This window comes from Bifidobacterium commune (genome assembly GCF_900094885.1).
In the GTDB taxonomy this organism is placed as follows: Bacteria; Actinomycetota; Actinomycetes; order Actinomycetales; family Bifidobacteriaceae; genus Bifidobacterium; species Bifidobacterium commune.
Map to the genome: position 1 here is coordinate 210538 of NZ_FMBL01000001.1, position 57671 is coordinate 268208.

47 protein-coding genes, 1 other RNA gene and 2 pseudogenes (2 of these 50 only partly in view) are annotated in these 57671 nt (G+C 53.7%); 35 read left to right on the forward strand and 15 right to left on the reverse strand.

Features of this window, described 5'->3' with window-relative positions; translation table 11 throughout:
• Window positions 1-2082 carry the 5' portion of a HelD family protein gene (locus GA0061077_RS00785; RefSeq protein WP_091847040.1) on the reverse strand. 237 nt of this gene lie to the left of the window's left edge, so only the first 2082 of its 2319 coding nucleotides appear in the window; it begins with the start codon at window positions 2080-2082; its stop codon lies beyond the left edge, outside the window.
• 446 nt (window positions 2083-2528) lie between these two features.
• Here GA0061077_RS00785 and mraZ point away from each other — a divergent pair, with 446 nt between their 5' ends.
• The 12 genes from mraZ to GA0061077_RS00845 all read left to right on the forward strand — a co-directional run bounded on the left by mraZ (window position 2529) and on the right by GA0061077_RS00845 (window position 17534).
• Entirely contained in the window at window positions 2529-3008 is a 480-nt protein-coding gene (mraZ, locus tag GA0061077_RS00790) for a division/cell wall cluster transcriptional repressor MraZ (protein WP_091847550.1), read from the forward strand.
• On the forward strand, window positions 3008-4093 hold the full coding sequence (gene rsmH / locus GA0061077_RS00795; protein WP_091847041.1) for a 16S rRNA (cytosine(1402)-N(4))-methyltransferase RsmH: 1086 nt from the start codon (window positions 3008-3010) through the stop codon (window positions 4091-4093). The genes mraZ and rsmH overlap by 1 nt, the downstream gene beginning before the upstream one ends.
• Window positions 4090-4554 (forward strand): hypothetical protein, encoded by a 465-nt coding sequence (locus GA0061077_RS00800; protein WP_234696445.1) that lies wholly within the window; start codon window positions 4090-4092, stop codon window positions 4552-4554. Before rsmH ends, GA0061077_RS00800 begins: the two co-directional genes overlap by 4 nt.
• Before the next feature lie 3 nt (window positions 4555-4557).
• Window positions 4558-6357: a peptidoglycan D,D-transpeptidase FtsI family protein gene (locus GA0061077_RS00805; RefSeq protein ID WP_091847044.1), complete on the forward strand. Its 1800-nt coding sequence runs from the start codon at window positions 4558-4560 to the stop codon at window positions 6355-6357.
• A 67-nt stretch (window positions 6358-6424) separates the two neighbouring features.
• Window positions 6425-7312, forward strand: coding sequence for a hypothetical protein (locus tag GA0061077_RS00810; RefSeq protein ID WP_091847046.1), 888 nt, complete (start codon window positions 6425-6427; stop codon window positions 7310-7312).
• 137 nt (window positions 7313-7449) lie between these two features.
• A complete protein-coding gene (locus tag GA0061077_RS00815) occupies window positions 7450-9063 on the forward strand; it encodes a UDP-N-acetylmuramoyl-tripeptide--D-alanyl-D-alanine ligase (protein ID WP_091847551.1) in 1614 nt (537 codons plus the stop codon).
• Window positions 9060-10163, forward strand: a complete 1104-nt coding sequence (gene mraY, locus GA0061077_RS00820) for a phospho-N-acetylmuramoyl-pentapeptide-transferase (protein WP_091847048.1) — start codon at window positions 9060-9062, stop codon at window positions 10161-10163. Before GA0061077_RS00815 ends, mraY begins: the two co-directional genes overlap by 4 nt.
• Before the next feature lie 53 nt (window positions 10164-10216).
• A complete protein-coding gene (gene murD, locus GA0061077_RS00825; RefSeq protein WP_091847050.1) occupies window positions 10217-11716 on the forward strand; it encodes a UDP-N-acetylmuramoyl-L-alanine--D-glutamate ligase in 1500 nt (499 codons plus the stop codon).
• A gap of 88 nt (window positions 11717-11804) precedes the next feature.
• The gene (gene ftsW / locus GA0061077_RS00830; protein ID WP_091847552.1) at window positions 11805-13112 is read left to right on the forward strand and encodes a putative lipid II flippase FtsW; all 1308 of its coding nucleotides are present in this window, start codon (window positions 11805-11807) and stop codon (window positions 13110-13112) included.
• Between the two features lie 26 nt (window positions 13113-13138).
• Window positions 13139-14374, forward strand: coding sequence for a UDP-N-acetylglucosamine--N-acetylmuramyl-(pentapeptide) pyrophosphoryl-undecaprenol N-acetylglucosamine transferase (locus tag GA0061077_RS00835; RefSeq protein ID WP_091847052.1), 1236 nt, complete (start codon window positions 13139-13141; stop codon window positions 14372-14374).
• 164 nt (window positions 14375-14538) lie between these two features.
• Window positions 14539-16194: a UDP-N-acetylmuramate--L-alanine ligase gene (locus GA0061077_RS00840; RefSeq protein ID WP_091847053.1), complete on the forward strand. Its 1656-nt coding sequence runs from the start codon at window positions 14539-14541 to the stop codon at window positions 16192-16194.
• Window positions 16195-16664: 470 nt separating this feature from the next.
• Window positions 16665-17534 carry a cell division protein FtsQ/DivIB gene (locus tag GA0061077_RS00845; RefSeq protein ID WP_091847553.1) on the forward strand — a complete coding sequence of 290 codons (870 nt, stop codon included), beginning with the start codon at window positions 16665-16667 and terminating at the stop codon, window positions 17532-17534.
• Between the two features lie 91 nt (window positions 17535-17625).
• Here the strand turns inward: GA0061077_RS00845 and dtd are convergent, their stop codons facing one another.
• Both dtd and ssrA read right to left on the reverse strand, forming a co-directional pair.
• Window positions 17626-18114 carry a D-aminoacyl-tRNA deacylase gene (gene dtd, locus GA0061077_RS00850; protein ID WP_091847055.1) on the reverse strand — a complete coding sequence of 163 codons (489 nt, stop codon included), beginning with the start codon at window positions 18112-18114 and terminating at the stop codon, window positions 17626-17628.
• Window positions 18115-18259: 145 nt separating this feature from the next.
• Window positions 18260-18655, reverse strand: a transfer-messenger RNA (tmRNA) gene (gene ssrA, locus GA0061077_RS00855).
• A 662-nt stretch (window positions 18656-19317) separates the two neighbouring features.
• Here ssrA and GA0061077_RS07015 point away from each other — a divergent pair.
• The 6 genes and pseudogenes from GA0061077_RS07015 to GA0061077_RS00890 all read left to right on the forward strand — a co-directional run.
• Window positions 19318-19908, forward strand: a pseudogene (locus tag GA0061077_RS07015) (extracellular solute-binding protein).
• Window positions 19909-20072: 164 nt separating this feature from the next.
• Window positions 20073-20297 carry an extracellular solute-binding protein gene (locus GA0061077_RS00870; RefSeq protein WP_091847060.1) on the forward strand — a complete coding sequence of 75 codons (225 nt, stop codon included), beginning with the start codon at window positions 20073-20075 and terminating at the stop codon, window positions 20295-20297.
• Window positions 20294-20491 carry a hypothetical protein gene (locus GA0061077_RS00875; RefSeq protein ID WP_091847062.1) on the forward strand — a complete coding sequence of 66 codons (198 nt, stop codon included), beginning with the start codon at window positions 20294-20296 and terminating at the stop codon, window positions 20489-20491. Before GA0061077_RS00870 ends, GA0061077_RS00875 begins: the two co-directional genes overlap by 4 nt.
• Window positions 20492-20611: 120 nt before the next feature.
• The gene (locus tag GA0061077_RS00880; protein WP_234696447.1) at window positions 20612-21481 is read left to right on the forward strand and encodes a carbohydrate ABC transporter permease; all 870 of its coding nucleotides are present in this window, start codon (window positions 20612-20614) and stop codon (window positions 21479-21481) included.
• A 106-nt stretch (window positions 21482-21587) separates the two neighbouring features.
• A complete protein-coding gene (locus GA0061077_RS00885; protein ID WP_143249573.1) occupies window positions 21588-22010 on the forward strand; it encodes an ABC transporter permease family protein in 423 nt (140 codons plus the stop codon).
• Between the two features lie 12 nt (window positions 22011-22022).
• Window positions 22023-22262 (forward strand): annotated as a pseudogene (locus tag GA0061077_RS00890) (N-acetylglucosamine-6-phosphate deacetylase); the annotation flags it as partial.
• Between the two features lie 177 nt (window positions 22263-22439).
• Here GA0061077_RS00890 and GA0061077_RS00895 read toward each other — a convergent pair.
• The 3 genes from GA0061077_RS00895 to GA0061077_RS00910 form a co-directional block, all read right to left on the reverse strand.
• On the reverse strand, window positions 22440-23336 hold the full coding sequence (locus GA0061077_RS00895) for a carbohydrate kinase family protein (RefSeq protein ID WP_091847065.1): 897 nt from the start codon (window positions 23334-23336) through the stop codon (window positions 22440-22442).
• A 109-nt stretch (window positions 23337-23445) separates the two neighbouring features.
• Window positions 23446-24774, reverse strand: coding sequence for an ROK family transcriptional regulator (locus GA0061077_RS00900; protein WP_234696448.1), 1329 nt, complete (start codon window positions 24772-24774; stop codon window positions 23446-23448).
• A gap of 375 nt (window positions 24775-25149) precedes the next feature.
• On the reverse strand, window positions 25150-26748 hold the full coding sequence (locus GA0061077_RS00910; RefSeq protein ID WP_091847068.1) for an aminopeptidase P family protein: 1599 nt from the start codon (window positions 26746-26748) through the stop codon (window positions 25150-25152).
• 40 nt (window positions 26749-26788) lie between these two features.
• Between GA0061077_RS00910 and GA0061077_RS06815 the strand changes: the two genes are divergently transcribed.
• From GA0061077_RS06815 to GA0061077_RS00920, 3 genes are all read left to right on the forward strand, one after another.
• Window positions 26789-26959 carry a hypothetical protein gene (locus tag GA0061077_RS06815; protein WP_159426891.1) on the forward strand — a complete coding sequence of 57 codons (171 nt, stop codon included), beginning with the start codon at window positions 26789-26791 and terminating at the stop codon, window positions 26957-26959.
• A gap of 46 nt (window positions 26960-27005) precedes the next feature.
• Window positions 27006-28616, forward strand: coding sequence for a bifunctional folylpolyglutamate synthase/dihydrofolate synthase (locus tag GA0061077_RS00915; RefSeq protein ID WP_091847555.1), 1611 nt, complete (start codon window positions 27006-27008; stop codon window positions 28614-28616).
• A gap of 95 nt (window positions 28617-28711) precedes the next feature.
• Entirely contained in the window at window positions 28712-32518 is a 3807-nt protein-coding gene (locus GA0061077_RS00920; protein ID WP_091847069.1) for an AAA family ATPase, read from the forward strand.
• Between the two features lie 115 nt (window positions 32519-32633).
• On the opposite strand, the gene GA0061077_RS00925 is transcribed toward GA0061077_RS00920, so the two are convergent.
• The 4 genes from GA0061077_RS00925 to GA0061077_RS00940 form a co-directional block, all read right to left on the reverse strand.
• Window positions 32634-33371, reverse strand: a complete 738-nt coding sequence (locus tag GA0061077_RS00925; protein ID WP_091847070.1) for an aspartate/glutamate racemase family protein — start codon at window positions 33369-33371, stop codon at window positions 32634-32636.
• Window positions 33368-34612, reverse strand: a complete 1245-nt coding sequence (locus tag GA0061077_RS00930) for a carboxylate--amine ligase (protein ID WP_091847556.1) — start codon at window positions 34610-34612, stop codon at window positions 33368-33370. The genes GA0061077_RS00925 and GA0061077_RS00930 overlap by 4 nt, the downstream gene beginning before the upstream one ends.
• Before the next feature lie 16 nt (window positions 34613-34628).
• Complete coding sequence (locus GA0061077_RS00935) at window positions 34629-36263, reverse strand: UDP-N-acetylmuramoyl-L-alanyl-D-glutamate--2,6-diaminopimelate ligase (protein ID WP_091847072.1); 1635 nt, start codon at window positions 36261-36263, stop codon at window positions 34629-34631.
• A gap of 147 nt (window positions 36264-36410) precedes the next feature.
• Window positions 36411-37175, reverse strand: a complete 765-nt coding sequence (locus GA0061077_RS00940; RefSeq protein WP_091847074.1) for an exonuclease domain-containing protein — start codon at window positions 37173-37175, stop codon at window positions 36411-36413.
• 120 nt (window positions 37176-37295) lie between these two features.
• Between GA0061077_RS00940 and GA0061077_RS07020 the strand changes: the two genes are divergently transcribed.
• The 3 genes from GA0061077_RS07020 (at window position 37296) to GA0061077_RS00950 (ending at window position 38505) form a co-directional block, all read left to right on the forward strand.
• On the forward strand, window positions 37296-37424 hold the full coding sequence (locus tag GA0061077_RS07020) for a hypothetical protein (RefSeq protein ID WP_267886419.1): 129 nt from the start codon (window positions 37296-37298) through the stop codon (window positions 37422-37424).
• Window positions 37425-37574: 150 nt separating this feature from the next.
• Window positions 37575-38186, forward strand: coding sequence for a sigma-70 family RNA polymerase sigma factor (locus tag GA0061077_RS00945; RefSeq protein ID WP_091847557.1), 612 nt, complete (start codon window positions 37575-37577; stop codon window positions 38184-38186).
• 25 nt (window positions 38187-38211) lie between these two features.
• Complete coding sequence (locus GA0061077_RS00950; RefSeq protein WP_221182623.1) at window positions 38212-38505, forward strand: hypothetical protein; 294 nt, start codon at window positions 38212-38214, stop codon at window positions 38503-38505.
• A gap of 180 nt (window positions 38506-38685) precedes the next feature.
• Here the strand turns inward: GA0061077_RS00950 and GA0061077_RS07200 are convergent, their stop codons facing one another.
• From GA0061077_RS07200 to GA0061077_RS07025, 5 genes are all read right to left on the reverse strand, one after another.
• Window positions 38686-38760: a 50S ribosomal protein bL37 gene (locus GA0061077_RS07200; protein ID WP_003817083.1), complete on the reverse strand. Its 75-nt coding sequence runs from the start codon at window positions 38758-38760 to the stop codon at window positions 38686-38688.
• A gap of 140 nt (window positions 38761-38900) precedes the next feature.
• On the reverse strand, window positions 38901-39854 hold the full coding sequence (locus GA0061077_RS00955) for an aldose 1-epimerase family protein (RefSeq protein WP_091847076.1): 954 nt from the start codon (window positions 39852-39854) through the stop codon (window positions 38901-38903).
• A gap of 273 nt (window positions 39855-40127) precedes the next feature.
• On the reverse strand, window positions 40128-41183 hold the full coding sequence (gap, locus tag GA0061077_RS00960; protein ID WP_091847078.1) for a type I glyceraldehyde-3-phosphate dehydrogenase: 1056 nt from the start codon (window positions 41181-41183) through the stop codon (window positions 40128-40130).
• A 69-nt stretch (window positions 41184-41252) separates the two neighbouring features.
• Window positions 41253-41681, reverse strand: a complete 429-nt coding sequence (locus GA0061077_RS00965) for an arsenate reductase family protein (RefSeq protein WP_221182622.1) — start codon at window positions 41679-41681, stop codon at window positions 41253-41255.
• A gap of 31 nt (window positions 41682-41712) precedes the next feature.
• Window positions 41713-42639 carry a thiamine diphosphokinase gene (locus GA0061077_RS07025; protein ID WP_234696449.1) on the reverse strand — a complete coding sequence of 309 codons (927 nt, stop codon included), beginning with the start codon at window positions 42637-42639 and terminating at the stop codon, window positions 41713-41715.
• A gap of 270 nt (window positions 42640-42909) precedes the next feature.
• On the opposite strand from GA0061077_RS07025, the gene infC reads away from it, so the two are divergent.
• The 11 genes from infC to GA0061077_RS01035 all read left to right on the forward strand — a co-directional run.
• Window positions 42910-43755 (forward strand): translation initiation factor IF-3, encoded by an 846-nt coding sequence (gene infC, locus GA0061077_RS00980; protein ID WP_091847081.1) that lies wholly within the window; start codon window positions 42910-42912, stop codon window positions 43753-43755.
• Between the two features lie 89 nt (window positions 43756-43844).
• Window positions 43845-44039, forward strand: coding sequence for a 50S ribosomal protein L35 (rpmI, locus tag GA0061077_RS00985; protein WP_091847082.1), 195 nt, complete (start codon window positions 43845-43847; stop codon window positions 44037-44039).
• A 50-nt stretch (window positions 44040-44089) separates the two neighbouring features.
• On the forward strand, window positions 44090-44473 hold the full coding sequence (rplT, locus tag GA0061077_RS00990; protein WP_091847084.1) for a 50S ribosomal protein L20: 384 nt from the start codon (window positions 44090-44092) through the stop codon (window positions 44471-44473).
• Between the two features lie 723 nt (window positions 44474-45196).
• Entirely contained in the window at window positions 45197-47566 is a 2370-nt protein-coding gene (locus GA0061077_RS00995) for a hypothetical protein (RefSeq protein ID WP_143249574.1), read from the forward strand.
• Between the two features lie 98 nt (window positions 47567-47664).
• Window positions 47665-48627, forward strand: a complete 963-nt coding sequence (gene xerD / locus GA0061077_RS01000) for a site-specific tyrosine recombinase XerD (RefSeq protein ID WP_091847087.1) — start codon at window positions 47665-47667, stop codon at window positions 48625-48627.
• A gap of 286 nt (window positions 48628-48913) precedes the next feature.
• Window positions 48914-49753, forward strand: a complete 840-nt coding sequence (locus tag GA0061077_RS01005; RefSeq protein WP_091847089.1) for a ParA family protein — start codon at window positions 48914-48916, stop codon at window positions 49751-49753.
• Between the two features lie 255 nt (window positions 49754-50008).
• Window positions 50009-50830 carry a segregation and condensation protein A gene (locus tag GA0061077_RS01010; RefSeq protein ID WP_091847560.1) on the forward strand — a complete coding sequence of 274 codons (822 nt, stop codon included), beginning with the start codon at window positions 50009-50011 and terminating at the stop codon, window positions 50828-50830.
• A 221-nt stretch (window positions 50831-51051) separates the two neighbouring features.
• Entirely contained in the window at window positions 51052-51678 is a 627-nt protein-coding gene (gene scpB, locus GA0061077_RS01015; protein WP_091847561.1) for an SMC-Scp complex subunit ScpB, read from the forward strand.
• Window positions 51679-51923: 245 nt separating this feature from the next.
• Entirely contained in the window at window positions 51924-53852 is a 1929-nt protein-coding gene (gene typA, locus GA0061077_RS01020; RefSeq protein ID WP_091847091.1) for a translational GTPase TypA, read from the forward strand.
• Window positions 53853-55840: 1988 nt separating this feature from the next.
• Window positions 55841-56845 carry a prephenate dehydratase gene (locus GA0061077_RS07205; protein WP_091847562.1) on the forward strand — a complete coding sequence of 335 codons (1005 nt, stop codon included), beginning with the start codon at window positions 55841-55843 and terminating at the stop codon, window positions 56843-56845.
• Window positions 56839-57671: the 5' portion of a prephenate dehydrogenase gene (locus GA0061077_RS01035; RefSeq protein WP_091847092.1), read on the forward strand. The gene runs 190 nt beyond the window's last position; only the first 833 of its 1023 coding nucleotides appear in the window; its start codon is at window positions 56839-56841; its stop codon lies off the right edge, out of view. Before GA0061077_RS07205 ends, GA0061077_RS01035 begins: the two co-directional genes overlap by 7 nt.

A 57671-nucleotide genomic window follows, 5' to 3' on the forward strand; every position in this document is an offset into this window, starting at 1 on the left:
CGGGTACTTGCCCATAAGTAAGGAGGCAAGTTCGGGTTCAAGGTGATCGCAAAGTCGGTGATACAGGTTCTGACGTATGGAGCTAACCAAGTTGTTCGGTGCGATAACTGCGACGCGACCAGTTCCGTCCTTGGAGATAAATTGTTGAGCCAAGGGCAACGCCTGCTTCTCGATTGCGTCGAGGAATGCATTTGAAGGTAGGTCGTCATTCAGTGTCACGTACTGGACACTGTCTTCCATCGTGCGTACGCCTTCGTTGGTTGAAACGTACAATCCTTCATTCTGTGCGAACTGTGAAGCAAGTTGCGAGACCTCTTTGGGATTGCGATAATTGATCGTCAGCTCCCTAAGGTCCCAACCGTCGGCACCGAAAAGCCGGTCCATCGTTTTCTCCCAGTGCCGGGTTCCACCCAGTGCGGAGGTTTGTGCCACGTCCCCTACGATGGTAAAGGAACGTGAAGGACAGCGTCGAATGAGCATTCTCCAGTCCATGTCCGTCAGCTCTTGGGCTTCGTCGATCACGATGTGACCATAAACCCACTCGCGATCAGCACCCGCTTGTTCGGCTACGTCTTCGGTGCCCAGACCGTTGATGTTGTCCAATAGCATCGATGAGGTGACGATACCTGAACCGATGCCGGACTGGGCGAGTGTCTCCTTGGCGTATTTTTCTTCTTCCTCTCGTCTTGCTTTGGCGGCAGCTTCGCGTGCGGAGACTTTCGGGTCAGGGCCGAGCAGTTCCATGGCCTCATCAAGCAACGGGATGTCCGAGATGGTAAGGGGGGAGTTCTTTGGCCTTGTTAGCGCATTGATGTCCTGATCCGAAAGCCAAGGCGCAAAACGTCTCAGCTGTTCTGGTTTGGAGAACAGCTGGTCGATAAGCCATGGGGCATTCATGGGCAGCCAGGCCAGGTTCAGTGTCTTGCGGATGTCGTTGTTCATCTTCAGTTGCATCGCAACGTCTGAGATTTCGGACTGTTCGGGTGTGTAATCAAGGTTTTCGACGTATCTGTTGCGCATCGCGCTTAGCACGGTTTTAACGAAGGCTTCACGCGCCCTGTTATGCGGTGATCGTGTGCGCCTGGCGTGGTCGATGGCCGTACGGATATCGACTTGTGTCATTTGAACGTCTGTGCCGTTGATGCGCACGGTCGGCAATGCCTTGGGTATGCGTTCCCGGGCGGCGACGGCATTGGCCACCGCATGCGCCATGCGCGCCTCGCCTTTGAGCTTGGCTGCGTATGGTGTGTCTGTCTCAATGGTTCCGAATCCCGGTACTAAATCACCAATGGTGCGTGAAACTACGCCTGTCTCGCCCAAAGATGGTAGTACCTGATTGATGTAGCGGAGGAATGCGGAGCTTGGTCCGACAACCAATACTCCTGAACGTTCGAGTTTGCGGCGATGCGTGTAGAGTAGATAGGCTGCCCGATGCAGGGCCACTGCGGTCTTGCCTGTTCCCGGTCCGCCCTGTACGACAATGGTGCGGTCAAGCGGAGCACGGATAATGCGGTCCTGCTCGCCTTGAATGGTGGCCACGATATCGGTCATTTTACCCGTGCGCTTGGAGTTGAGAGAGGCTATGAGCGCACCTTCACCGGTGAGCGTGCCGGCCTGCTGGGCTTGATCGACTCGTCCGGAGTTGACGTCGAGCACTTCGTCCTCGATGCCCACAACTTTGCGGAAATTCAGGGTAAGGTGACGGCGCATGGCGATATCGCCATGGTGTGAGGGCGTTGCCTCATAGAAGGGACGTGCGGCCTCAGCTCGCCAATCTGTGAGGATTGGTTCATGGCTTTCGTCGGAAAGGCCTATTCTTCCGATGTAGTGTTTCTGTCCCTTGTCGTTGTCAAGACGGCCGAAAACGAGGCGATCCTCGACACTGCGCAGTTGCGTGAGTCTGTCTTCGTACATCGTGGCGAAGGAATCTCGCTCAGTGCGCATGGTTGGGGATCCGTGTGCACCGGCGGCGCGTACGGCATCGAGGCGTGTTCGTGTCTGCTCTCGCAGGGAGTCCAATCGTCCGTATGCGCGATCGACTTCGTGTTGTTCGTCGTCGATTTGTGAAGAGTAGCTCGACATGTATGTATTCCTCTGATAACGATCGTTTCCGCATCGAATGCTCAAATAAAACCCGAATGCATCATTATAGTCGGCTCTGCGTATCTTGCCTTCCGAGCTGTATTTGTGAATAGTGCAAATCTCGATTCTTCCGGATAAAAAAAGAATAAAGAATCATCGGGGTGTTTGCTGTGTTGCTGGCCCTTTTTGTTTCTTCCATCGAAAGCAAATGGATCGTGAAACCGTGGGGACGTTTTTTCAAAAAAAATACGAAGTTTTAAGATTTTGTGGGGAAATATGGTGAGAAGTGGGGTAAAGTGGTGAACTATTAATATTCTCAGTATGGATTCTTGTGGCGATCTAAGGAGGTGGCAATGGCAGATCAGAGCAATGAACAGGCCAGAAATACTGCTTTTGCCGAGCCTCTGGATGTGTCGAGTCGTGGAGCTGACGCAGGGCAGTCGTCAATGGGAACTCAGGCCGTTGCAACAGGTGTTGGTCAGAGCGAGCCATTGTTGCTCGGCACTTATACACCAAAAATCGACAAAAAAGGTCGTATGGCATTGCCCGCCAAGATGCGTGCGCAGTTGGGCGATGGAATGGTGATGGCCAGGGGGCAGGAAAAGTGCGTCTACCTGCTTCCGCAAGCGGAATTCAGGCGTATAGCCTCGCGCATTCAGCGTGCGTCGATGGGCAACAAGGCAACCAGGAGCTACCTGCGTGTGTTCCTTTCAGGTGCCGTGGAGGGTGAGCCCGATAAACAAGGTCGTGTTCTGGTCCCGCAGAATCTGCGCAGTTATGCAAGTTTGGGCGACGATATCGTCGTCATTGGCGTGGGGACTCGTGCCGAGATTTGGGATAGGGAATCCTGGGATGAATATCTTGCGGCCCAAGAGGAAGGCTATTCGGATATAGCCGATGATGTGTTGCCGGCGGTGGAGTGGTGATGGCGGATCTTTCAACTATTCATCAGCCGGTCCTCGTACGTGAGTGCGTGGATCTGGTCACTCCGGCGTTGAACCGTCCTGATGCCGTTGTTGTTGACTGCACGCTCGGACTAGCCGGACATGCCATCGCGTTTCTACAGGCTGCGCCTCAGGCCCGCCTTGTCGGAATCGATCGTGACGAAGAAGCGCTGGGCATGGCCGCGGAACGTATGAAGCGTGCCGGTCTTGCCAAACGGTTCGTCGGGGTGCACGCTGCATTCGATGAATTCAGCACGGTACTTGATGGTTTGGAGCTGAACCGCGTCGATGTAGCGTTTATGGATTTGGGGCTCTCTAGCCTTCAAATCGATGAGACTGACCGCGGCTTCTCCTATTCGCGTGATGCTCCGCTTGATATGCGTATGGATACGACCCAAGATTTCGATGCCGCACAGATACTGTCGCAGTATTCGGAAAGCGAGTTGACCCGAATCTTCCGTGAGTACGGACAGGAACGGTTCTCCAGACCGATTGCCCGTGCCATTGTCCGTCGCCGTGCTATCGAGCCATTGAAGACCTCACGTCAGCTCAGTGAGTTGGTCGATCAGGTTGTCCCCAAATCGCATCGTGCTAAAGGAAACCCTGCCAAACGCGTCTTTCAGGCGCTTCGTATCGAGGTGAACGGCGAGCTTGACAAGCTCAAATGCACCTTGCCTCAGATAGCTAACCGGCTTAGCGTCGGTGGCCGTCTGGTTGTTGAGTCATACCATTCGCTTGAAGATCGTACGGTCAAGACGTTCATGGCTCAAGGGCTCAATGTCGACGTGCCTGCGGATTTGCCTGTGATTCCGGACGACGCTCAGCCGTTCTTCGAAGAGCTGACGCGAGGAGCGATTAAGGCGGACGAATCCGAGATTGAGCGCAATTCACGTTCGGCCCCGGTACGGTTGCGTGGTGTTTCGCTCAGTCGTGAGTTGCCGGAGCACTGGCGGGACAGGTTTGACAGGAGTGCCGAAGGTGGTCCGCAGACCACGCAACATTCGCATCGCAAACATGATGCCGAAAAGAAAAACGACAACAACAACCACACAGGAAGGAGGGCATGATGAGCAGCGCAACGGTAAGATCGGTTCGTTCCCGGGTGGCTCCCGCCGGTCGTGAGGAAGATCAGCGCGTGGCGTCCTCACGACCCCGTTTCCAGGTGATTACCGGAGGTCGCTCGGACACTGGCAGCAAGCATGCCGTTTTCGATGCTTTCGCTCACATGAAGACGGTGTCAATCGTCCATATCGTCATTGCGGTCATGTTCCTTTTCGCCTCGTTGCTGGGTTCCTTGGTTCTGCGCACGCAAATGGTACAGAATTCCTTCGAACAGTCTCAGGTGCAGTCAAATATCAGCAAATTGAATCAAGACGTCGAGGACGACCAGGCGCGCCTTGATGGTTTGCAGGCAAGTCTGCCCGATCGTGCCCAAAAAATGGGAATGGTTCCTCAGCAAGGGCCATTGTCGATCGATCTGGAAGGTTATCAGCCACCAAGTGGTCAACCGACAAGCGAAGGTCAGTGAGATATGCGTACGCCTACAGGTAAGGCCAAAGTCGGACAATTCGTGTCGCGTTGCATTGCCATCGGGTCAGTGATTGCGATTGTATTCGTTGTCTGCTTTGGTCAATTAATCAACCTTCAACTGTTGAATGGCCGCTGGATGGCTGAAGCTGCTGCCGCCGGACGAACCCTGCAAGTTCCGGTGCACGCGATGCGTGGCAAGATTCTCGATGCCAATGGTGCGGTGCTTGCGCAGAGTGTGGAACGCTATACCATCATCGGCGATCCTGAGGCGGCGCAGGCATATGAGCCGTTGTGCAACAAACAGGTTAGCAACAACTGCATTCAGCCGAAAAGTCAAGGGGGTCGTACCTTGGGTGTGGTTGGTGCCGCGCAGGTGGCACGCTTGATTGCCCCGATATTGGGGATGGATGCCAAAGAGGTCGGCGGAAAACTGGCAGGCTCAGGTCGTTATGCCGTATTGAAGAAGAATGTCGAACCCGCCGACAAGCGCAAGTTGGACAAACTCGGTCTGGGGGGCATCGTCTATGGAGAACTTTGCCAGAACCGTGCATATTCCGACGGCAACCTGCTGGGTGCATTCCTTGGCGGAGTGGATGACAAAACCAACGGTGCATCTGGTATGGAACAGCTTGAGAACAAGGCGCTTTCCGGTTCTGACGGGTACAAGGTCTACCAGCAGGGCAATAACGGTGTGGAAATACCGGACACGCTGACCGATTCCAAGGCGGCTCGGAACGGAAGTGACGTCAAGCTGACCATTGATGCGGATGTGGATTGGTTCGTCAAAAAGGTACTTACCGACGGCAAGTCTCGCTTCGGTGCGGATTGGGCGGTCGCCTGCGTGATGGACGTGCAGACTCATCAAATCATCGCCTTGGAAGATTCCGATAATATTTTGGCGGGAAGCGACCAAGCCAAGCTCAGTGTTTCTCGCGCGGTTTCCGAGACCTTCGAGCCCGGATCGATCGGCAAGACTTTCACCGTGGCCGGTCTAATGCAGCATGGGGTTCACCAGCTTGGTGACCGATTCCAGGTCCCTGATCACTTGGATAAAAACAAACAGCAGTATCGTGATTCTGATGATCATCCGATTTCCAATTGGACCTTGGCCGGCATCTTTGCGCAATCCTCCAATGTCGGTATGCTGATGGCTTCAGATAATTACCGCGATGAGGATCGCTACGACATGCTTACCAAATTCGGGATCGGGCAATCCACCGGTCTGAATCTTCCGGGGGAATCGAGTGGAACGTTGACGACTCCCAAGGTTTGGGACGGACGTACCCGTGACACCGTTCTGTTCGGGCAGGGTTACTCAACTAGCATTATCCAGTTAACCAACGCCGTCGCGACGGTGGCTGACGGCGGTGTGTATCGCAAGCCATCCATCATCGTTTCGAGAACGGATTCCGACGGTCATGTCATCAACGAGCCGCAAGATCAGGGCACCCGCATCCTTGATCCGAATGTGAATGCTCAACTGATGAATGCGATGGAGTCTGCTGCCGATCACTATCAGCAAACGGTGGGTGTTAACGGTTACCGCGTCGCTGGCAAGTCAGGAACTGCTCAGGTGGCGGGGTCCGGCGGCCGCCTCACTGGCATCGTGGGTGATTGGACAGGCATTCTGCCTGCGGATAATCCCCGTTTCGTCGTTACTGTGGCGATGAAAAACCCGCAAGGCACATATGGCGGCATCACCAGCGGTACCTTGTTCAAGCAAATCGGTGAATTCCTTATGCAGAAGTATGAGGTACCGGCATCAAGCCCGCGCACCGATGCTATTCCTGTGTCATGGTGAAATTGGTATGCGAGCCAATTGGACGGTGGAATCGAAGCATGTTGTCGAACAGTAAGGACTTGGAACTATGAGTGCGGTGAGCAAATCGATGTCACGACGTGTCACTTTAGGTTATCTCGCGAGTCATTACGGATTCGAGCTCAGGCCTGGATTCGCCGATGGAGTCACGGTCACCTCTGTAGCCGATACTTTGGATTCCGTACGGCCCGGATCGCTGTACGTACCTCGTGAAGGTGAAGAGTCGTCATGGCTCGCGCTGGCCGTCAGTCGAGGGGCTTATGCGATGTTGGTGCCGCCTTCGCAAGCTGATTTGGCGCATGAGATCGGTGTTCCGGTATTGCTGGGAACGCCTGACAATGTAACCTTCGGAGCTTTGGCGTCAGACATCGCTGGTGCTCCGGCAAATTCGATGGCGCTGTTCGTTGTTAGCGGCAAGGATGATGAGGAGACGCAGGCCGACGCTGTGCGCCTTGCAGACTTCCTTCATCTGATCGGCAATCCGGTAGGTCTGATTAGCGCCTCTGGATCAAGTTCGTTGGAGCGTGAACTTGAAGTCTCATATCCTTTGGGTATTCTTGACGTCCAGCATCAGCTCGGTGTGTGTGCTGAGGACGGTGCGGCGGCAATGGTTATTTCGGCCGATGCCCATACGTTGCGTCCTGGCGCGCTTGAAAGTGTGGAGATCGACGTGTTGGGATCGATTGATCGTCTCGATCGTTTCGAAAAACAGCGGGCGCTGGAAAAAGCCCGACGGGACTTTGGATTCGTATTTGATAAGCAGAAGCATCTGGTTACCTGCACGGAAGAATCCGGATGGCTGGCTGGTCAGGCCGTCGATTCACAGAATCCGAAATCGCAGCAACGACTTTCATTGGCCATCGCCATGGCCATGGATGCAGGTGTTCGACGTGGCAATATCCGCAGTGCCTTGCGAGTCTCGAAGGAGATGTTATGAGTCTTTTCTTTCGGCAATTTCGATCAATATATCAATTTGAAAGTTTTACCTGTTTAGCTTGACGTCAAGCAAGCAGCAACAAAGGAGCGCATACGTTGAATGACAACAAGGCCGGGGTGCATAGTCAGACCGCCGCGATGATGCCGATGACGGTCTCGGAGATCGTCGAGGCCGTCGGCGGCAAGATGGTCTCCGGTTCGCCTCAATTGCGGTCCGGCAGCACCGTGGTTACTTCAACGGTAAGCGATTCTCGGCAGATAGAACGAGGCGCCGTGTTCGTAGCCATAGCTGGCGATCGGGTTGACGGACATGATTTCGTGTCGCACGCAGGCTCTTTGGGGGCTGTTGCTGCATTGGTTGATCATGCGGTTGACGAAACTGATGACATTGTGCAAATCGTGGTTGACGACACGGTTGAGGCATTGGGTCGCTTGGCGCACCACAATATTGCTCGTCGTCGCCAACTGGGCACGGATTTCTCGGTAATTGGAATCACCGGGTCGGTTGGCAAAACTACCACCAAGGATTTGTTGTATGCCCTGATGAGCAGCATGGGCGAAACGGTCGCACCGGTGGGTTCGTTCAACAATGAGATCGGGTTGCCGCTTACGGCACTCAAGGTCGGCGAGCATACGCGTTTCCTTATTGCGGAAATGGGAGCGAACCATGTCGGTGAGATTGCTGGGCTCACCAGTATTGTGCCTCCCGATTTATCGGTGGTCTTGAAAGTGGGGGTCGCGCATCTCGGTGAATTCGGTTCAGTCGATCGCATCGCACAGGCCAAAAGTGAGATTGTGCAGGGTCTTGTCCCCGGTGGCGTTGCTGTATTGAATGCGAACGACAAACATGTAGCGGCAATGTCGGCGATGGCACCTGGCGATGTGCGCTGGTTTGGTCTCGATGAGGACGGCTCTGACATCTCCATGATGAGTGCACGAGATGTCACCGTAGATGCCTGGGGCCGTCCGAGCTTTATCCTGGATGCTTTTGGAGAAGAACAAACGACGGTTCATCTTGGAATCGGAGGGGCTCACAATGTCATCAACGCACTTGCTGCGGCGAGCGTCGCTTCGTACTTTGGTATGGCGATTGCCGATATTGCTTTTGAGTTGGGCCGTATACAGCGGATTAGCCCGCACCGGATGGCTGTGTCCTCGGTTGATTTGGGAGACGGATCGGCTTCGTTCACTCTTATTGACGATTCCTTCAACGCCAATCCTGATTCGATGAAGGCCGGCTTGAACGGCCTGGCCCGCTGGGAAAAAACTGATGTTTCCGCTGTTCCTATCAGCGAGAGGGATGGGAAAGATGTCTCTGAGCCCTATCGCATTGCTGTTTTAGGTGCGATGCTTGAGCTCGGTGGTGATGAGCTGGAGCTGCACAGGCAGATCGGCGCCTATGCTGCTTCCTTAGGGCTCAACGAGATTATCGCTGTGGGCAATAAGGCCGACAATCATTTTGATCAGCTTGCATCGGCTGTGGCGCAGGGGGCCCGCGAACAAATCAACGACATCGACACGCCGAGCAACATCTTCGAGGATGCTGACGGCGATATTCGGCGTACCCCCATTATGGTGCAATGGGTACATGGTGCCGATGAGGCTGAGCGGCTTGTAGCCGATGCCGCCCGTCGACATGAGGATACCGTTGTGTTGCTAAAAGGCTCGCATCTTTCAGGGCTTTCTGCCTTGGCCGACCGCTGGTCGTGCGTCCCATCGCAACAGCATATAGAAGTGGAGCCGGAACATTGATTTCCCTCATCATCGGCATTGTCGTTTCGCTAGTGGTCGTGATGGCCGGCACGCCGGTCATGATCAACTTGGTACATCAATTACATTACGGCCAATACATTCGTCAGGATGGTCCTCAGTCGCATTTGCTTAAGCGCGGTACCGCCACCATGGGCGGTGTGGTCATCCTTTTGGCCGTGGTTCTTGGATGGGGCATGTCCGCGATCTATCGTGCGCTGGTCAGCGGTCAGAGCATCTCATGGTCGGCAATCCTTGTGCTTTTCGCTATGGTGTCTATGGGTGCCCTGGGCTTTATCGATGACTTCGCCAAGGTGCGTAAAAAGCAGAATACCGGTCTGTCGGTGGGTGGTAAGTTCTTTGGTCAGTTTGTGTTCGCGACCATCTATGCGGTTCTTGCGTTGCTGATCCCTACCAAGTCCGGTTTCCCGTCAGCTCAGGCCGGCATGAGTTTTATCGAACATCCCTTCTTTAGCTTTGAATTTGCGGGGAAGACCGTCGCCATCATCATCTTCGTTATCTGGGTCAATTTCCTGATGACGGCCTGGACCAACGCGGTCAACCTCACGGATGGTCTTGACGGACTTGCCACGGGATCATCCATGATTTCCCTGACGGGATATACGCTCATCGCTTTTTGGGAAAGCTACCATATCAAGGGTGGCGCCAAAACGGGTTATGCGTATGCAATCTCAGACCCTCTGGATTTGACGATTATCGCAGCGTGTGCAGCTGTAGCGTGCTTCGGGTTCTTGTGGTACAACTCCAATCCCGCCTCCATTTTCATGGGTGACACCGGCTCCCTGGCGTTGGGCGGTCTGTTCGCAGCGCTTTCCATTGCCACTCATACTGAGTTCCTCGCCGTCATCATCGGTGGACTTTACGTTATCGAAGCGATGAGCGATGTTATTCAGGTCGGTTGCTTCAAGCTCACTCATAAGCGTGTGTTCAAGATGGCGCCGATTCACCATCATTTCGAACTGATGGGTTGGAGCGAACAAAAAGTTGTAGTTCGCTTCTGGATGATTGAATCCATCTTCATGCTTATCGGTGTGATGTTTTTCTACGCGGATTGGGCTTCGCGCTCGGGGCTCCTGTTCTAAGTGAATGCGTCAAATAGGCGGGCTTGTACGTTCGGTGGAAAGGTGGATTGCAAATGCCGGCGATAGAGGATTTGGACTTTACCAGACTGCATCGTGATGATGATGCTGGCACCGCTCAGTTTGATGTAAGCGATAAAACCGTGCTTGTGGCCGGCCTTGGGGTCTCCGGTTCGGGGGCCGTCGAAGCTTTGTGTGGACGTGCAAAACGAGTGATAAGTGTAGACGAAAAAAACTCAGAAGCTGATTTGCATTCCTTTGCCGACATCGCTTGGGATGGCATTGATCTGGTTGTCGTTTCACCTGTTTTCAATCCGCGCACGCCGTTCATCCTGGAGGCGCAGAGACGGCATATTCCCGTTATCAGTGAGGTTGAATTGGGTTGGACCTTACGTGTTGCTTCCAAGCGATCAAAAAGTGGGAGTCCTGCTGCATGGATTGGCATAACAGGCACCAACGGAAAAACGTCCACCACCCAGATGGTTTCGGCCATGCTTGCCCACTGCGGCATGAACGCACCGACTGTGGGCAATATCGGAACTTCGGTCAGTGTGGCTGCCACGCATGACGAATATGATGTATTGTGCGTGGAATTAAGCAGTTTCCAGATGCATTTCACCGATTCGGTCGAATTGGATTGTGCCGTCATTACCAATATCGCGGCGGATCATCTCGACTGGCACGGAGGAATGGAGAATTATGCGGCCGACAAGGCCAAAGTGTTCCATCATGTCCGACGCGTACTGGTCTTTAACGCCGACGATGAAAGGGTTACCGCGTTGGCTAAGGCGGCTCAAACGGGACCCCAATGCCGTAAAGTCGGTTTCACGCTTGGTGTTCCGGCACCGGGACAGATTGGTGTTGCCGACGGGTGGATCGTTGACGCCAGCGGCCTGGCGGGTGCACCTGTCGGTGCTATGAATGCGTTGGCCAAGATTACCGATTTCCCGCATTTATGTGAACCGAATGGCACCGTCTACCCGCATCTCTTGGCTGATTCCATTGCTGCCCTTTCGCTGGCCACTGGCCTTGGCGCCGATCCCGGGCATTGTCTTGAAGCTCTGCGCGTATTCGCACCGGGTGGACACCGCATTCAAACCGTTGCCACGGCTGAACTCAAAGATGGCGAGGTTATCCGGTTTGTGGATGATTCAAAGGCCACTAATGCGCATGCCGCCCATGCCTCACTTTCTAGTTACAAACCCAAGTCGGTAGTTTGGATCGCCGGTGGATTGGCGAAGGGCGCTCGCTTCGAAAAACTGGTCTCTGATCAGGCGAAGACGATTAAGGCCGCCGTCATTATCGGCGTTGACCAGCAACCTATGGTCAATGCATTCAAGACCAGCGCTCCCGACGTTCCCCTGACACTTATCGACCCGGAAGATCGCGAGAGTGTCATGGCTCGTGCGGTTGAAGCTGCCGGACAATATGTGGCGGACGGGGACGTGGTATTGATGGCACCGGCATGCGCCTCTATGGATCAGTTCGCCTCCTACGCAGAACGTGGTGCACGGTTTACCGATGCCGCACGTCAATGGGTGCGTGCACATGGTTAAACGAATTTATGACAGTGACGACGTGAAATCGTCGAAACGGACCAATCAAAAGAAGCAACGGAGGCGTAAGCCTACATCCAAGGATGTCATGGTCAATGCTGTGACGCAAATCGCCCAATCGGGAAAGGGTAATGGCAAGAATAAGTCGCGTCTTGACATCTTTTATAGCAAGGCCACTCCGCAACAATCCTCGGAACCTGCCACGACAGAAAACTCGTCTGATGGCATCACCGTATCCGACTACACCGGTTTGCGTGCATTGCTTAATCCGCTCTGGTGCAACTATGGTTTCCGTCTCGCTGTTGTCATACTGACATGTTTCGGCGTGGTCATGGTATTTTCAGCTTCTTCGGTAACCATGATCGCTGCCAAACTTTCGCCTTGGAAACAGGCTTTAAACCAAGGGACATATTGCATTCTAGGCTTGGTTATCTGTTATGCGGCGACACGCGCACGCGCCGATTTCTATCGAAAAATTTCATTCTGGTTTGTGATGTTCTCCATTGTGCTGCAGCTCATGACCATGACTCCGCTGGGTGTAGAGGTCAACGGCAACAAGGGATGGATTGGCATACGTAACGTCTTTACCATGCAGCCGGCTGAAGTTATGAAGCTTGCGTTGTGCATCTGGATGCCGTGGGCCATCGTGACGGCTACCGATCACTTCAAGAAAGAAGGGCCCAAAACGTATGGGCCCTCGATCGTCGTTTTTTTGGTTTGCTTGGCTGCAGTGATGCTTGGCGGTGATTTGGGAACGGCGCTTATTCTCGTTGCAATCGGCGTCACCGCGATGCTGGTCGGAGGTTTTCCCACTAAATGGTTGGTGAGCTCAGGTTTGGCGCTTCTTGCCGCGGTTCTTGTGTTTGTCGTCACCAGCCCGAATCGTATGCTCAGGATCACAGCGGCTTATCGTCCATGTCCGACGACGGCTCTGCAGGGTGAATGCTACCAGGCCATGCACGCAAAATACGCCATGGCATCAGGGGGATTCTTTGGTGTCGGCATCGGCAATTCGCGCGAGAAGTGGAACTATTTGCCCGAGGCCCACAACGATTTCATCTTCGCCATTATCGGCGAGGAAACAGGCTTTATCGGAGCTGCGATCATTATTCTGCTCTTTGTTGTTCTTGGCTGGTGCATGTTCACCATAGCGTTGCAGACCCCAGACAAATACGCCTCTCGTGCATTGATTTGCATTGCGATCTGGATTGTTGGGCAGGCACTGGTCAACATCATGGTCGTCATAGGTCTGTTACCGGTTATGGGTGTGCCGTTGCCGTTTGTTTCTGCCGGTGGCTCAAGTTTGGTGATGTGCTTGTCTGCTGCAGGGGTCGCTGTCAGTATGATGAAGATGCAACCGCAGATTCGGGCCGATGTTACGGCGTTGAGTCTGTGAGGGCATAGGCGACCTGAAAGACAAGGATGAACGGAATGGAACATATCGTACTGGCCGGTGGGGGAACTGCCGGACATGTCAACCCATTGCTTAGCGTTGCCTCGGCCATCAAGCAGGCACAGCCTCAGGCGGCATTGAGCGTCATCGGAACGGATGTCGGTCTGGAGCGTGATCTGGTGCCGCAGGCTGGTTTCGAGCTGGATGCCATCGCCAAAGTTCCGTTCCCCAGACGTCCTGATATGCAGGCACTGCGGTTCCCCGGTCGTTGGAGGCATGTGCAGAAGAAGGTCCGCGAAATTCTTGAGCGTCGCCAGTGCGATGTGGTGGTCGGTTTTGGGGGCTATGTCTCCGCGCCAGTTTATACGGTGGCTCATTCAATGGGGTTGCCCATCGTCATTCACGAGCAAAATGCGCGGGCTGGCATGGCGAACAAGCTGGGTGCCCGCTGGGCCGATTTCATTGGCACGGCTTATGAAAACACGGGAATCAAGGCACGCAAAGGCGCCGAACTTCGCCGTGTCGGTTTGCCATTGCGTTCGGAGATGGCGAATTTGTGCCAAAGGGTTGACCGGGACAAGATGGCGGTTCGTCAGCAAGCGGCGCGCCAATTGGGAGTCGATCCAAACCGTCCGTTGTTGGTGGTTACCGGTGGTTCGCTCGGAGCGGTCAGCCTCAATGAGGCAATAAGTGATGCAGCGGCCGAATTGCTTGATGTTACTCAGGTCATCCATCTGACCGGAAGGGGAAAAAGCGATGAGGTTCGCCGACGTGTTGCGCAGAGTGCGGGTGATCGCGTGATGACCGATCTCGACCCGGCTCATGCCGGCCATGGCGATTATCATATCGCAGAATATTTGGAGCGCATCGATTTGGCTTTTGCCGCGGCAGATCTTGTGGTGTGCCGTTCTGGTGCCGGAACGGTCAGTGAATTGGCGGCCATCGGCATGCCTGCAGTGTATGTGCCGTTGCCTATCGGCAACGGTGAGCAGCGTTTCAATGCCCAGCCTGTGGTGCAGGCGGGTGGCGGGCTCATCGTTTCGGACGATGACTTTTCGCCGCGCTGGGTTCGGGAGCATATTCCGTCACTGCTGTCAGACCGTCAGAGTCTCGAAGTCATGGGAAGCAAGGCGTATGGCTACGGTATTCGTAATGCAGCAGAAACGATGGCGAAGGTGGTTCTCTACTTGGCTGAGAAAAATCGCGATGAACAAAGCTTGACTGCTGCCATGAGCGCAAAACGGATCGCGATTTCGGATCGGTAATACGAGAAATGATTTGTGCGACTTCTGATGAGCAGGGATATCATCAAGGGCAATTTGCGAGCAGTCTGCGTGGGTTTGCGTTTTGGGCTTCGACATTGTGCATGTATCAGGTATAACGGAGATAAGCAAGTTCTTATCGGCAGCAACCAACGTCCAAGGAGCGTATCGTGCAGTCAACAACCAGCTCTGAATCCGTCGTGCTTGATCCAACGGCAGCCGCCTTCGGACCTTCGGATACAGTTGAGTCGCTTGGGCGCACGCATTTCATCGGTATCGGCGGGGCAGGCATGAGTGTGCTCGCCGAGATGTTGCATGAGCGGGGCGTTGAGGTTTCCGGTTCCGACCGCGAGGCCAATGCCAAGACCGAACGGTTGGAATCGTTGGGTGTCAACGTATTGTTTGGACAGTGCGAACAGAATGTTGAAGGCGCTCACACGGTTGTTTATTCCAGTGCTATCAAATCAGATAATCCGGAGATTGTGGCGGCGGCCAAGGGGGGAGCCCGCATCGTCCACCGGAGCGATATTCTCGCGTTGCTGATGGCGAGCAAATGCTCGATTAGTGTTGCTGGTGCACATGGCAAGACCACCACCAGCTCGCTGATAACCCATATTCTTGTCAACGCTGGAGAAGAGGCCGATACGCATGCAGGTGCTGTCGGTATACGACTGGCCGACCCGAGTTATGCAATAGGTGGTTCGATTCAGGGGGCGGACGGTGTGGCTATTGACGGAGGCCACGCCGGCAGCGGGGATGTTCTTGTAGCTGAAGCCGATGAGTCCGATGGCAGCTTTGAAAAGTATCGGCCACAATTCGCCTTGATTACCAACGCTGAAGCAGATCACCTTGACCATTACGGCGATGCCGAGCACTATCGCCGGGCTTTCGTGGAATATGCGGCGCATGCCGAACGGCACCTGATCATGTCGGTCGATGATGGAGGGGCTCGCTCTGTTATACGTGCATTCCCGAAGGATGTGATGAGCAAAACGGTGTGCTATACCACGCAGCCAACGCGCGACATCGCCCAAATCATCGGGCAGGGTGCCGGTGAGGCAGATGCGTATAGCATGGGCGAAGTCTGGTCTAACGGGGTCGGGCCACAGCTCGTGCGCATTCTTTCGGAAACCGAAAGCGTTGAAAGTGGTATGGAACACTTCACCATTGAACTGCCGGCTGGATTTGCTGGTTATGACAAAACGCGTCGTATTCCGGTTACGTTGCGTGTGCCGGGCATCCATAATGTCCGTAATGCGACAGCGGGAATCGTCACGGCGGTCCTGCTTGGTATGGATCCCGAACTGGCCGCCAGTGCCGCGTCAACCTTCCGTGGTGCTTCGCGTCGTTTTGAAGTCAACGGTGTGCGAGACGGAGTGACCGTGGTTGACGACTATGCCCACCATCCCACTGAAATCGCGGCGTTGCTCGATGCTGCGCGTCGCCGATATCCAGACGGTGCGATTCGTGTGCTGTTCCAGCCTCACCTGTTCAGCAGAACTGAGTTTTTCGCTGATCGATTCGCTGCAGCCTTGGCCAAAGCGGATGATGTCGTTATTGCACCCATCTATCCGGCCCGCGAACGTCAAGAGGATTTTCCGGGCATCACGTCGCAGATTATTGTTGACGCGGCAGAGGCGGTGAACCATTGTCCGCAGCGCGATTGGATCGGCGCATCAACGGACCTTCGGGAAGGTGCCGAGACGTTGGTGCATCATGCGCAGCCGGGCGATATTCTCATTACCGTGGGAGCGGGGGATGTGACCACGATGGATGGGGTCATGTTAGAGATGCTCAAGCGTCGTGCGGAAGAGGTCTTGTGATGAATGGGCGGCGTATTGTCAGTGGACAGCAGGAGGGTTCCCAGCCCCGATCCTTTTCGTCTCACAAGACACGAGTGGCTGTTAATGATTCTGATGTCGATGGGAAGGGTCAGACAAATAAACACAGTGGGACATCCCGTCGCCGTAGGGTAACGCGCAAGAAGCAATCGTCCATCAATGCGAGCAATGATGGAACAAGGCGCAAATCGCGTTCGGTCTCATCTGATTCGCGTGTTCCGGAGGTCGAGAAGAAAAAGACGCCCATCAAAAAAGAGCGTCATTCATCCTCGCAGCGAACATCGGCTTCGATAAAGACGTCTTCTAAAAGTGGTCCTGCAGGCAAGGGCCGACAGAGCAGGTCGTTGGTCCGCTCGCAAACAAGGAATTTCTACGGTATAGACGAACCGTTATCCGGTGAAGGAAACGCCGGTTCGCAGAGGTCAGCTCGTTCGGCGAGATCCGGGACGAGCATGTCGAAAAGCGAAGCCGGTGGTTTTGTGGATGCACGTCAATTGCGTCACGAGGATCTGGTCAGGCAGACATTGGAGCAGACGGCCGGTCCTCTTGGTGTCGTGGCACGTCCAAAAGTCATCGATTTCAATGCTCGTCGGAAAGAACGTCGCCGAATCAGCGCCTGGAAAACGGTTGTCAAGGTGCTGGTGATATTGGCGATTGCCGCCGCCATCACTTTGGTGGCGTGGGTATTGTTTTTCTCGCCGGTGTTTCGTCTTGACTCGAGTCAGATTAAGGTTTCCGGTGAAAACGAATGGGTGAGTAAGTCCCACATCGTTTCCATTGCCGATAAGCAGGCCGGTAAATCGTTGCTGCTGGTGTCTTCGAGGGATGCCGAACAGGAATTCAAGGATATCCCCGGCGTTTCGAAGGCGACAGTCGAAAAGGTGTATCCCAAAGGGCTCAATGTGAGCATTACCTCTCAGGAACCTGCTGCGATGCTTAAGACGCCGAATAATAATGAGACGGCGGTAGATGGACACGGTCGAGTGCTGAACACTGTGGAAAATCACTCCACAACCGGTATCCCTGTCATTGAAGTGGACGATGTGAAGGCCAGTCTGCATGATCGGTCGGTGCAACAGGCTCTTCTGGTGTTGGATTTCCTTCCGCATGATATGCGTGGGGCAATTACCAAGGTCACAGCGAAAACACAGGATTCGGTCACCACTGAATTGAATGGCGGAGAACGCGTCATCGTTTGGGGTGATGCCTCGGATATAAAGCTCAAGAAAGCTGTGGTTGACAAGATCATCAATGATCCGAGCAAAATTGGGGACAAACACCAGGTCGATGTTTCGGCGCCGTTGCGTCCAATTATCAAATAGCTGTTACGGATACGGCCGCAGTGGAGTTACTGGGCTGTGTATCCGTAACAGCTATTGTTTGAAGCGCAAGTGAACGCACTTACGACCGCTTTCAGCAGTGCTTGGACATGAGATCGTCAGTGTCGAAGAGAATCGTTATCGGTCCGTCGTTGGTAAGACTTATACGCATGTGGGAGCCGAAACGGCCTTCTTTAACAGTGATTCCTTGATCACGTAACGCTTGGTTGAGTTCCAACCAGATGCGTTTGGCGTGCTCTGGTTTGCCCGCATTGACGAAACTGGGGCGATTACCGCGGCGCACATCACCGAAGAGTGTGAATTGCGAAACCGACAGTATTTCGCCGCCGACCTGATCCAGGGAGAGATTCATCTTACCGTTTTCATCCTCAAAAACCCGCAATTTCGCGATTTTTGAGGCAAGCCAATCAATCTGTTCTTGCCCGTCCTCGTCGCTTACGCCAACCAGCAATACATATCCCGTGTCGATATGCTGCGGTTTGAATGATTGATCGATATCGCCGCTTGTCTCATCGACTACATCGATATCTGCCTTACTTACCTTCTGCAAAACGATTTTCATGGTTATCAAGTGTATCGGCAGACATTCAACAAATCGACAGTGTCTGGACGGTTCGATGAGAAATCTCGACAGGCGGCTAGTTTAGGCTTTGTCGTTTGAATCGCAACGAAAAACGCCACCCAAGTTGCCTTGGATGACGTTGAACTTGTGGAGATGCGGGGAATTGAACCCCGGTCCGATAACCGAACCCCCAGTCTTCTACGTGCGTAGTCCGTTGGCCGTATGGCAGTTTTTCTGCCCCCATTCGTATCACGGACGATGAATGGCGAGCATATCTACAGTTAAAGTCCCTGAGTCACCCTGTGGTTCAGTAGCTCAAGCAAGTCCTCTAATGACGCCCAACATCCTCCCGAAGACAAAAAGGAGTGGACGGAGCAGCAGCTCACTGGTTAAATCCTGGCGCTAGGCTCAGGCAGCGAGTGCGAACTCAGTGCGATTAGATTTAGCACTTGTTCTTTTGTGGAGGTCATCACGAGTGGACTCCACATTCTCGGCACGCTTCCCTGCGACGAACAGGTCATCGTCGAAACCGATCATCCCCAATCTTGAATTATCAAGCCCCGGTTTTAACCGGATTTCCAGTATATCGTTTCATGGCGACGCTCGACGGTGACGCGTCTGAAGGCATAATTGTTGGTATGAAGAGAATGTCTTGCGGTCTTTTACTGCCCCGTAAGTTTTCTTGTTTGGTGGTTTCGTCTTCCAGTCCACATTGATGCGTTCCCTGACCCATCGGTATCCGTCGCCTCGGTAATAAAGAACGCACAATAGTGGCTGTTTTTTGCAATCGGCTAGTGCGCCCAAGGCTTCCTAGGCAACAAACCTCGGGGACTTTCTTGGCTTGACCGGAAACGATGATAGTTTGTATAAAAGAAGAAAAATGTTATTATGAAGGTATGCTTTTAAAAGTAAGGAAAGCATACTAGATATTAGATTGCTGATTTTGTATGGTTTCGTTTTTGGGAAGCACCGGTCGGATTTGATGTTTGGGTCTGACCGCGCTCGTGCTGGTCGTAGGGTGTGCAAACAACAGTTGTGTCAATGGGCGACATGACGTAACCCACAAAGAGGCGGGGTGCGAAGAAAAAGTTTTTGGCAGTGGCAGCTATTTCATTGTCTGCAGCGGTGCTGTTGGGTGCTTGCAGCGGAGCTGGCGGACAGTCGTCCGGCAGTAACAAGAGTGAACCGTTGGACATATGGGTAATGAAGGGCGATTTCTCTGATCTCGTAATCAATGCCATCAATGAGAAGTTCACAAAAGAAACCGGGGTTCAGGTCAAGACACGAGTGCAGCAGTGGGACAACACCACTACAAAAATCACTACCGCACTTTCTGCTTCTACGCCGCCGGATATTATTGATATGGGAGATACCCAGGTTTTGGGCTATGCGGCCAGCGGCGGATTGATGGATATGAGCAGCCACAAGAGTGAATTTGACAACAGCAGCATGTGACTCATCGGTTTGGAAGAACCGGCGACTTCCAAAGACAAGTTGTACGGTGTTCCTTCCTTCGGAGCCTCGCGAGCTGTGGTCTATAACAAGAAGATGTGGGCAGATGCGGGAATCTCTGAAACTCCGAAGACATATGAGGGGTTCGTCAACGATTTGGATAAGATTGCCGCGCAGTACAGTTCCGATCCTGATTTCATCCCGTTCTACCTTCCCGGCAAGGATTGGTATGCCATGCTTCAGTATGTATGGGATGTCGGCGGTGATTTGGTCAAGAAAGATGGCGATACATGGAAGGGTGATTCGACCAGCAAGGAATCATTGGGAGGTCTGAATGAGTGAAAGAGCTTCCAAAACAAGCGTTCCAGCAAGGCGTCGAAGACGGTCGACACCGTCAACCCTGAGCAGAATGATTTCTTCGCTCAAGGAAAGACCGCCGCTTTGTTCGTCAACAGCTCCCAATTCCCGCAATGGCCGAGATTAATCCCGCTATGACGGAAGATTAGATGGGTACGTTTCCAATTCCTGGTAAGAGCGGCAAGAACCAGCCGACCTTGGTTGCAGGTTCTGATTGGGCTGTTTCTGCAAAGAGTAAGCATCAGGATATGGCGTTGAAGTGGATCGAGATCGCCACCGGCGACGAGATCGAGCAGAAGTGGGTCTTCGACATGATGGTTGGTTGCCAAACCCGCAGAAGGGTCTCGATACAGCTTTGCAGTCGGGTTCTGTGAAGGAAGTCTACAGAGGCTTCTCCGGAGCTGCTAAAAGGGTGAAGTCCACCACGGCTTCTTCGCAGTGGACGACCATCGAAGGTGACCAAACGATTCCTAACTCCTCCAAGGATGTCGTCGTCGGAAATACCGGCGTGAAAGAGTCGGCAAAGAGCATCAATGGGCATCTTGAACAAGTGCTGAACAAGAAATAGTTGTCGACAACACCCAAAAATAATTGGTTGTGGCATATCGACCCAAACCGTTGATATGCCACAATGCGTTTTGATACCGCGAGACCGCGTGGTTCTTGGGGTTAAGCTTTGGCAAGGAGATTGAAATGGAAACTACCAAGCGGCAACGATCTGGTGTTGCCATGCATGGGGTGCAAGCTGATAGGGGAAAAGGAAGCGGGCAGAGTGGGTGAAGGCCATGGTGCTTTTGCCGCTCTTCTGCTGTCTCCGATGGGTGTGATTCTTACGGCGCTTGTCATCGTGCCGATTGTCTTTCTGGTCTTCACTTCATTTACTAATTTCAATCAGACATCGCTGTTCACCGGTACATTTAGTTTCAGCGATTTTAAGCAGTATGCCGTGGTGCTTTCAGACATAAAATTCTGGAAGGCCTTGGTTTGCACGTTTCCCTTCACTGCGGCTTTGGTGATCACCAGTATATTGGCTGGCATGGGTGTGGTGCAGTTGATGGTGAAAGTTGACGCCGTCGTGCGTTATATTGTCATTTTCGTTCTTATTTTCGCTTGGGCAATGCCCAACGTTGCCTCTTCGACAGTATGGAAGTGGCTTTTCCAGCCGGGCTATGGGGTTGTCAACTGGCTGTTGACCGAGATGATGATTTTCGGCAACGTCACGAACCTGTCGTGGTCGAACAACACCACGTTGGCGTTCACCTGCGTCTGGCTTCTGGTCATATGGCAGGCCGTGCCGTACATCGACATTACTCTGCATGCAGCAACGATGCAGGTCGATCATTCCTGCATGGAATCCGCTCAGATTGACGGTGTCGGAAGGTTTCGTACCTATTGGCAGATTGTCGTTTCATTGATTCGCCCAGTATCATGGTGGTCACCATGCTTTCGGTTATCTGGGGTTTCAATGTGTTCAACCAGATCTGGCTTGTTTTCTCAGGACGGTCCGAACAACACGACTCCCACCATCGGTATTTTCACGTACAAAAGGAATTTGTGAATTTCGATATAGGTCAGGGAGCGGCGATCTCGGAGATCACGGTAATCCTGTTGATGATATTGACGAGTGTGTATATTCGTAATCTCTTGAAATCTGGTGAAGACCTATGAGTAAAGCTACTCTTTCAATGAAGGGCAATTGCTCTGTGAGTTCCGCTACTCGAGCCGGTTTGAATTGGGTGAGGGTTCGGACAGGTGCCGCAGGGATTGTGTTCGGTATAGTCTGGTTTTTCCCGGTCTACTGGATGACTGTTACTGCATTCAAGCCGAGCGATGAAATTATGACCGCTACGACCGCGTTCATGCCGAAGCGTCTGTCGCTGGAGAATTTCAGATCGGCGATGTTCCAAACCGCATTCCTAATCAACCTGAAGAATTCTGTCGTCGTCACGTTCTTCGCCGTTCTCGTTTCGGCATTTTTCGAGTTTTTTGCGTGTGCAGCTCTTACCCTTTATCGATTCAAGAGCCGTCGTGTGATTATGGTGCTCATTCTTGCGATGCAGATGCTGCCGGGTGTGTTCTGGACGTGACGGTTGCCGACGGGTCATGCGCGTCCGGTCTCAAACGGTGCCACCGCCGGTTCCACGCTGTTGCTGGAACATGCCGTTCGGCGAGCGGTTAACGAGCTCGGCATGGCCCCTGCGGACGCCGTTGAGGCCGCCACGCTCACGCCGGCTCGTGCCTCCGGTTTTGACCGCTGCAACCCTGTTACCGGTGCGCCGCTCGGTTTGATTGTGCCTGGTTACGCTGCCGATATGCTGATCAGTGATGGTGAGGCCTAGCGGGTCGAACACGTCTGGTGCGCAGGGCGGCCGGTGCGATGACCGCGGCTTGCTGCTGTCGCATTTGCCGGCTCGGTCGGTAAGCGGTCTCAATATCTCGCTGACTTTGTTACCGAATAAACGAAGACCAAGGTTGTGAAACGATGGAATCTCAATCTCGGTCTTCGTTTGCAGTGCTTACTTCTCGGCTTCTGCCAGATAGTCGGGCACGGCCTCCGGATACTTGGGCCATGCTCCTGACTGTGTGCAGACGAAGGCCGCTGTGTTGACTGCGGCGCGGTGGGCTTCTGAAAGCTCTGTTCCGGTAAGGATTTTGGCTGTGAATGTACCGGAGAAGGAATCGCCTGCTCCGACGGTGTCCACCACGTCTACACGTGGGGTGTCGAGGATGGATGAATCGCCGTTCTTGGAGACAATGGTGCTGAAAGTCGAGCCACCGGTGAGGATGACGTAGTTTAGGTTGTATTTGCGCATGAACCAGTCGCAGGCCTCTTCGTCGGAGGTGCCGCGAATGCCGAACATGTCGCGCAGCAACAGCAGTTCCGCGTCATTGATCTTGAAAACGGTGGCGAATCCAAGCAGTTCGTCAATCAGCTCCTTGGAGTAGTGGTCGCCACGGATGTTGATGTCGAAGAATTTCATTGCGGTGGGCTTGGCATGTTTGAGCAGCTCCACAATGGTGTCGTGCGATTCCTGGCTTCGCAGGGCGAGCGTTCCGTAGCAGATGGCATCCGCCTTCTGGAGTATGTTGATTAGTTCGCGCGTGTAGAGAATGTGGTCCCAGGCGACACCTTTGATGATGGTGTATTCCGGAATGCCGTTTTTAAGTGTGACTTCGACGGTGGAAGTCGGCCAGGCATTACGCTGCACGATGGACTCGACGCCGGATTGTTTGATGGCGTCGACGAGCTCATCGCCCAGCGGGTCCTCGCCCACGGCACTGATGGCGTGACCTTCTGCACCGTTCATCGTGGCATGATAGGCAAAATTGACGGGAGCTCCGCCTGCACGTTTTCCGGTGGGAAGCATATCCCAGAGCAGTTCGCCCAGGGAAACAACGATCGGCTTGGTCATGATGTGTTCCTTTCCTACAGCTGTTGTCGAATTGTTAAATTATGAGTTTTATGTCTTTGTTCTGCAGATGTATTGTTTCAGGTGTTTGCAACGAGGCAGTTTTCGTGCGTTATCCCGTATTTTTGCGCATGTTAGAAGTGCGGAAGAGGGAAGGCCTGTCCAGAAATTGCGTGATGGCGGTAGCGGCTGCGCCAAGTACCGCCGCATCCGTGGGCAGTCCTGAAAGGATGATGGTTGTGGCTTGTGCAATCTCTGGGATGACGCGCTCTGTGACCACTGCTTGGGCCGCATCAAGCAACTGTTGTCCGCCAAGTGCGCCGATATCGCCCAGTACGATGTTTCGCGGATTGAAGGTGTTGCAGATGATGACGCATCCGTATCCCACGTAGCGGCCGATTTGCTCGACTAAATCGCGTGCTTGACGGGCGTCGGGGCCATCGGGTGTTTGCGCCAGAGAGAACAGTGTCTGGCATGCTTCGATATGCGTCATGCTTGTGGAATGAGCGATGATACCGAGCTCATCGATCTGTTTATGGATCGCACCGGCCGAGCAATAGCATTCAAGGCATCCCACATTGCCGCATTCGCACCGGGTCCCAGCCGCCGCATCGATGGAAACATGCCCGAGTTCGGTGGAAGCTCCGAGGTTGCCGTAGATAAGCCGACTGTTTTCGATGACACCGAGTCCCACGCCTTCGCCCAGAAGGAAATAAGCCAGACTTCTTGAATCGTTAAGTGCTCCGAACAACCGTTGGGCGAGTGCGCCGGCGCGTGCGTCCTGTTCGATGAATACCGGTACGGGGCAGTTCTGCCCGAATTCCTCATAAAAGTTGATGTTGCGCCAATGTGGCATGGCGGAAACCAATGCTGAATATCCACTACCGTGCAGATATGGACCGGGCACCGCCATACCGATGGCGACGATGCGCGGGTCGGAGGCGAGCAGTGAATCTATCTCCCTGTGCGTGGCTTCGATGGCCACATCGATGGTGTTGTCGCTGATGCGCGGCGTATCGTGTAGGCGCAGACAAGTGCCCTTAAGGTCGAAAACGCCAATCTGCACCAGACTGCGGGCAAATTTTACGCCGATGAAGTGGAACTCTTCGGTATTGATTGTCAAACCGATTGAGCGCCGTTGTTTGCTGCCTTTCATGTCGCCCGTCTCGCTCACGATTCCTTCATCAATGAGACGCGCGGTTATTTTTGTAATTGCAGCGGGCGTTAGTCCCAGGGTTTTGGCGATTTGTGCACGTGAGGAAATTTCGGATCGGTAGAGGTGCCACAGCGTCCGTGAGCGGTTGCGCTCTGAAGCGACGGTTTGAGGTGCTGCGGTATGGTCATCGTAGTCGGCGAAGTTCGGTGTTGAGGTAGTCAGGCGATCGGCGGACAGCCTGCTTGTGGCTGAGCTAGTCACGGGCATGCCGCTGTGTTCGTGCATCTGACACCTCCTTGGGTCATGCCCTACTGATAATCGCCGACTGTGACGATCCGACATTGATGAACTGGTTTCATATATTAACTGGGTTAATACAAAAATGCAAGTCAAGAAGAACCAAGATGTCTGATCGTTGAATTCGCTGCGTAGAAGTTGTCGGTAATTTACGAAGTCGCAACGATTCTTGAGCCGGTCGTCGACTTAAGTTCGTTCACTGCCGGCAAACAATGCGAGATGGAACTGCGAATCACCTTCCTTATCGGGGCAAGAAAAAAGTCGACCAGATAACGTCCGAGATCAAGATTCGGTCCTGAGCTTCGAAGGCTGCAAACGTCACCTGTGCCGACCTTGTGCATGATCTGGCATCGGTAATGGGGACTACTTTTTGGCTGCCGCGCGCTGTGCCATCCACGCCTCCACTTCGTCGATCTCCTTCGGAATATCCTTTGAAATCCATTCGGGACCGTCTTCAGTCATGAGTACGTCGTCCTCGATGCGGATGCCGATACCTCGCAGTTCCTCAGGGATGAGCATGTCGTTCTTGGCGAAGTAGAGTCCTGGTTCGATCGTGAAGACCATTCCCGTGGCGATTTTGGCGCCTTGGTAGGATTCGTAGCGGGCTTGAGCGCAATCGTGAACATCAAGCCCGAGATGATGGGCCACGCCGCAGGCGATCCAACGACGGTGCTGTTGTCCTTCGGGGGAGAGCGATTCCTCCACGTCGACCTTCAGGATGCCCCAATCATGCAGTCGCTGAGCGATGACACGCATGCACGCATGATGGATATCGGAGTACGTTGCTCCCGGTTTCGCGGCATCGAATCCTGCCTGCTGGCTGTCGAGCACTGCCTGATAAAGCTTCTTCTGCAACGGTGTGAATTTGCCGTCCACAGGGAATGTACGTGAAATGTCCGCCGTGTAGAGGCTCTCCACCTCAACGCCCGCATCGATTAGCAGAAGCTCGCCGTGTCCGACCACGCCGGTGTTGCGCATCCAATGCAGAATCGGTGCATGGTCGCCGGAGGCCACGATGGGGCTGTAGCCGACAGTGTTGCCTTCTTCGCGCGAAACAGCATTGAACTCACCTTCCAGCATGCGCTCGCTGCGTGGTTTGCCCACTGCCTGCGGAAGCCTGGAAAGGATGCGATCGAAGCCGTCCTTGGTGGCATCCACGGCCTTACGAATCTCACCGATCTCATACGGGTCCTTGATCATGCGTGCGGTCGACGTGAATTCCTGTAGTTCGTCGTCAGCCTGTTTGTTGGCGTTCGGATCCGGGAACCCGTTGGCTTCGCGCACGTCCTCGACCTGATCGGTTATTTGCGGGTCGGCCTGGCGAATTACGCGCAGACGCACAGCGCCAGCCTCGTTTCCGACATCCTTGCTCAAGGCATCCGGCAGTTGGGCGATGTCATATGTCGGAATGCCGGTCATTGCCGCCAGTTCCTTGACACCGGCACGGGGACCGACCCAATACTCACCATACTGCGGGTTGTTGTAGTACTCGATGGTGCCGTTGTCTGCGCGTGGCGCGACGAACAGCTCGGGTGCATGTGTGTTACCCGCTTTCGCCTCTTCGGATTGCGGGTCCAGAGGGTTGAGCACGAGCACCGCTCCGGCTTCGTAGTCCTGACCGAGGCCGGTGTAATAGGCGAACTCCGTGTTGGGGCGGAAGGCATAGTCGTCATCGTTGTTGCGGTTCTTGTAATTACCAGCGGCAATGACGATGCGCTCGCTTGGGAAGCGCTTGCCGAGCGCGGCAAGTCGTGCCGGTGTGAATGCGCTGGATTCGAGCGCTTCGATTTGCGGTTCCTGGTCTTCCCAGCCGGTTTCCATCAGCTTCTGGAAGGCCTTGGATGAATTCGGCCGCACGGTGCGGTTGTTGGTTCGGTCTTCCATAGGCTGTTCGGCTCCCGGTGCCGCCGCCAGTTCCTGTGCCTCGTATTGCTTGTCCTTGTCCGTGATGACTTCTGCCATTGCAGCCCCCGTTCGATAAAACCTGTTGCCGTCTATCTTAATGATTAAGCCTGACGCTTGGAGTCTCGCGGCTACGTCGATGATGGAGAAAGGAGCGGCGCTTGCTTCGAGTGCAGTGTTGCACTCGATAACGCATTATTCCGGTGAAGGGGAAGTCGAAGTCCTTGATGGGTTTGCCGTTGGGCTTAGTGCTGACGGTACCGTTTCATAGAATGGTTGAATCTGTTTTCAAGGGTTTCAAGGCAAAACGAGGTCTTATGTCATTTGAGCATCCGAGTACCGACGGGGTTACCATTCGTGAGGTGGAACGTGAGATTATGTCTCGTCGCACCACACATGAGGAGCTGAGCCATGACTTGGAAGTCATGGATGCGATGCTTGATTTCCTGGGGCATCCGGAGGATTCCTTCCGCATCATCCACATCACCGGCACCAACGGAAAAGGTTCCACCGCCCGCATGGCTGAGGCCATCTGCCGTGCATATGGCATGCGTACAGGTCTGTACACTTCGCCGCACCTTGAGAAAATCAATGAACGTATCGCCGTGGACGGACAGCAGCTTTCTGACGACGATTTCATTGATACGTGGATGCAGATCAAGGACTTCGTTGCGTTGGTCGATCACAAGATGGAGGTCGATGGCAAGGCTCCGATGAGCTACTTCCAGATTCTTACGGCGATGGCCGTATGGAAGTTCTCCGACGCGCCGGTCGATGTCGCCATCTTTGAAGTTGGTATGGGCGGGCGTTGGGATGCCACCAATGCGCTGAATGGTGATGCGGCCGTCATAGGTCCGATCGATATGGATCATATGGAGTGGCTGGGCGATACGGTCGAGAAGATCGCCGCTGAAAAATCCGGTATCATTAAGCATGAGTCCACTGTCATCATCGGTGCCCAACCTCATGAGGAAAAAGTCATGCCGATTCTCAAGGAAGTGGCCGTCAGCGAGCACGCCTCACTCATTCGTGACGGTGAGGAGATGGAGGTGATTTCCCGCACTCCGGCGGTAGGCGGACAGCTGGTCACGCTGCGTACTCCCGGCGGAACGTATGAGGATGTTCCGGTTGCCAAGTTCGGCGAGCATCAGGCACACAACGCGTTGGCAGCGCTCGCTGCGGCCGAGACTGTCATTCCCGTGGCCGGTCAGCTCACTGCCGATGTTGTGTCCGAAGCTCTCGGCGGAGTCAAGATTCCGGGACGGATTGAGCAGGTGCGCAACTCGCCGACCATCATCGTCGACGGCGGACACAATGTCAACGCGGCCGAATCGTTGCGCGCTGTCATTGAGGAGAATTACAACTTCGAACAATTGGTGGGTGTAGTCGCCGTGATGGGCGACAAACAGGTCGAGGAGTATCTCGGCACGTTGGAGCCCATCCTGAGCAACATCATCGTCACTGAGAACTCCTGGCGCGATCGGGTCATGCCTGCTGAAGAACTCGAGAAGATTGCCGTCCGCGTCTTTGGGTGTGACAGGGTTACACGTGTTGACAATCTTCCCGATGCCATCCAAGGAGCGGTCAACATGGTTGATGCCGATGATGAGCTGGGTGTTGGATATGGACATGGTGTGCTTATTTGTGGCAGTTTCGTCACCGCCGGCGATGCTCGTACATTGCTCAAGGAGAAGGCGAATCCCGAGCTGGCGTTGCCCAAGGTACAGCGCGTTGCCGGCAAAGCCCAAGACGGTGAAACTGGCGACCGCTTCAAGGATGGGGATGAAGACATCGTTTCAGAGGTGTTCGGTGAGACCTTCGGTGATTTCGGAGTCAAGCAAGTTCCCTTCGAAGGTGATGCCACATCCAGCGATACTGCCGACCAGCTTCGCAATAAGGAGCAGCATAACGGCGCAGAAAACGACTGATATCATCCATTCGGCTGTATGATTGCAGAGGTGGTTGTGGGACGACGCCCGATAGCAGAGGGTGATGGACGCGAGGAACGGGGGAGTCATAATCCATGTATTTGAAGGAACTGACGCTCAGGGGATTCAAATCCTTCGCATCTGCGACCACTCTGAGATTTGAGCCGGGTATCACCGCCGTGGTGGGCCCGAATGGTTCCGGCAAGTCCAACATCGTTGATGCGCTGACATGGGTAATGGGAGAGCAAGGTGCCAAAAATTTGCGTGGGACCTCCATGGAGGATGTCATCTTCGCAGGTACTTCCTCACGGTCGCCGTTGGGACGTGCACAAGTGAGTCTCACCATCGACAACACCGATGGCACGCTTGATATTGACTATACGGAAGTAACCATCAGCCGCACCATCTATCGCAATGGAGGCTCGGAATATGCCATCAATGGCTCTTCCTGCCGGTTGCTTGATATACAGGAGCTGCTCAGTGACACCGGGTTGGGCCAGCAGATGCACGTTATCGTTGGGCAGGGCAGGCTTGACGAGATTCTGAAGGCCGATCCCGCCGGTCACCGTGCCTTCATCGAAGAGGCTGCAGGTATTCTCAAGCATCGCAAGCGCAAGGAACGAGCGTTGCGCAAGTTGAAGAACACGGAAGCCAACCTTGCTCGTACCGATGACTTGCTGCACGAGATTCGAAGACAGCTCGGCCCGCTCGGAAGACAAGCCAAGATTTCGCGGCGTGCGGCAAGCATACAGATTTCGTTGCGCGACGCGCAGTCGAGGATTTTTGCTGAGGATGCCCAGCGATCAATGGAAAGCCGAGCCAAACTCCGTGCAGATCTCGCAGAAGTGCGACGTGAGCTGGAAACTGAGCAGCGTGAGCTGTCCAAGATAAAGATGTGCATTGAGCAGGTTGAGGCGCTGAGTTCCGAATCAAATCCCGCCATCAACAAAATCAATGAAACATGGCGTCAGCTTTCGAGTCTTGAAGAGCGATTCGGTTCGCTGGCTTCGTTGGCTGATGAACGTGCGCGTTCCCTTGCAGGACAGATAATTACGAATTTTGGGGAAGATCCGGACCTTCTTGAATCGCGTGCCAAGGAATTGGAAGAACAAGCAGAAGCGCAGAAAAAGGCTGTTTCCGATCTGCGCTTGGCCTATGACAAGGCGACGGAAAACCGGGCCGGTGATGAAAAGCAGCTTGCGGCGGCTCGTCAGACCTTGACCGAATTGCGTAAGGTGGCCCAAGAGCATACCTCGAAGATCGCCAATCTGCGTGACCTTAAAACACGTGAGGAATCGGCTATTGAATTGGCCCAGAGCCGCGCGAAGGATTTCAAAGGACAGCGGGATGCCCTTCTTGAGCAGCGTGATAAGGCAACGACGGAACATGAAACCCTTGCGTTGCAGTCTCGAAACGCCGATGAACAGGACGGTACCGACGAGCTGGAAGCTGCGAAAACCGCTATGCATCAGCGTCAGGAGGAACTCGATGCATTGCAAGAGCAGCTGCGGGCCACGAATGCAAAGATAACCGCACTGAAAGCCAAGGCTGACGCACTGAAGGAGACGCTCGAAAGTAGGAACGCCTCAGGTGATTTGGAAAGAGACGCGGAGGTGGATGCGTTGGGCAGGCTCGCGGACTTCATTCATATCGAAAGTGGTTGGGAAGAGGCCGTTGCCCACGCGCTTGACCAGTTCGCCAGTGCAATCGTTGTACCCGACAGGTCCAATATGGTCAAGGCGTTGAACCACGCTGAAGAAGGCAAGCTCGGCCAGGCGGTCGTCTTGCATCCGGTGGAAGGCACGGGAAATATCGGCAGTGGTGACTCTACACGAGATAAGGAAGATCCAATCCGTCGTGCCGCGTCGCTGGTAAGCTTGAACAACAGTGTCGAGGACAGTGATTTTGCAACCCGTGTCGTAGATGCCGTTCGTGTATTGCTTGATGACGTGGCAGCAGTGCCAGATATGGAAACGGCGTTGAAAACTGTAGAAGGAAGTCAATTCAGCCAGGCCGTCACGAAGGCCGGTGAGGTCGTTAATCCTGTAGGTGCCATCGGTGGTTCGTCACGATCGCAAAGCGATCTTTCGTTGGTGGCAAGACGTGACAAGGCGATGGAAGAGGCCGAAAAGCTCGAGGCTGAAATCTCGGCGTTGTCTTCTCGCATCGATGTTGCGCAGGCAGCTCGAGACGAGGCGCGTATCGAAGTCGATCGTCAGTCACAGCAGCGTATGCGAGCCAAAGTTAAAGCTGATCAGATTCGTAAGGATCTCAACGCCGCGGAAGATCGCATCAAGCAACTGAGCCGACAGATTGAGACTCTTGACGATCGAATAAAACAGACGGCTGATGACAGGCAAACTCATCAGCTCAAGCTTGAAGATTTGACTCAGGCGCTGGAAGCAGCGGAACGTTCCGATACGGAACACCAGGATTTTGATGATCTTGCCGAACGGGTTCGTTCCCTTGAGACCAGCCTCGATCAGGCGCGAGAACAGGAAGTTTCCGCAAAAATCGTGTGGAATGACGCGAGCCGTAAAGCTGATTCGCTTGTTCGGCAGGCCGGTCTGCTGCATGATCAGGCAAGTGAGGCGGTCGGTCGTCGAGCTCGGATGCAGCAACTCAACGAAAAACGTGAGCGGCGGCAGGCCCATGACCGGCAGATTGCCGCTGACGCCCGTGGCATGGCGCGACTAGTAGCCTGTGAACTCGCCAGTGTGGTCGCCAAACGCGATGAGCTTTCCAAGGCTGCTTTAAGCCATGATGCACAGCTCAAGGAGCTGCGGGCTCGGCGAGATGAAGTCGAACCGAATGTTGCCATGCTGCAGCGGCGTGAGCATGAGCTCGACATTAACCGAGAGCGCTTGGCTGCGCAATATGGCCAGATCGAACAGAAGGTTTCCGATACTTTGGGCATGGGACTCGACGCATTGGTTGATGAGTACGGCCCGGATAACCCAGTGCCAGTACTGGATGATGAAGGTTGTCCGATACCGCTCGAGCGTGGCGGTAAAAGTGCCGTCGTGGATGATGCCGGTGTCGGTAACAATGCCGGGATAGCCGACACTGCCGATTTGACGGTCGGGGGTACAGCGGCCGGCAATGATACATCGCAGACGCCGCAAATCGTTGTTATGAGCGGTAAAGATGACCTAACCGATACGAGTGACGATTCAAATGCCGATGGTTATCATACCGGGGAGCAACAGGTCGCGATTGACACCGAGCGTTATCAGACTGTGCCTTATGTCCGTGTCGAGCAGGAAAAACGGTTGCAGAAGGCGGAACGTGATTTGAAGGCGTTGGGTAAGATAAATCCGCTTGCCGCCGAGGAATTCGACGCACTTGAGGCCCGCAACCAGTATCTCAACGACCAACGTAACGACGTTGCGGCCAGCCGTGACGATCTTTTGAAGCTCATCAAGGATCTTGATCGCACAATGATCGAGGTTTTCAAGAGCGCGTTCGATGATACCGCTGCGGCATTCGAAACGGTTTTCGCAACATTGTTCCCGGGCGGCAAGGGACGTTTGCGTTTGGAAGATCCAGATGATTTGCTGACAACCGGCATCATCGTGGAGGCCAGCCCCGCAGGAAAGCGCGTGAAGCAGCTGAGTCTGCTCTCTGGTGGCGAGCGAAGTCTGACGGCGTTGGCGCTGCTCTTTGCCATCTTCACGGCCCGTCCAAGCCCGTTCTATGTGATGGATGAGGTTGAGGCTGCACTTGACGACATTAATCTCACACGTCTGCTCAACGCATTCAATGATCTGCGCAAGCACGCTCAGCTGATCATCATCACGCACCAGCAGCGTACGATGGCTATCGCTGACGCGCTCTACGGTGTGACGATGCGTTCCGATGGCGTAACCGCTGTTGTGAGCCAAAAGCTTGAGCATGAATAGCGATCGGCGAGGACCGGTCGGGGTCTCGATGTTGAGTCCCAGGCATCGAGACCTATGGAACTAATTTTCAGGCACTGCTACGGAAGACTGAACGTTGAGCCGTGGCCGATGAATTCTATTGTTCTTCTCGGAGCATTTTGGCACGGGCTACCGTGTCTTCGGCAAGAATTGCCTGTGCGTCGATGATGGGGAGTGAAGGGATTGGGAACTCTTCGTTCAGCACCGACAGCTCTGTGCAACCAAGTACGACGATGTCGCAACGGTACGGTGAATCGGTTGATTTGTCGAGGAACGTGTCGATAACGGATCGATACCGTTCGAGGCTTAGCGGTCCGCCGCTTTTCACATCATCGTAGATCAGCGAGTCGATGCGTTGCTGCAGGTCATCGTCGGGTGTGACGAACGTGTACCCGGCGTCTTCGATGTGCTGCTGGTAGATTCCGGAATGACGCGAGCCTTCCGTACCCATAAAGCCCACCCTTGGATGAGTTTCCACAGGTAGCGTCGCTTTCATCCGTTCCACGGCTCCGGTGAGCATGTTGAGGATTGGTACGTCGGTGAGCCGCTGAAGGCGTGGCAACATGAAATGTGCAGTATTGCAAGGAAGTGTGATGAAACCGGCACCTATCGCTGTCGCTTTTTTAACGTCATCGGCAATCACAGGGAAGGGATCGTCAGTGCTTTTTCCCAGCATGAAATCGGTGCGATCGGGCACCGAAGCGTCGTTGAAAACAACATAGTCCAAGAATTCTTGGTCTGTGGAGGCATTGCTCATTCTGTCAATGAATCGGATATACGATTCTGTAGCTAATGTACCCATGCCACCGATGACGGCAAAAAACGGGCGTTTCATTTCAAATCCGCCTTTTGTTTGAAGTACTGTGCATAACGCTTCTTGTAGATCGAGAACATGTGGTGGATGAGCAGGGTGCGCATGATATTGCGGTCCTTGCTGTATTCGAGTGTTGTGCCCCAGTTCCCGCGTGCGATCATCTCCATGCCGCGGCGTTTGTCCTCTCCCTCGGTCACGTAGTCCTTAAAGATCGAGCGGGGAATTTCCATCCACAGCTTGTTTCCCTTGCCGATGATGGTGTTGCCGTCGAACGGTGTATCTTCAACAAGGTCTTCGACGAAGTGTCGGGCGAGGTTGTAGCCATTCAAAGTAACGAAATAGCTGGATCGACCTTGGCGCAGATTAATTTCGAAAAGCTTGTAGGTTTTGTCCCGTTCGTCGTATTTCATGTCGAAGTTGGCGACGCCCACATAGCCGATGTCTTCGAGGAACGCTTTGATTTTTAAGCAGATTTCCTTGTTGTAATCAGGAATGATGGCCGCATAGTTGCCTACCGCCTCAGGCGTGGGATCCTCAAGGAGGGGGTGGCCGAGGAACATCATCCGCACTCTATGGTGCTGATCGACATAAGCGTTGAGGACACGCATGTGGCTGTCGTCGCCCGGAATGAAGTCCTGCAGTATCATATCCGCGCGGTAACCGGCGTCGTAGGCGCGGTTTATGAGAGTGTCCAATTCTTCGGGTGTTTCGATGATGAAAGCCTTTTTCCGTCCCGGGAAATCAACATCGAGCCAAGCTGCGGAATCAGCCGGTTTCATGGCGATGGGGAAATCGAAAGGCAGATCCTTATATCCGCCTTTGGACACATCTTCACGGCTTATCACTTTGGTTTTGGGGTATGGCAGTCCGTACTGCTCGCAAAGTGCATAGAAGCTGTTCTTGTAGCTCAGCTGCTTGTTCAATGCAGGATCGAGGGTGTTAAAAATAAAATAAGGTGCCAACTCCTTGGCGTTCGCGCTCAGCAAGTTGGCGTAAAGGTCGCCGCAAGGAATAAGCAGCAGTTGGGTTTTGGGATGGTCCTTCTCCATTTGCTTGGCATAGTCAAGCAGGGTTTGACGGAATATATCAGGCTCTCCGAACCCGTCCACGAGAGTTACGTCGACTATCTTGCTGTAACGTGTAGGGCTGAGCTGGAGATATGCAAAGGCCTTCGATGTCATCCCATAAACCTCGTGGAACGCACGGGCCATGCCGTAAACATTGATGTCGCTTCCTAAAAGAATCGGTTGAAATTGCTTCATGACTTCCGATAAACCCTCAATCTTGTTGTTGTCCGATATTGAACAGCCGTTCAATGATGCGGTCATCACCCTCAAACGGTACATGTTTCTTGTGTGCTTTGATCCAGCGTTCGTTGCCTTTGCCGACGATGAGAATGACGTTGAATCTGTCGGCGTGGGCACGGGCATCATGGACGGCGTTGCTGATGGCGGTTGTGCGATCTGAGATGATGGTGGAAGCCCGGTCCGGTACGGTGATATAGCTTTGCATTTGCATGCAGATATCAATGATGGGCTCATCGTCGGTATCTTCACCGGTGAAAATGAAGTGTTCGACACGGTCCTGTGCGGCCTGCACGATTTCTTTGCGCCGATCGTAGGCTTTGTTGCCCGCAGAGCCAGTCACCAAGGTAATGCGCGGGTTCTGCGGGCCGTAACGACTGTCGACAAAGTCCAATACGGCTTTGATAGACGCGAAATTATGGGCGTAATCGACAATCGCGACTGTGTTGCTTTGCGGATCGGCGAATTGTTCCATGCGTCCGGCAACACGCACTTTCTCCACCGATGTGACGGATTGAAATATATCCGCGACATTGATACCCGCCGCACATGCGATTGCTAGTGCAGCAGCAGCATTGGCATAGTTGAAATCACCGAGCATGCTCAGCGAAATTCCGTCGGCCAGCGTCTCGCAATTGGTGTCCCTGGAATCTGTGCAGTGTGCACCGTCAAGAGCCTTGTCCGACCGGATTGCGGTGAAGGATTGGTGATCTGCATCGTCTGGGCGAATTGTGACGTTGGCTGGAGCAGGCTGGTTAACCGCTGCCGTTTCATCGGTTCGCAATGCGAAGGTGGTGATTGGCACATTGAACGCGGCGGCATCCTGACGAATCAGTGCGGCATAGGAATGGTCTGCGTTGAGTACCAGTTGGCGACTATTGCCTACAATCTGGCGTTTGCAGTACAGATAATCTTCAAAACTGGGATGCTCGATGGGGCTGATGTGGTCGGGGGAGATATTGAGGAACGCTCCGACATCGAAGGTCAGACCATAGACCCTGTTGACCTTATAGGCCTGTGAGGAAACCTCCATTACCAGATATTTCATTCCGTTGCGGACCGCGGTGTTCATCATGCGGAAGGCGTCCAATGACTCGGGTGTGGTGAGGTCTGATTCCTCGTAAGTTTGTCCGTCCAGGCAGTTGTCCACCGAAGAGAACAGCGCCGCCTTGCCGCCGCTGACGGTGTTGAGCAGTGCCTGCGTGAAATAGGCCGTTGTGGTCTTGCCCTTGGTTCCAGTGATGCCAATCACGGTGAGTTTGTCCTGCGGTCGGTCATAGAACTCAGCGGAGAGAAGAGCGAGCGCCTTGCCGGCATCGTTGACGATAAGCCCGGGGGCGTTTGTGACATTACTGTATTCTTCACAAGCCACGTAGCACGCCAAGCCTTTGGCATCAATATCCTGCAGATACTCTTTGTGGAAACGGCCTTTGACCACAAGCAGCGTTCCTGGGCATACCTGCCGCGTGTCATAGGAAATGGATTCGAAAGGTTCCTCGCATCCTTCGATGTCGCTTGCCTTGAGCGTCCAGCACTTGCCCTGTACGATTTCTCGCAACAAATGATGTTCCTTGAGCAATTGTGCGGCGGATGCCAACGACAGAGCCATAGTGAGCCTTTCCGTGCTGTCGAACCGATGGTTTTTCCCAACACCATATCCCAATTGCGTAGTTGCATCAAGCGTTCTTAGCGGTACCCCCACACTTGACGGTATGTCGTTTGCGGTGGGTGAACAAATGACGTTCTCCGCAAGGATTCATAGCCAGGAATCGGTGACTGGTCCGCGTCCGCGTGAGCTCATCCACTCGTTGAAGGAGACTCGCCATTTTTCGTGTGCCTGCCGTTGCCAGTCCATCAGTTCACCGAGTTTGAGCGCGCCGACCTGCGGATAAAGTGTGCTGATCGGTTTGATCAGATCAACGGCGGCGATGGTGTCCGCGGTGGCGTCATGGAAGTCGCCATGCGGTTCCACGCCGTAGTATTCGGTCGTGTAGGTCAGTGTTCGTTTGCCGCGACGGTGCGAGATTTCGCGGTCGATGATCAGCGGATCGACAACCAGCAGCTGTTCCGGCAGTGGTTCAAGATTCCATCGTTGCAGATCATTTGAAAGCATCCGTACGTCAAATGGTGCGTTGTAGGCAAGCAGAGGAATATTTTTGGATTGGGCCTTCGCGATGATTGAACCGATGGCTGTTAGGGCCTCGGCTGGTTCCATGCCGTTTGCCTGTAGGTATTCATCGGTGAACCCGTTGACTTGGCTTGCTCCTGCACTGATATGCCGATGCGGGTTGATGGTCCATTCCGCGATGGCGTCTCCGTCAGATCCTGTTTCCGGGTTGCGCAAAACCAGCGAGGCCGACACAATGGCGTCCTCCGATCCGGTGCCGGTGGTTTCGGTGTCACAACCCAGAAGCCATGATTGACTGAGTGTTGTGCTTTCGTCTTGGTGCGGTGCTTCGGTGATGGCCTGCATGACGATGTTGGAACTATGGGTCTGTGCGGCGGGTGAAGTTGATGTCATACAGTCATTGTGCGTGTCGATTTCGACATTGTACAAACAAAGGAAGTTAGGCGGCGGCTGAGGTATTGTTCGCCACGGTCAACCATGATTGGTCCGATCATAGCTTGCATTCTTTTCCTCATGCCGATGTATGCGATTGTCAAGGTGCCGTCGCTCAAGAAATATGCGGGTCGAATGAGCAACGTCTTCGTTCTTGTGGTCGGACTTGTCGGTGTCAGTGCCATTGTTTGCAACATAAGGCTGTTGTGAGCTGATGAACGGCGCTGGTTGATGCCGTGTGTCGGAATCGGGCAAGTTGATGCGTAGAATGGTGGTGTGACGCAAACCGAACAGACACAGCCTCAAGGCTATGAACCTGAAACGACTGCGCAGAAGCGCGCGCGTTTTGAGGCTCTTGCCATGCCTGCGCTTGATGTGCTCTACCGTCAGGCCATGAAGCTGACCAACAATGCCGAAGACGCACAGGATTTGGTGCAGGACGCCTACGAACGGGCGTTTAAAGCATTCGACAGTTTTCGTCCCGGAAGTAATTTCGAAGCGTGGATGACCACGATAGAACGCAATACCTATTTCAATCAGTATGCGAAGGCCAAGCGTCGTCCGAAGCGTGCCAACGAATCAAACGGGGAATATGACGATTGGGATATTTATTCTGCTTCCGATCATTCTTCTGAGGGATTGAAATCGGCCGAACAGGAATATCTGGACGGTTTTGCGCCGGCTGAGATCATGCATGCGCTCGAGGCTCTTTCCCCAGAGCGACGGCAAGTGTTCATAGACACGGCCATCGATGGCAAGTCATATAAACAGGTTGCCGATGAGCAGGGAATCAAAATCGGTACGGTGATGAGCCGGTTGAACCGTGCGCGTGCTCAGCTCAGAGAACAGCTTGTTGAATACGCCCGACAAAGGGGATATGGCGAAAATAAAGACGATAATCACCGATCGATTGAGCGGTCTTCACTATTTGCGAACCGCGAAGTAGCGAAAACGGGTGATAATAGTGACTGAAGTGAGTTTCGTAAGGGGAGTAGAAATGGATGGACAGGTTGAATCTACCGACGGTGCGGCTACGGGAAATCAGTATGTGACTGACGCTGCTCGTGCGGACATTGAGGTTTCCTTATATCATTTCGACAACCGTGTTACTGATGAAGAATGCTTCAATCCCGAGTCGTGCTGTGATGTGCATGAGAAAGCGGTCATCGCCCAGTTGCGCGAGTTGCTTCGTCCTACCTGTGCTCCCAAATGTCTTGTCGCCAGACTTCATGAGATGCTCGATCGCTGCTGTCTGGAAGAGACTTGCGGTGGGGAGATCGTATCAGCGTAAGATGTTGTGAGAAGTCCGGTGCATATAGGTGCATTTTTGGCGCGTTGAGACGACTCAGATTATGCAATGACCGGTTTTGCAGCTGTTAAACCGTTATGAAACAGTGTTGCTCTGCAGATATGCGAATGCCCCGCGGATTGCCGCGGGGCATTCGCATTTTCGTATTAACACCAACGAAACTCAGGCATTCGGCCTTTTGCCGTGGTTGGCCGCCTTCTTGCGGCGATCCTTACGCTTACGTCCGCGCATTCCCATGATGGGCTCCTTTACGTTCAGTGAATAAGCAAAAGGTATTATTTCACGTCGTTGCGACTTCTGCACGCCAGAGTTGACCGGTTTTCAGCATGAGCATGCTTGTGCTGATGGAAGTATGCTCGTGGTAAGTCGTGACGAGTTCAGTGCTGTTCGGCTTGCATGTAGAAGTTGGTGGAGCTTGTCTCGCCAGGCCTGATGACGGTCAGGTCGATGCCGGTGTTGAATGCGTTGGCATATGCGCTCTGAGGTTCGATAGCGACGCCCGCAGGATGTGTTTCAGGAGCAAAACCGGTGCCGGTGCACATCTGGAAGGAGGTGATGGTCTCATCTCCGCCGACGCTGATGGCAAGACCATCTGGTCGGATCAACGTTGCCATGGTCTTGCCATCGCGGTCATACTCTACATCGGTCCAAGCATCATCGAATGGTTGATCTGTCAATGCGGTGGGCTGACGTAGGTTGTATTTGCCTCCTTCCACAGGCTCGGTGCCGGTGGGAAGCAGTCGATCGTTCACCGTCACATGCGTACGCGCGGGAATGATGACTTGGCATTGGGCGTTTTGTTCGTCGATCTCGTCGCCGTACCCATTGAACCCATTGGCAATCCACGGATGAATCGCCGCTGCCCATGGTGCATCAACGTCGTCGTTGTTGGTTGCCGATACATTCAGTTGCAGTCCGTCGTCGCTAAGTGTATACGTAGCTCGAACTATGAGGTCAAAGGGATAACCTTTCATGGTTCCCGCGCGCCACATGAGCGTAACTTGGTCTCCGTCCAGGCTTTCCATCTTCCAGAATGCGCGATATCCATACCCATGGATGGCGTTGTGCTTTTCGTGTTCATCGATTGGCAGCGTGTAGGTTTTGCCCTCGAACGAGTAAACACCGTCTTCGATACGGTTGGGGAACGGAATGAGCAACTCGCCGTTGCTGCACGGCACCGTTTTATTTTGATCCCACGAGACGATCATGTCTTTGCCTTGATAGGTGAGTGTGCGCAAGGTCGCGCCGAGTTCGGTGACGACGGCCGTATAGGCTCCGTGCGAAATAGTGAACTGCTGGCCTGTGCGTGGAGGCAGCGCGATTGTGGTCATATCAACTCCTCAGTGAGATGTAATCGTTAACGTTTATATTCTAGCTGATGGCGCCATCGGGTGTTCTTTTGGTTAGGGTGCGTTCCTGTGCGATTGTCGGTGTGCCCGTCGGGAAAAGCGGCTTTATGGGGAAGATAGGGTGCTTGGGTGCGACTGATCGTCGCCTTCGGCCGGAAATCACACGGAAAAGCCCCCATCCGTACGGAAGGGGGCTTTCTGCGATCATGCTTCAGTCAAAACATGACTCGAAGGCTTATCGCCTTGATAACATGCTCACTCGTTGATCTCAGCGAAGTGCAGCAGGGTGCGAATCATGTTGCAGGTGAAGCCGTACTCGTTGTCATAGAAGGCAACGGTACGGGTCATCGTTACGCCGTCAACGGTGTTGACGTCGGTCTGCGTCGGATCGAAGACGCCGCCGTGGGTGTCGTCGATGATGTCGGAGGTCACAATGCCGTCACCGTTGTAGCCGAAGGTCTCGTTGTTCTCGAAAGCCTTCTTGGCAGCGGCGTTGATCTCGTCTGCGGAGACTTCCTTGTTGAGCACGGTGAAGAGCTCGGTGAAGGACCCGTCCGGAACCTGAACGCGCTGAGCGTGGCCCTGAAGTTTGCCGTTGACCGAAGGAACAACCTTGCCGATGGCCTTGGCGGCACCGGTGGAGTGCTCGATCGTGTTGATCGCGGCTGCGCGGTTGCTGCGCGGGTTGGAGCCACGGGGGCCATCAAGCAACATTTGGGTGCCGGTGTAGGCGTGCACGGTGGTCATGTAGCCGACCTTGATGCCAAAGTTTTCGTCAAGAAGCTTGACGAGGGCTGCGAACGAATTCGTGGTGCAAGATCCAGCGGAGACGATGTTGTCGTTAGGCGTGAGAATGTCCTGGTTGACGCCGTAGACGACGGTCGGGGTGGTTGCATCCTTGGCCGGAGCCGAGATGAGAACTTTCTTGACGCCGGCATCCAAGTGAGCCTGGCTCTTTTCAGCGGAGGTGTAGAAGCCTGTGCATTCGAGCACAAACTCGACGCCGTCGTTCTTCACCCACGGAATGTTGCGGGCGTCCTTCTCGGCGTATACCTTGTATTCCTTGCCGTCGACGATGATCGCGTCGTCGGTGGACTGTACGTCGACCAGCGTGCCGTCATCGTGGCGGAAGGTGCCGTGCGTGCTGTCGTACTTCAAGAGGTAGGCCAGCATGGAAGGCGTGGTCAAATCGTTGATCGCTGCGACCTCAATGTCACCAGCCTCGCCACCGCGGGACTGGAGTTCAAAAATGCGACGAAATGCCAGACGACCGATACGGCCGAAGCCGTTGATGCCAATCTTTACTGTCATGTAATTCTCCCTTAAGGAAATAAAGCGGGGACACGGGTTTGCGTTCCAGCTATATATTTACAACAGTTACTACTCTATCCTGTCTTCTGTACGAGCTAAAGCGCTGCTCCAAGCTTCTGGAGAAAAACCCACCAGAATTGTGTTAGCGTTAACGACTATTGGTCGTTTTACCAACATGCCGTCAGTGGAAAGTATTTCCAGTTGTTCATGCTCGTTCATCGAAGTCAGTTTGTCTTTAAGTCCTAAATTTCGGTAAAGCTGTCCGGAAGTATTGAAAAAACGCTTGAGTGGCAACCCGCTCTTCTTGTGCCATCTGTCAAGTTCGGCGGTTGTGGGATTGTCGTCTTTGATATCACGTTCGGTGAAATCGATGTTGTGTTCGTTGAGCCATGCGCGCGCTTTTGCGCAGTTGCTGCAGCGGCTGTAGCAGACAAAAAGCGGTTTACCGTTCTGCTGTGCCGGGTCGATCGTTGCGATCGGTGTTTCGATGTCGTTCATTGTGGTCCGTTCGGGGCAAGTTGATTCGATTCTATGGTTTCCGAGCAGGTTTTGGAGAGCGTTCGGAATAATGTACGCTGAGCGATGCGGAAACCTGTGAAGCCAGAGGCCCCAAGGTTTCTGAAGGTTTTACGGTGGTTCTGAACGTAGGCGGCGCTGTGCCGGTCGGGAAGGTGACGATTAATGTACCATCGGCAACGTTGATTGACGCAGGACGTCCGTCAAGGAACTCGTTGCTTACGCCCAGTACTTCATCGTTGCATATCGTAACGTTGTCGAGTTCATATTTGAGGCCGGTTTCCGATACTCCCGTTGAGACGTTGGAATATGAGAAAACCGATATCGTGTGAGAGATGCGGTGACCGGTGTCGCTTGAGTCGGCCTCGGGGTAGGTACCGCGGCTGGAGGAATGCAGGGCAATGTCTTCGGATCGGTCGGGCATAAAGCCGCCGTAATGAGATGAGCCGGCAATGGTCGTGATGGGGAAATTCGTTGCCGCTTCGAGTGCGACAGTCTTGTGGCTGTGCGGCATAAAAGTCAGCGATCCGTTGCAGATGGCCGTAACTACGCTGTCTCCTCCGAATAGCAACCCACGTCCTCCGTGGTGTGAAAGAAATGCGAGCAGTTGTACGTTGGCGATCGCATGATCGATGCGACCGCCAAGGGCTCCATAGATGAAAAAGTCACGGCATCCCCTTGACCAGCCGATCTTCAGGGCAGACAGCATATCGGGGTCGTCGTGTTCCGCAGGCAGGCGGATTGTCTCGATTCCTTGCGGGATCGAAGCATTTGCCGAGTCAAAATCGCCGATAACCAGGTCGGGTTTTATGCCCAAAACATTGGCATGGTCAAATCCGCCGTCGGCGGCGATGACCAGCGCATCGATCGGCAGATCCCCGCCGTGCGGTTCGTTGCCGTAGTAGGAGCCAGCTGCAAAAATGACACAGGATTGAGACATACCGTAATTGTAAAGGCAAGGGTGGTGCGAACGGCGGACCTCCCGAGGAGAAACGCGAAGTAATATGTCGTGTTTGTTGTTGTCCGCCTGTGGGGTATACTAAAACTTGGCTTGAGAGATCAAGAAAGTGGGTGCGCCCCACCTGGAAGCTTTTTGCAGCTTCGGGTTCAGAACATTCCTTGTCCTTCAGGGAATTGGATAATCGGTGTGTACCGATGGTCCTTTTGCATCGATTGTTGCGATGCAGGAGTTTTGATGCCTGAAACTGCTATGTCAAGACTGTGGCATGTAGCTTTCGATGATGACGCGTCCAAACGGCAGCAAGGATTGGAGTTCATCATCAGCGCAGAACCACGCATTAACGACGAGATACGCGTCCCTCAGGTACGCCTGATCGGCCCGAACAGCGAGCAGGTTGGGGTCATCGCGACCTCCGTTGCTCTGAATCTGGCCAAGGAAGCGAATCTCGATTTGGTTGAGGTGGCGCCGAATGCAAAGCCTCCCGTTGCCAAGCTCATTGACTATGGCAAGTACAAGTACAACGAGAAGATCAAACAGCGTGAGGCACGTCGTAACCAAAGCTCCGCCGAAATCAAGGAAATTCGTTTCCGCTTGAAGATTGACGAGCATGACTTTGAAACCAAGAAGGGGCACGTTATCCGTTTCCTTTCCGGCGGCGACAAGGTCAAGGTCACGATTATGCTCCGTGGGCGTGAGCAATCGCGACCGATTGGGGGCGTCGAACTTCTTCAACGCTTGGCCGATGAGGTGGCCGAATATGGCACTATTGAGTCCTATCCCAAGCATGAAGGTCGTAACATCTTCATGACGTTGGCTCCCAAGGGCAAGAAGGTGCGCACTCAGTCTGAACAGCGTCGCCGAGGCGCCGACACCCGCGCCGATCGCCAGGCCCGTCAGAAGGCGCGTCTGGAGGCCAAAGGAAAGGGAGTATCCGAAGAGCCCCAAAACACTGGGTCTTCACTCAACGAGTCCAAGGTTTCGATGCCACGTGTTTCAAACAAGTCTGAGAAACCTAACGCAAGAGTTTCTGCAGCGCCGAAGGCCGACAGCCCAGATACCCCTGCAAAGGCGGAGTCCAAGGCGAGCAGCAAGTAACAGATTAAGTTTTGTGCGGGCCGATGGGAGCATCGGCTGGCACAGGGTCATCAAAGTTTTTTGATTCCCAGGAAAATAGGAGGGCAGCAATGCCGAAGATGAAAACCAATTCCGCCGCGAAAAAGCGTATCCGCGTCACCGGTACAGGCAAGCTTATGCAGGCTGGAAGCGCGATGCGCCACAACCTTGAGCACAAGTCGGCGCGCAAACGTCGTAATCTTTCCCATGACCAGGTCCTGCCCACGGCTCAGAGCAAGAGCATGCGCAAACTGCTTGGCCGCTGAAACAGTCGGTAACGGGTTAAACGAATTTATAGAAAGCTGGAGGAAACAATATGGCACGTGTCAAGCGCGCAGTGAACGCTCATAAGAAGCGTCGCGTCGTTTTAAAGAGGGCTTCGGGCTATCGCGGGCAGCGCTCCCGTTCGTATCGTCGTGCGAAGGAACAGTTGCTTCATTCATTTAACTACAACTTCCGCGATCGCAAGGCGCGTAAGGGTGATTTCCGCAAGCTGTGGATTCAGCGCATCAATGCTGCTGTTCGCGCCGAGGGCATCACATACAACCGCTTCATGCAGGGCCTGAAGCTCGCTGGTATCGAGCTTGACCGCCGCGCCCTTGCCGAGCTGGCCGTTTCCGATCCGGATACATTCAAGACCATCGTCGATCAGACGAAGGCTGCGCTGCCGGAGGATCTCAACGCTCCTGTGGCGGCCTGAGCATATAAATTACCGCAATTCGTCGCGGATATGGGGAGTCTCGCAAAGAGCGAGACTCCTTTTACGAATTGATGTTGATATCATAGAAACAGCAATTGCGGGCGATGATGTTCCTCATTGGGGGGGAGAGCTAGTCTCAATCGCGCTTGTGAACAACGAGTCGCACTTTATCGGACTCGTATCTGAATTATGCTTTGAGTGATGGTTCGGCTCAATGGTGTTGCGTTTGCGGAGCGAGTGTCGTTTGAAGAGATGACAGTATACGTCCGGGTAGCGTAATGCATTGTTTTAAGTGTTTTGTAAATCCTTGTAGAATATGGAGTCCGCCTGTTTGCCAGGTAATTGACATGTTGCATGACAAAGTGTTTTTTCTGAGTCGGTGCGTTCGCTGCTAGAAAAATATAATCGTCGTGGAATGGGTAAAAGCCTTAGGTTGGCCTGATTAAATAGGCAACATCATTGAAAGGGCTGAGAAAACTAGCGGAATACATATAATATATCCAAAGATATTTGGCATTTATTGTATACTATTGATTGTGAAATCAGATGCAGGTTGCTGCAGATATGGTTAGATGAAAGTAGCCCATGTCTCTTTTGATGAAAACTAATAAATGTTCGACCAATGTGAGATCTCCGATTCCTGTCACTTTCGTAGCGTTATCGTTGGTCATTGCTCTACTGCCTGGCTTGGGCATTGCTTCAAGCGCATATGCGGATTCGCCTATGCCACAGGGTGAAACCATCTACAAACCGGTATTAACGAAGATGTTGGCATACAACCGACACATTGACATCGCGAATGACGAGATACGAATGGATTTCGTATTACGCGTGGCTCATGGTCAAGTCGATGTCAGTGCGCCGCAATTCTGCGCGAAAAACGTATCGGCTAGTGGCCGTAGTTGCGGTCTGCAGTTGAAATATTCCTACTATGGGAATTCCGGTCTCCCAACATCTTTAGGGTATGTCAACACCAAAACTTCAACGAATGGAAAACCGGACGGGACCGGAGCTGTTGCGTGGAGCAAAAATCGCGATAACAAGTATACCATTCAGTCGGTAGATGAAAGTGGCGAGTACGACTACCTGACGATCTCAATAGAGGCGGATATTTCTTATGCTTTTTTGCCCAACGATCAAAACGCTTTGGGTGGAGTGCCCACGCAGCAGTATGTGTATGCCATAGTCGGCAATGAGACCAACAACGGCTTCACCTCCGATTTAAATGATACCGCACATGTGACCAATGTCGCGGCGGATTATCCGATTCAGCTGTATAGCAATTGTGCGGGGAATTATAGTTGCAACGGGCCGCGCTCCTTCGTGGGGTGGGATGGTTATCCTTCCCTTGTTGGAGGAGGACAGGCGAATTGGGGAATGTCGACGAATACTTCTCGTCGATTGTTGGGGCCGAGGCCGATTGAAGAGGGGATTGCGCCCCCAAAGTCGTTCTTTACTTCGTGGTATCACCCGAGTAGCTCTTCAAGTTGTTCGCAGGTCACTTCCTACTATTTCCAGTGGCTGGGTCTTAAAGACGGTGTCTGGGTACCCGTCAATGACTTGACCCCCCAAGCGCAGCAGGTTCAGCAGTCTCCGATGTCGGCAGTGGCTGCCGGAACCGTGCAAAGCCAAGCGGCCTTCAATGATGTTGCTCCGGCCAATGCTTCGAAGCGGACGCTTATTGCCAAGCAAGGTTCTTCGGGAGGATTGAGTCCGGCCCAAGCGGCAGATGGAAGCATCAATTTTAAGAAAGCTAAGGAAGATCAAGGTCTTGACGGATATTTTAAACTCGTCACATGGCCACAAACCACCAACGCAGACGGTTCTCAAGACGGATGCAGCACTTCCGAAAATAAAGATATTTACAACCCGTTGTCCGACCATCCGAATGGGGTTCAGCAAGACATGTCCGTGGAAGCGGCAGATGCTTTGATTAAAAATGGTTGGACGATCGACACTGCGTATTACAAATACAGCGTGTCTTTACATGCCCCGGCCATTGATACTCCGGCCGACAATGTGCATGTCTCCAAGCATCCGGTTCTTTCGGGCACAGGTACGCCGGGTGCCGAGGTGAAACTGTATGCCGAAGTAGCAGGACAGCCGATTGATCCCGCAGATCCTAACTCATCAACCACCGCCGGTAGGTTGGTAGGGAGTGTTGTGGTGTCGCCCGACGGCAGATGGTCTATACAGGATAATGACAATCAGCTAACGTCCGGTACGCAACGATATCATGCAATACAATGTAAAGACGGCATTGATTCTTCGTTTTCCAATATACTTGCTGTCGTTTTCGGGCCAAGTCCTGCACCCACGGTCGCTGCGTCCTCAATCAGCATACCCCATACCAAACGCGAGTATGGGGGTGAATTGGCTCCCGCCTCTAAAGTAAAAGTTACGGGCACTGCTGCTCCGGTGAAGGCTGGAGACAAACTTGAGGTGTATGCCACGCATGCTACGCAGTCGACGATCGGGGTTCTCCCGACTGGAGATGATGTGATATCGGCGTGCACGCAGGTGATCGCGCCCGGGAGACAGACATGGTCGTGCGACATTGATCCTTCGTTCTTCCTGCGTCAGGTGAGTTCCGGCGATACATATGTGTTCCGTGCGCGGCTGGTGGATAGCGACGGTCAGTATTCCGATTTTTCCGTGGACCAGACGCTGGTGCGTGTGGATATGACACCGCCACGAATTGTTTTGGATCAGAAGCTCCCAAAGGACAAGATTAGCGGCAAAATCTATAATCCGCCTGCTGAAGATTCTGCGTCTGGCGCCGGAACCGCGATTACAGTGCTGTGGCCGGATCGAACGGTAACTGAGATCGTTGCTGATAATTCCGGCAATTGGTCGGTTGATATACCGGAAGGTATGCCATCGGGAGAGGCGAAGGTAGCAGCGGATGACGCTGCCGGCAACCAGACCGGTTGGCTTAGCGTCATGTTGAACGTACCGGAGAACCATCAAGCGCTTCCATTTACCGGTGGCCGCCGATGGTGTGCAATGATCCTAGCAGGGGTATTTCTGGTTGCCTATATCCTTGCCTGTTTCTGTCGTTCTCGGCGATACAACAGGAAGGTTCGTACGTGACGTCTCGCTACTTTTGGGTAATGAGTAGCTGTGGATATGTCTATTGAGCTACATGAATCGTGGTCTTGTTGTGTGGTCTTGTTCGCTCCAGACAAACGATGGGTATCGCTGAAGTCGTCCAATGCGAACACAATGGAACCGTGAATGGATCAGATGCACTGTTTGCGCAGTTTTTGGCTCATATCGATGTGGAGCGTGGATTGGCGAAATCCACAGTGAAAGCATACGCGGCTGATATCCGCAAGTATTTGGATTGGTTAAATCGACGCGATCTGACGGATCTAAACGCTGTCACGGGTCACGACGTCGAGGCCTATATTGCTGCGCTCGACAAAGCCGGGGAAAGCGCTCGCAGCAAGGCTCGTCGACTCGCCAGCGTCCACGAATTCCATAAATTCGCTTTGATGCAAGGTGCTGTCTCCGAAGATGTCGCCGCACGGATCAAAGCCCCGAAATCGGATGGGCATCTACCAGATGTGCTGAGTGTCGATGAGGTGACGCGTCTGCTCGATGCCGCCGCAATGGGTGGGGCGGACGATCCAGTGGTTCTGCGTGACAAGGCATTGCTTGAGTTCATGTATGCCACCGGATGCCGGGTTTCCGAGGCAGTGGACTCGAACCTCAGTGACGTTGATGGCGATGATCGCGTGGTCGTGCTGACTGGAAAAGGTTCAAAGCAGCGGCTGGTGCCGTTGGGGGCATATGCGTTCTCCGCGTTGGACCGGTACCTTTCAATCGGTCGACCGATTTTGGAATCCAAGGCCAAGGGGGCGAAGGAACGGCGCGCTATATTTCTCAATAAACGGGGAAGACGCATTTCTCGGCAATCGGTGTGGGAAGTTGTTAGCGAGGCGGGGGAGCGTGCACATATCTCGAAGCCCTTGCATCCACATACATTGCGCCATTCGTTCGCCACACATCTCATCCAGGGTGGAGCCGATGTCAGAACGGTGCAAGAGCTGTTGGGGCATGCCTCGGTCACCACCACCCAGATATACACGCATGTAAGTCCCGAAAATCTTATCGAAACGTACTTGACTGCGCATCCGCGTGCGCGATGAAAGCAGTGGCTCGCAGCAGTAATAATCGGATTGGTTCCACGTCCATTCAAGCATTCCTTGACAGAAGTGTACTCGTTGACGGTAATCGGTTCAGTGTTGTCGCGGATGCGGCGCGAAAAGATTCCTTGTTGAGCTGGCTGGTACGTGTGTCAGCGCGTGTTTGATTAGTTCGGAAGTGGCGAAAAGCTTCTGAATATGAGGTTTGGATGAGGCTGTCGGTTGTCACAACAGCTTAAACAGGACCGGCAGGACGAAGGTGAACAGGCCTCTTGCTAGCATAAGAAGCATGCCTACCGATCTTCTTGGACGAAATTATGAGACGTTTCCTGCACCAGGACTGCTTGATTCCCACGGTCCTGCGCACATCATTGCGATGTGCAACCAGAAAGGCGGGGTCGGCAAAACGACCAGTTCCATCAATATCGGTGGTGCGCTGAGCCAATACGGTCGTCGTGTGCTTATCGTCGATTTTGATCCTCAAGGGGCTGCAAGCGTAGGGCTTGGCATCAATGCAAATACTGTGGATGTTACTATTTACAACGCATTGTTTGATTCTTCACTTGATGTGCATGATGTGGTGCAACATACCGATTTCGAGAACCTGGACATCATCCCTGCCAACATCGATCTTTCTGCAGCCGAGGTTCAGCTTGTTAATGAAGTAGGACGTGAACGCGTCCTCGCCGGTGTACTGCAAGCCGTGCGAGACGAATATGATGTCATCATTGTTGATTGTCAGCCGTCGTTGGGTCTTTTGACGGTCAATGCACTGGCTGCCGCTGATGGTGTAATCATTCCCGTTGCGGCTGAGTTCTTCGCGTTGCGTGGTGTGGCCTTGCTGATGCAATCGATCGAAAAAGTGCGTTCCCGTATCAACCCCGCCCTCGAGGTCTACGGTGTGCTGGTGACGATGTACACCTCGACTCTGCATTGCGAAGAGGTTCTGCAGCGCATCTATGAAGCCTTCCAAGACAAGGTCTTCCATGGCGTTATTTCACGTTCCATCAAGTTGCCCGATTCCAACGTGGCAGCCGCTCCGATCACTATCTATGCACCAAACCACAAGACTGCCAAGGAATACCGTGAGATCTCTCGTGAGCTCATTGCCCGCAGTATCGTGGACTGATGGATTTGGGGCCTGATATGTCTGGTCGTGCTGATTGTGCGAAGAATCGACAGACGCAGAGCAGATGGATAAGGTGTCGTGAACGCGGTTGAGGCTGCGGGGTCGGTCGGTCGTACCCAGTCGACTGCGGAGATGATGAACGTGTATGGCTTAGACGATTCTTCGGGTTTGTCCGAGCGGGAAACCAACGTGCTCCTTGAAAATGACGACAGCGGCGTCAACGGTGGAACGCTCGGTTCTCATAATTTTGAAGACATGGATGACCTGCGTACGATCGAAAACAAGTCATTTTCCGTTAGTCTTTCGGTCTATGCAGGGCCGTTCGATGCGTTGCTGACGCTCATCGCCAATCACAAGCTTGAACTGACCGAGGTTTCTTTGGCTGCCATCACCGAGGAGTTTATTGAATATGTGAGCGGTCTGGATATGACTCGCGATATGGAACAGGTCAGCGCTTTCCTTGATGTTGCGTCGGTTTTAGTGGAAGCCAAGAGTGCTGCTATTTTGCCGAGTGACGAGAATGGCGAGCGCGATGAGCAGAGTATGGAAGCATTGCGTGAACGCGATTTGCTTTTTGCCAGGCTCCTGCAATACCGGGCTTTCAAAAGCGTCGCGAACGTTTTTCGGGTGCAGTTGGCTGCCAATTCCGATCGCTTCGCGCACCCTTCGTTCAGTGATCCGTCCATAACGGCCATACTGCCTAAACTCGCCTGGACGCTTGGTCCCGAAGAACTCGCAAAGATAGCGGCGGATGTTTTCCTTAATGCTCCTGCCGATCAGGTGCGACTCGACCAGCTGCATGTCTCGCAGGTGGATCTGAAACAACAGTCGCAGATTGTGCGTCAACGTCTCAAAGAACTTGGAAGCGGTGGATCGATGACGTTTGATGAACTGACGAAGGATGCCGCAAGTTCGCTGGTGGTGGTCGCGCGTTTCCTTTCGATTCTAATGTTTTTCAAGCAAGGCGTACTGCAATACAGGCAAGAGGGCCCTTTTGAGGATCTTCATCTGCGATGGGTGCCGGATATGGACGATGAACAAGATTTCGTAACGGTAGATGAAGGTGATTTTGCGTGAGCGAGGCTGCTGAGATGACTGAAGACGCTATGAAACCGGAGGGTGCAGTAAATAAGGAAACGTCGAATTCGGTACAGGAGTCCAAGAAACCGATTACTGACAGAGTCGGCTTGAGTGACGTTGAGAACCAAACACCAACTAAGGATACGGGTGACCCAGCGGATGATAGAAGTGGTGAGGCCGTGAAAAATAACGCGCCGGCTGGATCTGCAAACGACCCGATGTATCCCGAATACGTGGATTTTTCGGTTGACGAGTTTCCGGGCGGGCTTCAATCCTGTCTCGAGGCAATCCTGATGGTGGCCGACGAACCTCAGCAGGCCGATGATTTGGCCCGAGTATTGGCGGTCGACAGGGGACAGGTTGAGGCAGTGTTGCAGGCGATGAGACTTGAATATGAAGGCGGTCAGGAAGGTCGTGCCCCGCGAGGATTCGAATTGCGTCATACCGCCCGTGGCTGGCAATACGGCAACCGATCCGTGTTTGGACCGGTTGTGTCGGCTTTTGTCACAGGTGGGCAGATGGCCCGACTTTCGCAGACTGCTTTGGAAGTGCTCGCCATTATTGCCTACAAGCAACCGATTACCCGTGCTCAGATTGCGGCTATTCGAGGCGTCAATTCCGACGGTGTTGTGCGTGCTCTGAGTGTGCGTGGTCTGGTTCGCGAACAGGGAACTGACGAGGATTCGAGAGCGGCTCTGTTGGTGACGACTGGTCTGTTTCTTGAAAAGATGGGTTTGGAATCGCTGGACCGGTTACCTGAGCTGGCTCCTTTCATGCCTTCGGTTGGCGACATGGTCGACCAGACGCAAGATGGCTATGATACCCCCGATTCCGATGGTGTCTGACACGTGATTCTTGCTCTGTGAATGACGTAGAATGTCCGTTCGATTGCGTTTCATGGTGCATCGGATAGTGCGAGGTAGATAGGCAATGTCTCGGAGACCGTCGTTTGGATAGCTTTTCGCCACTATTCGAACAGCGTACCTGTGTCGGGATACGCGGATAACATTGTGAAGGTTTACGTGTAAGTGAAGAGTTAAACATTTCTCTACTCAGGACACTCAAGGAAAACGCAGTAGGAGAGGCTTTTATGGCGGTACGTGGTGATATTCGAAATGTGGCGATCGTGGCTCATGTCGATCACGGCAAGACGACCTTGGTTAACGGGATGCTTCAGCAGTCACATGTATTTAGCGAGCGCGAGGAAGTGCCGGATCGTGTGATGGATTCCAACGATCTCGAGCGTGAGAAGGGCATCACTATCCTCGCCAAGAACACCGCTGTGCAGTATACCGGTCCGTTGGCCGCAAAGTACGGCGAACCCAATGGCATCACCATCAATGTCATTGATACTCCCGGACACGCAGATTTCGGTGGCGAGGTCGAGCGTGGCATTTCGATGGTCGATGGTGTCGTGTTGCTCGTTGACGCTTCCGAAGGTCCGCTGCCGCAGACGCGTTTCGTGCTGCGCAAGGCACTTGAGGCGAAGTTGCCGGTAATCTTGTGCATCAACAAGGTTGACCGTCCCGATGCGCGCATCAGCGAAGTCGTCAGCGAGTCCACCGATCTGCTTCTCGGCTTGGCGCAGGATGTCGTCGAAGAAGGCGTTGATCTCGATCTGGATTCCTTGCTTGATCTGCCGGTTATCTACTGCGCGGCGAAGGCGGGCTACGCTTCCAAGAACCAGCCTGTCGATGGCGAACTGCCTGACAACGACAATCTTGAGCCGCTGTTCGACACCATCATCTCAAACATCCCTGCCCCGCAATATGACGAGGGTGCACCGCTGCAGGCGCACGTCACCAACATCGACGCTTCCGATTACCTCGGTCGTCTTGGCTTGGTGCGCATCTACAACGGTACCCTGCAGAAGGGCAAGCAGTACGGTCTTTCGCGCATTGACGGATCAATCGAAAGCTTCAAGCTCACTGAGATTCTGCGTACGCAGGGTCTTGACCGCATGCCGGTCGACGAGGCTGGCCCGGGAGACATCGTCGCCGTTGCAGGCGTCGACGACATCATGATTGGCGAGACCATTGTTGATTCGCACGATCCCAAACCGTTGCCACTCATCCACGTCGACGATCCCGCGATTTCGATGACCTTCGGTACCAACGATTCGCCTTTGGCAGGTCGCGAAGGCAAGGATCACAAACTTACTGCCCGCATGATCAAGGACAGGCTCGACAAGGAGCTGATCGGTAACGTTTCCATCAAGGTGGTTCCCACCGATCGTCCTGACGCTTGGGAGGTCCAAGGCCGAGGCGAGCTCGCCTTGGCTATTCTGGCCGAGCAGATGCGTCGTGAGGGCTACGAGCTGACGGTCGGACGTCCGCAGGTGGTCACCAAGACCATCGACGGCAAGATTCACGAGCCGATGGAGAACGACACGATCGACGTGCCCGAAGAGTATATGGGCGCTGTCACGCAGCTTATGGCCGAGCGTAAGGGCCGCATGGACTCGATGTCCAACCACGGTTCTGGCTGGGTGCGCCTGCAGTTCACCGTTCCTTCCCGTGGTCTGATCGGTTTCAGGACCGCTTTGCTCACCGCAACTCGCGGCACCGGCATCTCGAGCTCCATTTCCGCCGGATATGCTCCGTGGGCAGGCGAAATCAGCACCCGTCAGAACGGTTCCATGGTTTCTGATCGTGCAGGAACCGCCACGCCTTACGCCATGCAGCGTCTGCAGGCTCGTGGCAACTTCTTCGTCGATCCGCAAAGCTCGGTATACGAAGGTCAGGTCGTCGGCATCAACAACAAACCCGATGAGCTGGACGTCAACATCACGCTGGCAAAGCACATGACCAACATGCGTTCCGCCACTGCTGATGTCCTTGAGACTCTCACTCCGCCGATCAAGATGAGCCTTGAAGAAGCGCTTGATTTCGCCAACGAAGATGAGTGTGTCGAGGTTACGCCGGAAGCCATTCGTGTGCGTAAGGTGATTCTTAACCGCGACGAGTGGTACAAGTGGCACGCTCGCCAGCGTCGTCAGAACGCTTCCAAGAAGAAGTGACGTTCGTGGTGCATCAAGCATCGGCACGTTAATCTTAAAAGCGCCATATCTCCGTTCTTGAAAGACGGATATGGCGCTTTTGCTTGAGTGCGGTAAGTAATGTGTTGTTTCTTCAAGGGAAGCTGCTTTAGCGTGGTTCAAATTTTTCATCGTTCTTGTCTTGCAATTTTGCGAACATTGGTCTTTTTTTCTGACTATTTTGCCTGTCATTCGGAATCAATCTGTATTTTGACCGCCCGGTAAGGCATACTGGCAGTATGAGTTCTCGTCATGCTTTACATGCTAAGGCCCCGTCTGCGGCAGAGAAGAGCGTCTTGGGTAAGTCCCCCACCGATGCTGATGCTCGTCTGCCGTGGTCGTATCGTCAAAGCCCTGCCGTCCGTCTCTTGATTTGCGCGCTTGTTGCGATATTGAGCGGCGTATGCGGCACGTTGGTTCATCGTCTTGGGGCTCGATACAATGTGCCGGTGGGGCTGGTCCTGGCATTGGTGATTCTGGCAATCGCCACTTGGAGTGCCCGTGCCCGCAACGGTACTGTAGGTGTGGGGATTCAGTTGATGCTTTCGACCTTGGTGGCAGGATTCTTCGCTAATCTCAACGGTGACATTCTGGTGCCTGTAGGTTTCCACACATCTAATTTGCCTTTCTTCAGCCAGTACGTTGGTCTGTTCTGGCTGGGTGGATTGATCGTTGTTCCAGTCGCATGCATCTTATTGCCGTCGAATTGGTTCGTCATCCCTGAATACTTAACATCGAATACAAAGAGGAATATGGACATCGTTGAACGTTTTGACAACGCTGATAAATTTGTTGAGCCTGTAGCGCCGGTTGGGTCAACTGTCCCCGTTGCTTCAGAGTCTTCTCAGGTTCCAGTTGCATCGACCGCATTCGCTAATCATGTTGCTCAGATTACACCGGTTGTCTTGGAATCGGTCGCTCCGGCCGCTTCAACGCCTTCTGCCGAACAAGCTGCACCAGTTGAGTCTGTGCCAACTATTGCATCTGCTGGGCACGACGCACTCGTTGCCTCAGTCGTGTCTGCTGAACCGACGGCATCTGTCGCTTCGGTTGCCTCTGCTGTACCTGCTGCTTCTGCTGTTTCGGTTGGGCCTGCTACGTCTGCTGCTTCTGCTGAGTCTGCTGAGTTTCTTGCATCTGCAGAGTATGCTGCGCCTGCCGTTCCAGTTGAGTCTGTCGCTTCTGCCGTTTCTGCAACGCCAGTCTCACCTATCGCTTCTGCTGCTCCCGTCGTCTCTCCTACACCAGTTGCGTCTGGTGATTCTGCGCCGTCTGCTGCTCCCGTCGTCTCTCCTACACCGGTTGCGTCTGGTGATTCTGCGCCGTCTGCTGCTCCCGTCGTCTCTTCTACACCGGTTGCGTCTGGTGATTCTGCGTCGTCTGCTGCTCCCGTCGCTCCGATTGAGGCTATGAAATCAGGGGCGCAGCCTGCTTCTGCTGAGTCGTTCTCTCAAGCCGCGCCTGTAGAATCTGTTGAACATGTTGCACCTGTTGAGTCAGCCGCACCTGTTAAGGCGGACATGAAATCTGATCCTGTCGAATCCGTTAGCCTTGGAGCATCTCAGGGTCTTGCTGAACGCGTTGCAGCCGCAGCCTCTGCTGCATCAGCTGGATTGGTTGGTCCGACGGTGTCTGTTCCTGCGATTACGCCGGTTGCAACTGCTGAGTCCGCCACCCTGACTGAACTCGTGGCTTCTGCTACGCACTCGGCTTCTGATGTACCTGCCAAACCGGCTAAGACCAATGAAAATCAGGATAAGACGGGTTCTACATTTACCGCAAACGCAGATACCTACAATCTGGGTATCCGTGTCCCGAACCTTGCAACAGAGGGACTTGCGGCTTTGAAGAATACCAATGCAGGCGTCGGAGTCAACAATAATTCACCTAAGGTTGATAGCTCTCGGGAACAACCGGCACATAAGATCATTACCGATGAGATAAACGTTGTGGAGGATGCTGCGGTCGATATGCAAGCGTCGTCTGCCGATTCCAGAACGCTGTTGTTCCTAGGACCGCAGGGTTCCTTCACTCATCAAGCTGCTGTCAGCGCGGCAAACGGTTTCACGGAGCAGGGCATCACGGTCCATCTTGAGTCACGTGACAATGTGCAAGCGATCATTCGAGATGTTGAGGCTGGTCGTGGCTGGGGTGTCATTGCTTGGGAGAACAGCATTGAGGGTTTTGTTGTACCGAACCTTGATGCCATGATCGATGCGCACGATGTGGCTGGACTCGGACGATTGAGCATCGATGTTTCCTTTGATGCCTTTGTTCGTGCCGATGAAGGAAGCTCGGCGACTCTTTCTCCGTATGTAACGTTGAACCAGGTCGTGGCTCATCCGCATGGGTTGGCCCAATGTATGGAATTCGTTCAAGAGCATCAGCTCACACCGGTTCCAGCATCATCCAACGCAGCGGCGTGTCGAGATATTCTACCGGGCCAAGTCGCGCTCGGCCCGTCGTTGTGCGGACCGTTGTACGGATTGAAAACACTTGAGCGCAAGGTGCAGGATTTCGACGGTGCCAACACTGATTTCCTCATCGTTGCTGCACGCGAAGATGTGAATCAGGTTCTCAAGTCCAGCCGTCAGATCGGTGTGAGTGATTACGAAACGATTATTGCAGTGGCTCCGTTGAGTACTGGCCCCGGCGTCATGGCCAAATTGCTCGATCGGCTGCGTGATGAGGGACTGAACATGACCAGTCTTATGTCGAGGCCGATTAAGGGCAACGCCGGCACCTACAGCTTTATCATCACACTCGATGCTGCACCATGGCAGCGCGGTTTTAAGCATTTTCTTTCACAGCTCGTGGCGGAAGGCGATTGGGTAAAGACGCTCGCGGTCTATCTTCGTCGTGATCGTCCGAACCCTCCAGTTGGCACCTGGATGCTGCCACAGGGCGGTATATGCTCCAATCGCTCGAAGCAAAATGAATCGAGAGTGGATGTAGAGAAGGAATTGTTGTGGTAAATTCGGTCGGAATTGTGGGACTTGGTCTTATCGGCGGATCGTTGACCAGAAGACTGGCCCACGGTCAGATCGAAATAGTTGCTTGGAATCACAACGATCGTCCATATGCCGCAGCACGTGATGCTGGTATCAAATGTGTAGACTCACTTGAACAGCTGGCTGCTGCCAAGCCGCAGGTCCTTTTTCTGTGCAACCCGCTTAGGGCGATGCCTGAGATTTTGGAACGCTTGGCTCCCGTGCTCGATAGGAACGCCACTGTTCTCAGTGATGTCGGCAGCGTCAAGGGGATGGTGCGTCAGCAGGTTGAAAATGCCGGACTTGGCGATTGCTATGTCGGGGCGCACCCGATGGCGGGCAATGAATCGTCGGGATTTACGGCAAGCGACCCGACGATATACGACGGCGCGCTTTGGGTGCTTACAGTTAATGAGCGCACTGATTATAGACGATTTCTTGACGTGGCCACGCTGATTACCGAGAGTGTCGGAAACCGTATCATCGTGTTGGATGATGCAACCCACGATCGCGCAGCCGCCATGATTTCTCATGCCCCTCACGCGGTATCCACGGCCTTGATTAACCAGCTGACTGAGAGTTCGGAGCGAAACATCGCAGCTGCGCTTGCTGCAGGAGCATGGCGTGACATGACTCGAGTCGGCCTGACTGATCCAGACCGGACACGTGCGATGATTGAGGAAGATGCTCAAAACGTTGAAGTGCTGTTGCGCGATCTTGCGAATCGTTTGACTTTGTTTGCCGACGAGCTGCATCGCAGCGATGATGCCGCGTTGACGCGCTTCTTCGAACAGGGACAGCCGTTCCGTGA

Bases quoted from the DNA above. Each gene is read 5' to 3' on its own strand.
- mraZ (WP_091847550.1), top strand. From the start codon at position 2,529: ATGGGAACTCAGGCCGTTGCAACAGGTGTTGGTCAGAGCGAGCCATTG.
- rsmH (WP_091847041.1), top strand. From the start codon at position 3,008: ATGGCGGATCTTTCAACTATTCATCAGCCGGTCCTCGTACGTGAGTGC.
- GA0061077_RS00800 (WP_234696445.1), top strand. From the start codon at position 4,090: ATGATGAGCAGCGCAACGGTAAGATCGGTTCGTTCCCGGGTGGCTCCC.
- GA0061077_RS00805 (WP_091847044.1), top strand. From the start codon at position 4,558: ATGCGTACGCCTACAGGTAAGGCCAAAGTCGGACAATTCGTGTCGCGT.
- GA0061077_RS00810 (WP_091847046.1), top strand. From the start codon at position 6,425: ATGAGTGCGGTGAGCAAATCGATGTCACGACGTGTCACTTTAGGTTAT.
- GA0061077_RS00815 (WP_091847551.1), top strand. From the start codon at position 7,450: ATGATGCCGATGACGGTCTCGGAGATCGTCGAGGCCGTCGGCGGCAAG.
- murD (WP_091847050.1), top strand. From the start codon at position 10,217: ATGCCGGCGATAGAGGATTTGGACTTTACCAGACTGCATCGTGATGAT.
- ftsW (WP_091847552.1), top strand. From the start codon at position 11,805: ATGGTCAATGCTGTGACGCAAATCGCCCAATCGGGAAAGGGTAATGGC.
- GA0061077_RS00835 (WP_091847052.1), top strand. From the start codon at position 13,139: ATGAACGGAATGGAACATATCGTACTGGCCGGTGGGGGAACTGCCGGA.
- GA0061077_RS00845 (WP_091847553.1), top strand. From the start codon at position 16,665: ATGTCGAAAAGCGAAGCCGGTGGTTTTGTGGATGCACGTCAATTGCGT.
- dtd (WP_091847055.1), bottom strand. From the start codon at position 18,114: ATGAAAATCGTTTTGCAGAAGGTAAGTAAGGCAGATATCGATGTAGTC.
- GA0061077_RS00870 (WP_091847060.1), top strand. From the start codon at position 20,073: ATGGGTACGTTTCCAATTCCTGGTAAGAGCGGCAAGAACCAGCCGACC.
- GA0061077_RS00885 (WP_143249573.1), top strand. From the start codon at position 21,588: ATGAGTAAAGCTACTCTTTCAATGAAGGGCAATTGCTCTGTGAGTTCC.
- GA0061077_RS00895 (WP_091847065.1), bottom strand. From the start codon at position 23,336: ATGACCAAGCCGATCGTTGTTTCCCTGGGCGAACTGCTCTGGGATATG.
- GA0061077_RS00900 (WP_234696448.1), bottom strand. From the start codon at position 24,774: ATGCACGAACACAGCGGCATGCCCGTGACTAGCTCAGCCACAAGCAGG.
- GA0061077_RS00910 (WP_091847068.1), bottom strand. From the start codon at position 26,748: ATGGCAGAAGTCATCACGGACAAGGACAAGCAATACGAGGCACAGGAA.
- GA0061077_RS06815 (WP_159426891.1), top strand. From the start codon at position 26,789: ATGATTAAGCCTGACGCTTGGAGTCTCGCGGCTACGTCGATGATGGAG.
- GA0061077_RS00915 (WP_091847555.1), top strand. From the start codon at position 27,006: ATGTCATTTGAGCATCCGAGTACCGACGGGGTTACCATTCGTGAGGTG.
- GA0061077_RS00920 (WP_091847069.1), top strand. From the start codon at position 28,712: ATGTATTTGAAGGAACTGACGCTCAGGGGATTCAAATCCTTCGCATCT.
- GA0061077_RS00925 (WP_091847070.1), bottom strand. From the start codon at position 33,371: ATGAAACGCCCGTTTTTTGCCGTCATCGGTGGCATGGGTACATTAGCT.
- GA0061077_RS00930 (WP_091847556.1), bottom strand. From the start codon at position 34,612: ATGAAGCAATTTCAACCGATTCTTTTAGGAAGCGACATCAATGTTTAC.
- GA0061077_RS00935 (WP_091847072.1), bottom strand. From the start codon at position 36,263: ATGGCTCTGTCGTTGGCATCCGCCGCACAATTGCTCAAGGAACATCAT.
- GA0061077_RS00940 (WP_091847074.1), bottom strand. From the start codon at position 37,175: ATGACATCAACTTCACCCGCCGCACAGACCCATAGTTCCAACATCGTC.
- GA0061077_RS07020 (WP_267886419.1), top strand. From the start codon at position 37,296: ATGCCGATGTATGCGATTGTCAAGGTGCCGTCGCTCAAGAAATATGCG.
- GA0061077_RS00945 (WP_091847557.1), top strand. From the start codon at position 37,575: ATGCCTGCGCTTGATGTGCTCTACCGTCAGGCCATGAAGCTGACCAAC.
- GA0061077_RS00950 (WP_221182623.1), top strand. From the start codon at position 38,212: ATGGATGGACAGGTTGAATCTACCGACGGTGCGGCTACGGGAAATCAG.
- GA0061077_RS00955 (WP_091847076.1), bottom strand. From the start codon at position 39,854: ATGACCACAATCGCGCTGCCTCCACGCACAGGCCAGCAGTTCACTATT.
- gap (WP_091847078.1), bottom strand. From the start codon at position 41,183: ATGACAGTAAAGATTGGCATCAACGGCTTCGGCCGTATCGGTCGTCTG.
- GA0061077_RS00965 (WP_221182622.1), bottom strand. From the start codon at position 41,681: ATGAACGACATCGAAACACCGATCGCAACGATCGACCCGGCACAGCAG.
- GA0061077_RS07025 (WP_234696449.1), bottom strand. From the start codon at position 42,639: ATGTCTCAATCCTGTGTCATTTTTGCAGCTGGCTCCTACTACGGCAAC.
- infC (WP_091847081.1), top strand. From the start codon at position 42,910: ATGTCAAGACTGTGGCATGTAGCTTTCGATGATGACGCGTCCAAACGG.
- rpmI (WP_091847082.1), top strand. From the start codon at position 43,845: ATGCCGAAGATGAAAACCAATTCCGCCGCGAAAAAGCGTATCCGCGTC.
- rplT (WP_091847084.1), top strand. From the start codon at position 44,090: ATGGCACGTGTCAAGCGCGCAGTGAACGCTCATAAGAAGCGTCGCGTC.
- GA0061077_RS00995 (WP_143249574.1), top strand. From the start codon at position 45,197: ATGCCACAGGGTGAAACCATCTACAAACCGGTATTAACGAAGATGTTG.
- xerD (WP_091847087.1), top strand. From the start codon at position 47,665: ATGGGTATCGCTGAAGTCGTCCAATGCGAACACAATGGAACCGTGAAT.
- GA0061077_RS01005 (WP_091847089.1), top strand. From the start codon at position 48,914: ATGCCTACCGATCTTCTTGGACGAAATTATGAGACGTTTCCTGCACCA.
- GA0061077_RS01010 (WP_091847560.1), top strand. From the start codon at position 50,009: ATGGATGACCTGCGTACGATCGAAAACAAGTCATTTTCCGTTAGTCTT.
- scpB (WP_091847561.1), top strand. From the start codon at position 51,052: ATGTATCCCGAATACGTGGATTTTTCGGTTGACGAGTTTCCGGGCGGG.
- typA (WP_091847091.1), top strand. From the start codon at position 51,924: ATGGCGGTACGTGGTGATATTCGAAATGTGGCGATCGTGGCTCATGTC.
- GA0061077_RS07205 (WP_091847562.1), top strand. From the start codon at position 55,841: ATGCAAGCGTCGTCTGCCGATTCCAGAACGCTGTTGTTCCTAGGACCG.